Annotated in this window: 57 protein-coding genes and 1 riboswitch (1 of these 58 running past the window's edge); of the genes, 27 read left to right on the forward strand and 30 right to left on the reverse strand. The window is 40.5% G+C overall.

From position 1 onward, the window contains the following. Positions 1 to 330: 330 nt before the first annotated feature. Complete coding sequence (locus N693_RS0112850) at positions 331 to 1,830, forward strand: BCCT family transporter (protein ID WP_025785242.1); 1,500 nt, start codon at positions 331 to 333, stop codon at positions 1,828 to 1,830. A gap of 47 nt (positions 1,831 to 1,877) precedes the next feature. On the opposite strand, the gene N693_RS0112855 is transcribed toward N693_RS0112850, so the two are convergent. The 3 genes from N693_RS0112855 to N693_RS0112865 all read right to left on the reverse strand — a co-directional run bounded on the left by N693_RS0112855 (position 1,878) and on the right by N693_RS0112865 (position 5,075). Next, on the reverse strand, positions 1,878 to 3,167 hold the full coding sequence (locus N693_RS0112855; protein ID WP_025785243.1) for an O-acetylhomoserine aminocarboxypropyltransferase/cysteine synthase family protein: 1,290 nt from the start codon (positions 3,165 to 3,167) through the stop codon (positions 1,878 to 1,880). 114 nt (positions 3,168 to 3,281) lie between these two features. Then, positions 3,282 to 3,396, reverse strand: a riboswitch (SAM riboswitch). Between the two features lie 337 nt (positions 3,397 to 3,733). Beyond that, a complete protein-coding gene (locus tag N693_RS0112860) occupies positions 3,734 to 4,669 on the reverse strand; it encodes a hypothetical protein (protein WP_025785244.1) in 936 nt (311 codons plus the stop codon). Positions 4,670 to 4,808: 139 nt separating this feature from the next. Beyond that, entirely contained in the window at positions 4,809 to 5,075 is a 267-nt protein-coding gene (locus N693_RS0112865; RefSeq protein ID WP_025785245.1) for a metal-sensitive transcriptional regulator, read from the reverse strand. Positions 5,076 to 5,319: 244 nt separating this feature from the next. Here N693_RS0112865 and N693_RS0112870 point away from each other — a divergent pair, with 244 nt between their 5' ends. The 3 genes from N693_RS0112870 to N693_RS0112880 all read left to right on the forward strand — a co-directional run bounded on the left by N693_RS0112870 (position 5,320) and on the right by N693_RS0112880 (position 7,875). Next, positions 5,320 to 5,541, forward strand: a complete 222-nt coding sequence (locus tag N693_RS0112870) for a DUF2187 family protein (RefSeq protein WP_025785246.1) — start codon at positions 5,320 to 5,322, stop codon at positions 5,539 to 5,541. Positions 5,542 to 5,670: 129 nt separating this feature from the next. After that, positions 5,671 to 6,897: a peptidase T gene (gene pepT, locus N693_RS0112875; RefSeq protein ID WP_025785247.1), complete on the forward strand. Its 1,227-nt coding sequence runs from the start codon at positions 5,671 to 5,673 to the stop codon at positions 6,895 to 6,897. Between the two features lie 12 nt (positions 6,898 to 6,909). Then, positions 6,910 to 7,875 (forward strand): multidrug resistance efflux transporter family protein, encoded by a 966-nt coding sequence (locus N693_RS0112880; protein ID WP_025785248.1) that lies wholly within the window; start codon positions 6,910 to 6,912, stop codon positions 7,873 to 7,875. A 47-nt stretch (positions 7,876 to 7,922) separates the two neighbouring features. On the opposite strand, the gene N693_RS0112885 is transcribed toward N693_RS0112880, so the two are convergent. The 6 genes from N693_RS0112885 to N693_RS0112910 all read right to left on the reverse strand — a co-directional run bounded on the left by N693_RS0112885 (position 7,923) and on the right by N693_RS0112910 (position 13,407). Then, positions 7,923 to 9,014 (reverse strand): ABC transporter substrate-binding protein, encoded by a 1,092-nt coding sequence (locus tag N693_RS0112885; RefSeq protein WP_025785249.1) that lies wholly within the window; start codon positions 9,012 to 9,014, stop codon positions 7,923 to 7,925. 27 nt (positions 9,015 to 9,041) lie between these two features. Further along, a complete protein-coding gene (locus N693_RS0112890) occupies positions 9,042 to 9,815 on the reverse strand; it encodes an ABC transporter ATP-binding protein (protein WP_025785250.1) in 774 nt (257 codons plus the stop codon). Positions 9,816 to 9,819: 4 nt separating this feature from the next. Beyond that, positions 9,820 to 10,644, reverse strand: a complete 825-nt coding sequence (locus N693_RS0112895; RefSeq protein ID WP_371257564.1) for an ABC transporter permease — start codon at positions 10,642 to 10,644, stop codon at positions 9,820 to 9,822. 92 nt (positions 10,645 to 10,736) lie between these two features. Beyond that, positions 10,737 to 11,816 (reverse strand): AI-2E family transporter, encoded by a 1,080-nt coding sequence (locus tag N693_RS0112900; RefSeq protein WP_025785252.1) that lies wholly within the window; start codon positions 11,814 to 11,816, stop codon positions 10,737 to 10,739. Positions 11,817 to 11,945: 129 nt separating this feature from the next. Further along, positions 11,946 to 12,629, reverse strand: a complete 684-nt coding sequence (locus N693_RS0112905; protein WP_025785253.1) for a DUF4956 domain-containing protein — start codon at positions 12,627 to 12,629, stop codon at positions 11,946 to 11,948. Next, on the reverse strand, positions 12,598 to 13,407 hold the full coding sequence (locus tag N693_RS0112910; protein WP_025785254.1) for a polyphosphate polymerase domain-containing protein: 810 nt from the start codon (positions 13,405 to 13,407) through the stop codon (positions 12,598 to 12,600). The genes N693_RS0112905 and N693_RS0112910 overlap by 32 nt, the downstream gene beginning before the upstream one ends. A 176-nt stretch (positions 13,408 to 13,583) precedes the next feature. Here N693_RS0112910 and N693_RS20715 point away from each other — a divergent pair, with 176 nt between their 5' ends. Then, the gene (locus tag N693_RS20715) at positions 13,584 to 13,706 is read left to right on the forward strand and encodes a hypothetical protein (protein WP_256378137.1); all 123 of its coding nucleotides are present in this window, start codon (positions 13,584 to 13,586) and stop codon (positions 13,704 to 13,706) included. Positions 13,707 to 13,812: 106 nt separating this feature from the next. After that, positions 13,813 to 14,628: a flagellin gene (locus N693_RS0112920; protein WP_025785255.1), complete on the forward strand. Its 816-nt coding sequence runs from the start codon at positions 13,813 to 13,815 to the stop codon at positions 14,626 to 14,628. A gap of 35 nt (positions 14,629 to 14,663) precedes the next feature. Here N693_RS0112920 and N693_RS19705 read toward each other — a convergent pair whose 3' ends face one another. After that, complete coding sequence (locus tag N693_RS19705; protein WP_025785256.1) at positions 14,664 to 15,071, reverse strand: hypothetical protein; 408 nt, start codon at positions 15,069 to 15,071, stop codon at positions 14,664 to 14,666. Positions 15,072 to 15,288: 217 nt separating this feature from the next. Between N693_RS19705 and N693_RS0112930 the strand changes: the two genes are divergently transcribed. After that, positions 15,289 to 15,468 (forward strand): CsbD family protein, encoded by a 180-nt coding sequence (locus tag N693_RS0112930; RefSeq protein ID WP_025785257.1) that lies wholly within the window; start codon positions 15,289 to 15,291, stop codon positions 15,466 to 15,468. A 144-nt stretch (positions 15,469 to 15,612) separates the two neighbouring features. On the opposite strand, the gene N693_RS0112935 is transcribed toward N693_RS0112930, so the two are convergent. After that, positions 15,613 to 16,116 carry a general stress protein gene (locus N693_RS0112935; RefSeq protein ID WP_025785258.1) on the reverse strand — a complete coding sequence of 168 codons (504 nt, stop codon included), beginning with the start codon at positions 16,114 to 16,116 and terminating at the stop codon, positions 15,613 to 15,615. Positions 16,117 to 16,270: 154 nt separating this feature from the next. Here N693_RS0112935 and N693_RS0112940 point away from each other — a divergent pair, with 154 nt between their 5' ends. The 4 genes from N693_RS0112940 (at position 16,271) to N693_RS0112955 (ending at position 19,168) form a co-directional block, all read left to right on the forward strand. Further along, positions 16,271 to 16,576: a DUF3243 family protein gene (locus N693_RS0112940; RefSeq protein ID WP_025785259.1), complete on the forward strand. Its 306-nt coding sequence runs from the start codon at positions 16,271 to 16,273 to the stop codon at positions 16,574 to 16,576. Between the two features lie 21 nt (positions 16,577 to 16,597). Continuing rightward, positions 16,598 to 16,840: a hypothetical protein gene (locus N693_RS0112945; RefSeq protein WP_025785260.1), complete on the forward strand. Its 243-nt coding sequence runs from the start codon at positions 16,598 to 16,600 to the stop codon at positions 16,838 to 16,840. A 138-nt stretch (positions 16,841 to 16,978) separates the two neighbouring features. Beyond that, on the forward strand, positions 16,979 to 17,887 hold the full coding sequence (locus N693_RS0112950) for an EamA family transporter (RefSeq protein ID WP_172643593.1): 909 nt from the start codon (positions 16,979 to 16,981) through the stop codon (positions 17,885 to 17,887). An 87-nt stretch (positions 17,888 to 17,974) separates the two neighbouring features. Next, positions 17,975 to 19,168, forward strand: coding sequence for a DHHA1 domain-containing protein (locus tag N693_RS0112955; RefSeq protein WP_253271196.1), 1,194 nt, complete (start codon positions 17,975 to 17,977; stop codon positions 19,166 to 19,168). 61 nt (positions 19,169 to 19,229) lie between these two features. On the opposite strand, the gene N693_RS0112960 is transcribed toward N693_RS0112955, so the two are convergent. Continuing rightward, the gene (locus N693_RS0112960; RefSeq protein WP_025785263.1) at positions 19,230 to 20,216 is read right to left on the reverse strand and encodes a c-type cytochrome; all 987 of its coding nucleotides are present in this window, start codon (positions 20,214 to 20,216) and stop codon (positions 19,230 to 19,232) included. 521 nt (positions 20,217 to 20,737) lie between these two features. Here N693_RS0112960 and N693_RS0112965 point away from each other — a divergent pair. The 4 genes from N693_RS0112965 to N693_RS0112980 all read left to right on the forward strand — a co-directional run bounded on the left by N693_RS0112965 (position 20,738) and on the right by N693_RS0112980 (position 26,094). After that, positions 20,738 to 22,105: a sodium:alanine symporter family protein gene (locus tag N693_RS0112965; protein ID WP_025785264.1), complete on the forward strand. Its 1,368-nt coding sequence runs from the start codon at positions 20,738 to 20,740 to the stop codon at positions 22,103 to 22,105. 138 nt (positions 22,106 to 22,243) lie between these two features. Next, positions 22,244 to 23,194 (forward strand): ABC transporter ATP-binding protein, encoded by a 951-nt coding sequence (locus tag N693_RS0112970; RefSeq protein WP_025785265.1) that lies wholly within the window; start codon positions 22,244 to 22,246, stop codon positions 23,192 to 23,194. After that, positions 23,191 to 24,708, forward strand: a complete 1,518-nt coding sequence (opuFB, locus tag N693_RS0112975) for an osmoprotectant update ABC transporter permease/substrate-binding subunit OpuFB (protein WP_025785266.1) — start codon at positions 23,191 to 23,193, stop codon at positions 24,706 to 24,708. The genes N693_RS0112970 and opuFB overlap by 4 nt, the downstream gene beginning before the upstream one ends. A 669-nt stretch (positions 24,709 to 25,377) precedes the next feature. Continuing rightward, on the forward strand, positions 25,378 to 26,094 hold the full coding sequence (locus N693_RS0112980; RefSeq protein ID WP_025785267.1) for a 3-ketoacyl-ACP reductase: 717 nt from the start codon (positions 25,378 to 25,380) through the stop codon (positions 26,092 to 26,094). A 48-nt stretch (positions 26,095 to 26,142) separates the two neighbouring features. Here N693_RS0112980 and N693_RS0112985 read toward each other — a convergent pair whose 3' ends face one another. Beyond that, the gene (locus tag N693_RS0112985) at positions 26,143 to 27,003 is read right to left on the reverse strand and encodes a 5'-methylthioadenosine/S-adenosylhomocysteine nucleosidase (protein WP_025785268.1); all 861 of its coding nucleotides are present in this window, start codon (positions 27,001 to 27,003) and stop codon (positions 26,143 to 26,145) included. 593 nt (positions 27,004 to 27,596) lie between these two features. Between N693_RS0112985 and N693_RS19285 the strand changes: the two genes are divergently transcribed. From N693_RS19285 to yiaA, 5 genes are all read left to right on the forward strand, one after another. Beyond that, positions 27,597 to 28,694: an acyltransferase gene (locus tag N693_RS19285; RefSeq protein ID WP_037593297.1), complete on the forward strand. Its 1,098-nt coding sequence runs from the start codon at positions 27,597 to 27,599 to the stop codon at positions 28,692 to 28,694. Positions 28,695 to 28,821: 127 nt separating this feature from the next. Further along, entirely contained in the window at positions 28,822 to 29,280 is a 459-nt protein-coding gene (locus N693_RS0112995) for a hypothetical protein (protein ID WP_025785269.1), read from the forward strand. Between the two features lie 298 nt (positions 29,281 to 29,578). Continuing rightward, complete coding sequence (locus N693_RS0113000) at positions 29,579 to 30,181, forward strand: ABC transporter ATP-binding protein (RefSeq protein ID WP_025785270.1); 603 nt, start codon at positions 29,579 to 29,581, stop codon at positions 30,179 to 30,181. Between the two features lie 69 nt (positions 30,182 to 30,250). Beyond that, positions 30,251 to 30,703 carry a DUF5342 family protein gene (locus tag N693_RS0113005; RefSeq protein ID WP_025785271.1) on the forward strand — a complete coding sequence of 151 codons (453 nt, stop codon included), beginning with the start codon at positions 30,251 to 30,253 and terminating at the stop codon, positions 30,701 to 30,703. 287 nt (positions 30,704 to 30,990) lie between these two features. Then, the gene (gene yiaA / locus N693_RS0113010) at positions 30,991 to 31,461 is read left to right on the forward strand and encodes an inner membrane protein YiaA (RefSeq protein ID WP_025785272.1); all 471 of its coding nucleotides are present in this window, start codon (positions 30,991 to 30,993) and stop codon (positions 31,459 to 31,461) included. A gap of 131 nt (positions 31,462 to 31,592) precedes the next feature. Here yiaA and yedF read toward each other — a convergent pair whose 3' ends face one another. Together yedF and yedE are read right to left on the reverse strand one after the other, a co-directional pair. Then, complete coding sequence (yedF, locus tag N693_RS0113015) at positions 31,593 to 31,832, reverse strand: sulfurtransferase-like selenium metabolism protein YedF (protein ID WP_025785273.1); 240 nt, start codon at positions 31,830 to 31,832, stop codon at positions 31,593 to 31,595. Continuing rightward, positions 31,822 to 33,030, reverse strand: coding sequence for a selenium metabolism membrane protein YedE/FdhT (gene yedE / locus N693_RS0113020; RefSeq protein ID WP_025785274.1), 1,209 nt, complete (start codon positions 33,028 to 33,030; stop codon positions 31,822 to 31,824). Before yedE ends, yedF begins: the two co-directional genes overlap by 11 nt. A 458-nt stretch (positions 33,031 to 33,488) precedes the next feature. On the opposite strand from yedE, the gene N693_RS0113030 reads away from it, so the two are divergent. Further along, on the forward strand, positions 33,489 to 34,766 hold the full coding sequence (locus N693_RS0113030) for a DUF5068 domain-containing protein (RefSeq protein WP_025785275.1): 1,278 nt from the start codon (positions 33,489 to 33,491) through the stop codon (positions 34,764 to 34,766). Positions 34,767 to 34,817: 51 nt separating this feature from the next. Here the strand turns inward: N693_RS0113030 and N693_RS0113035 are convergent, their stop codons facing one another. From N693_RS0113035 to N693_RS0113070, 9 genes are all read right to left on the reverse strand, one after another. Next, the gene (locus N693_RS0113035; RefSeq protein ID WP_051508745.1) at positions 34,818 to 39,017 is read right to left on the reverse strand and encodes a S8 family serine peptidase; all 4,200 of its coding nucleotides are present in this window, start codon (positions 39,015 to 39,017) and stop codon (positions 34,818 to 34,820) included. A 317-nt stretch (positions 39,018 to 39,334) separates the two neighbouring features. Next, on the reverse strand, positions 39,335 to 40,570 hold the full coding sequence (gene fabF, locus N693_RS0113040; protein WP_025785277.1) for a beta-ketoacyl-ACP synthase II: 1,236 nt from the start codon (positions 40,568 to 40,570) through the stop codon (positions 39,335 to 39,337). A 27-nt stretch (positions 40,571 to 40,597) separates the two neighbouring features. Then, positions 40,598 to 41,164, reverse strand: a complete 567-nt coding sequence (locus N693_RS0113045; RefSeq protein ID WP_025785278.1) for a TetR/AcrR family transcriptional regulator — start codon at positions 41,162 to 41,164, stop codon at positions 40,598 to 40,600. Positions 41,165 to 41,281: 117 nt separating this feature from the next. Continuing rightward, on the reverse strand, positions 41,282 to 41,632 hold the full coding sequence (locus N693_RS0113050) for a protease inhibitor I9 family protein (RefSeq protein ID WP_025785279.1): 351 nt from the start codon (positions 41,630 to 41,632) through the stop codon (positions 41,282 to 41,284). 245 nt (positions 41,633 to 41,877) lie between these two features. Further along, entirely contained in the window at positions 41,878 to 42,282 is a 405-nt protein-coding gene (locus N693_RS0113055; RefSeq protein WP_025785280.1) for a disulfide oxidoreductase, read from the reverse strand. Next, positions 42,272 to 42,916, reverse strand: coding sequence for a thioredoxin domain-containing protein (locus N693_RS0113060; protein ID WP_025785281.1), 645 nt, complete (start codon positions 42,914 to 42,916; stop codon positions 42,272 to 42,274). Before N693_RS0113060 ends, N693_RS0113055 begins: the two co-directional genes overlap by 11 nt. A 51-nt stretch (positions 42,917 to 42,967) precedes the next feature. After that, a complete protein-coding gene (locus N693_RS20625) occupies positions 42,968 to 43,513 on the reverse strand; it encodes a M56 family metallopeptidase (protein ID WP_253271197.1) in 546 nt (181 codons plus the stop codon). Continuing rightward, positions 43,514 to 43,816, reverse strand: a complete 303-nt coding sequence (locus N693_RS20630; RefSeq protein ID WP_253271198.1) for a hypothetical protein — start codon at positions 43,814 to 43,816, stop codon at positions 43,514 to 43,516. 3 nt (positions 43,817 to 43,819) lie between these two features. Next, positions 43,820 to 44,233, reverse strand: coding sequence for a BlaI/MecI/CopY family transcriptional regulator (locus tag N693_RS0113070; RefSeq protein ID WP_025785282.1), 414 nt, complete (start codon positions 44,231 to 44,233; stop codon positions 43,820 to 43,822). Between the two features lie 601 nt (positions 44,234 to 44,834). On the opposite strand from N693_RS0113070, the gene N693_RS0113075 reads away from it, so the two are divergent. The 4 genes from N693_RS0113075 (at position 44,835) to N693_RS19295 (ending at position 47,366) form a co-directional block, all read left to right on the forward strand. Further along, on the forward strand, positions 44,835 to 45,152 hold the full coding sequence (locus N693_RS0113075) for a PadR family transcriptional regulator (protein WP_025785283.1): 318 nt from the start codon (positions 44,835 to 44,837) through the stop codon (positions 45,150 to 45,152). Beyond that, positions 45,145 to 45,717: a DUF1700 domain-containing protein gene (locus N693_RS0113080; protein ID WP_025785284.1), complete on the forward strand. Its 573-nt coding sequence runs from the start codon at positions 45,145 to 45,147 to the stop codon at positions 45,715 to 45,717. Before N693_RS0113075 ends, N693_RS0113080 begins: the two co-directional genes overlap by 8 nt. 3 nt (positions 45,718 to 45,720) lie before the next feature. Next, complete coding sequence (locus N693_RS0113085) at positions 45,721 to 46,515, forward strand: DUF4097 family beta strand repeat-containing protein (protein ID WP_025785285.1); 795 nt, start codon at positions 45,721 to 45,723, stop codon at positions 46,513 to 46,515. A gap of 443 nt (positions 46,516 to 46,958) precedes the next feature. Next, positions 46,959 to 47,366 (forward strand): VOC family protein, encoded by a 408-nt coding sequence (locus tag N693_RS19295; protein ID WP_037593300.1) that lies wholly within the window; start codon positions 46,959 to 46,961, stop codon positions 47,364 to 47,366. A gap of 104 nt (positions 47,367 to 47,470) precedes the next feature. On the opposite strand, the gene N693_RS0113095 is transcribed toward N693_RS19295, so the two are convergent. The 5 genes from N693_RS0113095 to N693_RS0113115 form a co-directional block, all read right to left on the reverse strand. After that, positions 47,471 to 49,156 (reverse strand): hypothetical protein, encoded by a 1,686-nt coding sequence (locus N693_RS0113095; protein ID WP_025785286.1) that lies wholly within the window; start codon positions 49,154 to 49,156, stop codon positions 47,471 to 47,473. A 383-nt stretch (positions 49,157 to 49,539) separates the two neighbouring features. After that, a complete protein-coding gene (locus N693_RS0113100) occupies positions 49,540 to 51,831 on the reverse strand; it encodes a glycoside hydrolase (RefSeq protein ID WP_025785287.1) in 2,292 nt (763 codons plus the stop codon). A 36-nt stretch (positions 51,832 to 51,867) separates the two neighbouring features. Continuing rightward, positions 51,868 to 53,295 (reverse strand): cell wall metabolism sensor histidine kinase WalK, encoded by a 1,428-nt coding sequence (locus tag N693_RS0113105; protein WP_025785288.1) that lies wholly within the window; start codon positions 53,293 to 53,295, stop codon positions 51,868 to 51,870. Continuing rightward, positions 53,231 to 53,878: a response regulator transcription factor gene (locus N693_RS0113110; protein ID WP_025785289.1), complete on the reverse strand. Its 648-nt coding sequence runs from the start codon at positions 53,876 to 53,878 to the stop codon at positions 53,231 to 53,233. The genes N693_RS0113105 and N693_RS0113110 overlap by 65 nt, the downstream gene beginning before the upstream one ends. Positions 53,879 to 53,903: 25 nt before the next feature. Continuing rightward, positions 53,904 to 54,740, reverse strand: coding sequence for a metallophosphoesterase (locus N693_RS0113115; RefSeq protein ID WP_025785290.1), 837 nt, complete (start codon positions 54,738 to 54,740; stop codon positions 53,904 to 53,906). Between the two features lie 581 nt (positions 54,741 to 55,321). On the opposite strand from N693_RS0113115, the gene N693_RS0113120 reads away from it, so the two are divergent. After that, positions 55,322 to 55,666 carry a DoxX family protein gene (locus N693_RS0113120; protein WP_025785291.1) on the forward strand — a complete coding sequence of 115 codons (345 nt, stop codon included), beginning with the start codon at positions 55,322 to 55,324 and terminating at the stop codon, positions 55,664 to 55,666. Positions 55,667 to 55,823: 157 nt separating this feature from the next. Here N693_RS0113120 and N693_RS0113125 read toward each other — a convergent pair whose 3' ends face one another. Then, the gene (locus N693_RS0113125) at positions 55,824 to 56,363 is read right to left on the reverse strand and encodes a CueP family metal-binding protein (RefSeq protein WP_025785292.1); all 540 of its coding nucleotides are present in this window, start codon (positions 56,361 to 56,363) and stop codon (positions 55,824 to 55,826) included. Positions 56,364 to 57,106: 743 nt separating this feature from the next. Here N693_RS0113125 and lnu(G) point away from each other — a divergent pair. Continuing rightward, on the forward strand, positions 57,107 to 57,671 hold the 5' portion of the coding sequence (gene lnu(G), locus N693_RS0113130; protein WP_025785293.1) for a lincosamide nucleotidyltransferase Lnu(G). It continues 239 nt past the right edge of the window; 565 of the gene's 804 nt are visible here — the first part of the coding sequence; the start codon lies at positions 57,107 to 57,109; the stop codon falls past the right edge of the window.

Raw genomic sequence — 57,671 nt, forward strand, 5'->3', positions numbered from 1 at the left:
AGCGTTTTCCATGCTTTATGAGCACTTCCCCAAGCTTATGAGCGTTTTCCATGCTTTATGAGCACTTCCCCAAGTTTATGAGCACTTTTCATGCTTTATGATCACTTTCCTGAGTTGATGATCCCGCCATGCACTTTTGTGACAATTAACAAACTTTTTTCGCAGAACGTTCGCTTTCAGGTTTACCTTCATTGAATACTGTAAATAATAGCAACAATCCATAAGCTTAGAACTCCCCCTCGGGCGCGCTAGCTATACGGTTGCACTTCATCAAGATCAATAGTATAGTGGTAAACTGCTTATGAAAACTATCGTCGCTAAGGGGGAACCATGAGAAAAATATCAAATGTCTTTTATATAACGATTGGTCTAATCATCTTAGCCGTTGGTTACGGAGTCATTGATCCAGAGCGTTTTGAAGCGGGAACTGGCATCGTGAAAAACTTCGTTTCCACTACATTCGGTTGGTACTATATGTTATTAATGACGCTATTAGTTGGCGTCAGTATCTACTTAATCTTCAGCCCGTACGGAAAAATTCGACTGGGGAAAGACACGGATCGTCCACAATTCTCCACAATTACCTGGATCGCCATGCTGTTTTCTGCTGGAATGGGAATCGGACTCGTCTTCTATGGCGCGGCTGAACCACTTTCACATTTCGCCGTAAACCCTGCAACTGCAGAGCCTGGAACGAATGCAGCTTTCAGAGAATCCATGCGTCAAACTTTTCTTCATTACGGAATCCACATTTGGGCACTATACGGAATCGTTGCGCTGTGCTTAGCGTATTTCCAATTCCGCAAAGGGGAACCAGGATTAATTTCAGCAACACTGAAGCCGATATTTGGCGATAAAATGAAAGGGCCCTGGGGCACAATCATCGATGTCCTCGCAGTCTTCGCAACGTCATTTGGCGTGGCTACGTCTCTCGGCTTTGGCGCTGTTCAAATTAATGCCGGCCTGAACTATTTGTTCGGGTTTGAAATCGGCATACGGTCCCAATTCATTATTATTTCTATAGTTACTGTGCTGTTCATTATGTCTGCGTGGTCAGGACTAAGCAAAGGAATTCGTTACTTGTCGAATACGAATCTTGTATTGGCACTTGCATTACTTGGCTTCATGCTTATTTTAGGACCAACGTTGCTCATCATGAACATCTTTACGGATTCGATCGGGGGGTATATCTCTCATTTCATCGACTTGAGTTTGAGTACTGCTCCACTAAATGCAGGTAATCGGGAATGGCTCGACTCTTGGACAATTTTCTACTGGGCTTGGTGGATTTCTTGGGCACCTTTCGTCAGTATGTTTATAGCCCGAGTTTCAAAAGGTCGTACAATCCGTGAATTCATGGTGGGTGTTTTACTAGCTCCTAGTATTCTTAGTTTCATCTGGTTCTCCGCATTCGGGACAACTGCAATTGAAATTCAGAAATCCGGAGTTGCAGATCTCGCATCCGTTGATACGGAACTTGTTATTTTCCAGATGTTTAGCCAGTTGCCTTGGGCTACACTTACGTCTGCGTTTGCAATCTTACTGGTTACGTCGTTCTTCATCACATCGGCGGATTCAGCGACCTTTGTACTTGGGATGCAGTCTACTTATGGCTCGTTAACCCCACCTAACAGCGTGAAAGTGATATGGGGCTTGATCCAATCTGGAATTGCGGTTATTTTACTATCTGTTGGTGGACTTTCCGCATTGCAAAATACGATTATTATCGCAGCCCTTCCATTTTCATTCATCATCCTGTTTATGGTCTATTCGCTCTTTAAAGAACTGAAAAAGGATGTTAAAACGAACAAACAGCTTAGACATAAATAAATCAAACACCCGAGTCCAAATGAGGATTCGGGTGTTTGATTTGCAATTTAAGCGTTTATTGGTACAGCTTTTTCAATCGCTTGCGCTAAATCCGCGATGATGTCGTCTGCTGATTCAAGCCCCACTGAGAGACGAATGAGTTCCTCAGTAACACCTGAATTTTTCAAGTCTTCGCCAGAAAGCTGTTGGTGCGTCGTTGAAGCCGGATGGATAATTAGTGACTTCGCATCACCGACATTCGCTACGTGTGACCAGACAGCGACGTTGTCAATCACACGACGTCCTGCATCACGCCCACCTTTAATTCCGAAAACAATAATGGACCCTGCTCCATTTTTCAAATACTTCTTGGCAAGATCTGCTGTTGGATGGTCGTTGAGGCCCGTATAGGTAACCCATTCAACAGATGGATGCTCTTTCAGGAATTGTGCTACCTTTTGTGCGTTTTCTCCATGACGCTGGATTCGCAAATGAAGCGTCTCCAAGCCTTGTAGGAAGTTGAATGCACTGTCGGGGTCTAGACATGGACCGAAGTCACGAAGCCCTTGCACACGGAGTTTTGTCGCAAATGCCGCGCCTGCTGTGTCAATACCGTAGCGTAAACCGTGATACGATTCGTCTGGCTGCGTGAAAGCAGGGAATCTGCCTTGGGTCCAGTCGAACTTTCCTGCATCTACCACTACGCCGCCAATCGTTGTTCCGTGACCACCAATCCATTTCGTGGCGGAGTGGATAACAACGTCAGCGCCAAATTCAATCGGGTTGCATCCGTATGGGGACGCAAATGTATTGTCGATTAAAAGTGGAACACCATTTTCATGTGCAATCGATGCAACTTTTTCGATATCGAGCACTTGCAAGCTCGGGTTACCGATTGTTTCAGCAAATATTCCTTTTGTCTTTTCCGTAATGGCACTACGGAAGTTTTCCGGGTCAGTTGAGTCGACAAATTTTACAGTGATCCCGTACTTCGGCAACGTTGTGGCAAATAAGTTGTACGTTCCGCCGTAAAGGTTGGCTGCTGCAATGATTTCGTCGCCAGCTTCTGCAATATTCAAGATAGAGAACGCGATTGCCGCCATACCAGATGAGAGCGCAACAGCTGCAGCGCCTCCTTCGAGTAACGCGATGCGTTCTTCAAATACAGCGACTGTCGGATTCGTGATACGAGTATAAATGTTGCCAGCTTCTTGCAGTGCGAAAAGATTTTTGGCGTGGTCCGTGTCACGAAATACGAATGATGTGGTTCTGTGGATAGGAAGAGCTCGTGATCCAGTTGTTGGATCAGGTTCTTGACCACCGTGCAGCAAAAGTGTTTCGGGTTGAAAATTTGTCATGTACATAACCTCCGGAAATTAGATTGATGGAACTGCGCACACCGGACGGGTGATGGGGAAACTAAAAAGATCCCCTTCTACCTATAGAAGAGGATCTGCCATTGCTGGCACTTCCCCTTATCTTTCAGATCCATAATAGATCTGTAGGAAGTAGCACCTTTGCAAGCTGGTAAGCTTGCCGGTTGCCGGGCATCGCAGGGCCTAGTCCCTCCGCCGCTCTTGATAAGAGTTTGTGACTTATTCAGTTTTCCATCTTGGAATTGAGTATACGTGTTTCAAAATAGAAAGTCAACAGTTAAATCTAAATTATTTGATAGTTTTGTATTTGCTAATTAAACAGGGATGATTTCCGCTATAGGCGGACGCGGGCCTACAGGATGTAGGTCATGCAACCGTTGCGGCAGGACGCCGCGAACTTAGATTGTTTCCATTATGATCCCTAAGGAGTCGCCGACTTACGTTCCAATCAACGGGACATTCTAGGACAAACAACTACATGAAACATAAAGAGATAGGGAAAAAGAAAAACCCACAAACCAAAGTCTTGGCTTGTGGGTAAGAATTGATTATTGAGCTGCGCCGTAGAAGATTTGGCCGCCTTTTAGGTTGATGATTTTGAGCATGTTTGTGCGTTTTACGTAGATGCTTTTAAATTGCTCGCGTCCGTTTGCATCTTTCAATAGGATTGTACGGTTGTTGTAGTTATCAGATACAACTACAGGTGTGAGTGACCTTAGGTCGACGTGAGCTGCGAGTGTGTTGTATTCAGGAAGGTTACCGATTGTGCTTGCAGGTTGTTCTTGTTTCGCTACCGGCTTTTGTTCTGGTTTCACTTCTGGAGCTGGTGTTGCTGTGTCTTCTTTTACGACTGTTTCAATGACAATGCCTTGGCCTTTTAAATTGATGACTTTTAATAGACCTGTCTTTTTTACGAAGACACTCTTGTATTGTCCCTGACCGTTCGCATCTTTCAATAGGATCGTACGGTTGTTGGCGTTGTCTGAAACGATGATTGGTGTCAAAGCATTCAAATCTACTACTGAAGCTAGTGTTTTGTATTCAGGGAGATTGCTAATAGCACTTCCTGGCTGCTCAGGCTTCACATCTGGTTTTTGTGGAGCGTCTGCTTTCACAGTCGTTTCAAGGACAACTCCGCCACCTTTTAAGTTGATGACTTTCAGAAGTCCTGTCTTTTTCACGAAGACACTCTTGTACTGTGTACGACCGTAGTTGTCAGAGAAAAGAATTACCCGGTTGGACACGTTGTCTTCAGTAACACGTGTAGTGAAGCTAGTTGGGTCGATGACGGAAGCAACTGATGCGTACTCTTCCAGACCTGTGATGTCTTGGTTTACTTGCTGACCGTAGTTCGAATTGTGTTGTACGTGTGCGTATGAGCTTTGTGCATCTGCGTTTTGATCTGCATGTGCAAATGTCGCTGCGTTTGCACCTCCTGCGGAAATAAGTAGTGCGCTTACTGCTGTGATCAATGTCTTTTTCATCTTGTTCCTCTCCTTTTCCTTTTGGGATACTTATATCATAACCCCATAGTCTGAGAGGACTCTGAGATGATTATTAGGACTTGATGAGAGAACTGTAAGAAGGTTTTAATATTTCAGCCCACGAAAAAAGAGCCTGCAGTTAGCGGCTCTTTACTAATAAGTCGACAGCTTCTTTTACAAGCATTTCCTTTGCTTGTGGATTATCCGATAGCTCTTCGTTTTCCATACAGGCAATCAGATTCGTACTCACTATTAACCCGATGGTCCGATCGATTCCTGAGCGAGACGCAGACAACTGTGTAATGACGTCCTTGCATTCATCACCAGCCTCGATCATCCGTAGGACACCGCGAATTTGACCCTCTATTCGTTTTAAACGATTAACTACTTTTGCATCGTATTCCATGAATCCGGCCTCCTCTCTTAACTACGTTCATAATATACCCCTTCTGGTATAAGGTCAATCAATTCCACCTCTTTCGACAAGAAAAGCGCGAAATTGTTCGAATTATGCTATACTTATAGAAGTATTACAATTTTTAATGTTCCAAACCACTGGGCCAACCGCACAACACACTGTCTGTTTTTCTGAATGGCCATGGGTCTTCACACTATGAAAGAGATCGAAACAGACTAGAGGAGGGATTCGTTTGGCTTTTCCGCGTAAGGAGCATCCTGTCTCTGATTTTATCGCAGCGCGTAAAATTGGTGAAAAAATTTCGTTCACTCGTAACGATGTTTTCGTCATAGGGACAATCCACAAGATCTTAGAGAACTCCGTTATTGTAGAAATTTCTGAAGAGGACGCCGATCTGATTGGAGCAGCTTCCACTCTGACCGTTGTCGCTCACAAAAATTATACAATCGAATAATCTAGCAAGCATCGACTTCAACCTCCGACAGACCACACCAGTTCTGTCGGTTTTGTCGTCTGTCTAATTATCAGAATTGTACGAGATGACTCACTAGTACATAGAATTGAAAGGGGATTTTTTGACGTGATGAAAGAACAACTATTGGAACGATTCATCCGCTATGCAAAGATTGACACTGAATCTGATGAAAAGAGTTCTACAACACCTTCATCTACTAACCAGTGGGATTTGTTACATCTATTGAAGGAAGAGCTCACAACACTAGGTATGGAAGACATTACGCTTGATGAGAACGGTTACTTGTTCGCAACACTTCCTGCGAATACAGACAAAGAGATCCCTGTAATCGGCTTCTTAGCGCACGTTGATACATCACCTGATTTCTCAGGTAAAAATGTAAACCCGCAACGTCATGACAACTATGACGGCAGTGACCTGGTTTTAAATGAAAACACAACCCTCTCTGTTAGTCGCTTCCCTGAGCTTCAAAACTATATCGGACAGACGTTGATCACAACCGATGGTACAACACTACTTGGTGCTGATGATAAAGCCGGTATTGCGGAAATTATGACAGCGATGGCTTATTTCCAAGAGCATCCAGAAGTGAAGCATGGCAAATTACGTGTCGCTTTCACACCAGATGAAGAAATCGGACGTGGCCCACACCAATTTGACGTGGATGCTTTTGGCGTCGACTTTGCGTATACAATGGACGGTGGTCCACTTGGTGAGTTGCAATATGAAAGTTTCAATGCAGCAGGGGCACGTGTTACGTTCAAAGGAACAAACGTCCACCCAGGTACTGCAAAAGGGAAAATGGTGAACTCCATCTTACGTGCACAAGAGTTCCAAGCAGCAATGCCTGGCTTAGAAATTCCTGAGCTAACGGATGGACGCGAAGGATTCATTCACTTAATGGACATTCAAGGTTCTGTTGAAAAGACCGTGTTGGACTATATTATTCGTGATTTCGACAAGGAAACGTATGAAGCACGCAAGAAACTGTTTTTCGATACTGTCGCTCAGATGCAATCCGATTATGGCGTAGAATCCATTGAACTTGAGTTGGAAGACCAGTACTTCAATATGGGCGAGAAGATTAAGCCACATATGGAAATTGTCGATATCATTTCGGAAGCATTTAACAAATTAGATATTTCACCGATAATCGAACCAATTCGGGGCGGTACTGACGGATCTCAGCTTTCCTATATGGGCATACCAACACCTAATATTTTCGCTGGAGGTGAAAACTTCCACGGTCGTTACGAGTTTGTTTCTGCGGAAACGATGGAAAAAGCGGCACAAGTCATCATTGAGGCTGTAAAATTATACGAATCTCGCGCATAAGGAGGCGTTACCATGAAAGGAATTTGGCTTGGCGTACTCGCAGCTGTCTTTTTTGCGGTTACATTTGTACTAAACCGCTCAATGGAATTATCAGGAGGCAGCTGGATGTGGAGCGCGTCACTCCGCTATTTCTTCATGGTTCCGTTTCTCTTTGCTATTGTCGGTGCGCGAAAGGGGCTCGGGGCAGTCAAGCGCGAAATGACTGCCAAACCGTGGCCCTTTTTCGCATGGAGTTTTGTTGCGTTTGTGTTATTTTATGGTCCTTTAACCTTTTCAGCGGCATACGCCCCAGGCTGGTTGCTTGCAGGAACGTGGCAGTTAACCATTGTTGCAGGTGTGCTACTTGCTCCACTTTTTTTCCTAACTGTAGAAACAGCTGAGGGACCGCATCGTGTTAGACAACGGATCCCCCTACCCTCACTTTTGATTTCTCTGGTCATACTTGCAGGAGTGGTCTTGATTCAAATCCCTCATGCACAGTCAGTATCCGGGAAAGCTCTCGCATTTGGAACATTACCTGTTCTAGTTGCAGCCTTTGCCTATCCACTCGGCAATCGCAAAATGATGGAACTACTAGGTGGATCACTTGATACGTTTCAACGGGTACTTGCGATGACACTAATGACGTTGCCCGTTTGGATTGCACTTGCAATCTATGCTTGGGCAACAGTAGGACTCCCTTCTTGGAGCCAGCTCGGTCAGTCATTTGTTGTCGGGGTAAGTTCGGGTGTCATTGCGACGACCCTATTTTTCATGGCGACCGATTTAGTTCAACATGATCAGGGACGACTTGCTGCGGTTGAGGCGACACAGTCACTTGAGCTCATATTTGCGATGGTAGGTGAAATGATACTACTTAATCTGTTGCTTCCAGGCCCGATTTCTTTAGTCGGTGTCGCAGTCATTATTATTGGCATGTCCCTACATAGTTGGCAAACTGCTGTCGCTGCAAAACGCCAATTACGAGAAAACCCATAAAAATACTGCCCGAACGTCAGACAACCTGACGTTTCGGACAGTCTATTTTATTTCTTCGTAGCAGCCTCATATTCCCCAAGTAATTCAACTGCTTCTTCTGCGAGAGACGTATCAATCGCTTTGTTGAAATCGATATCTCCAATAATCGCACCGTTCGCTTTATACATATCATATTGTTTTTGAATGTCGTCTACGAACATCTTGCCATCAGGATCCAGACCCGTTACAAAAACCTTATCCCAAAGCTCTTTATCTTTAAGCGCTGTATGCTTCACCATGATATCGATGATTGCATCCTCGTCTATCTCTTCGAAAAACGCGTCATTATAATCCCGAACTCCTTTTAAATAGGCAGCCATGAAGCGGATGGACAATTCTTCATCCTCCATGAACTGTGGTGATGCGAGTACCATTGCGATTTGGGATTCTGGAGCATAGTCCGTCGCGTCTCCGAAACGTACGTGGAATCCTTTGTCAACCCCCTGTGCGATCAATGGCTCTATATTGAGTGCAGCATCGATTGTTCCAGAGTCAATAGCACCGAGCATTGACCCGAAATCTGCGATGTGGACGTATTCTACATCCTCCTCAGTGAGCCCCGCGTGCTTCAACATTTCCTCGTAGATGTATCCGTCAATCGAATTACGTGATGAGACTGCAATTTTTTTACCTTTAAAATCTGGATAGTCTTTGATGATGTCTTTCATGTGATTGCCGATGACGAAAGTAAAATACGATTCCCCCGGCATATTGTGGCCTTTATCCGCAATGATTCGCACGTCGATTCCTTGGGCGATTGCGTTGAAGAAGGAAGCAGTAGAAACCCCGCCCGCAATCGAGACTTCCCCAGCGGCAAGTGCTGGAAGCATGTCATCACTATTTGCAAAATCGGTGAATTCCACGTCAATGTTGTAGTCATCGAAATATCCGCGTTCTTTTGCAATATAAAATCCAGCTCCGGACGCTGCCCCATCTTCTGCGATGACGACTTTCGTCCGTTTTTCGAGTGGTGTAAGCTGACCTGTTTCAGCTCCTCCGCTCGGCTTTGTAACCGGTTCAGGTTTTGCTGGTTCTTTCTCATTGCATCCCCCGAGTACAACGGCAACCCCTAATACAACTGCAAGCCAACCTACCTTCATCCGCTGTTTCACAGGCTTCCCCTTTCGTCATGTTCTCGATTTCTGTACTTCTTTTTGTAGATGCTGCCAGATGTCGACAAACTGCGCTGCTAGTTCTGGATCTTTCCGAATTTCTTCGATCTTACGTGGACGGGGTCGGTCAATTCGAACTTCCTGAATGATTTGCCCCGGCTGTGCACTCATGAGTAAAATTCGATCACTTAGCATGAGTGCTTCGTCAATACTATGTGTGATGAACAACACCGTTTTTTTCGTTTCTGCCCAAATACTTAATAATTCTTCTTGCAGGATAAACTTATTTTGTTCATCTAAAGCAGCAAATGGTTCATCCATCAAGAGGATTTCCGGATCATTTGCAAACGCACGCGCTATACTGACACGTTGCTTCATGCCTCCGGACAATTCACTCGGATACAGACTCGCAAATTGAGTGAGACCGGTTTTCTCCAAATAATAAGCAGTTTGCTTGGCAATGATATCTTTCGGAGCTTTTCGCATCGCAAGACCGAACGCAACGTTGTCTTCCACTGTCATCCAAGGTAAAATTCCTTTTTCTTGAAACACCATGGATTGCAAAGGGCGCTTCGACTGTTCAGCGTTAATCTTAAAGTTCCCTGCGCTATGCTTCTCAAGTCCGGCTAAAATGCGTAGTAATGTGGTTTTACCACAACCGCTCGGACCGACCAGACAGACAAATTCACCGTCTTCTATTGTCATAGAGATATTTTGAAGCGCTGTCACACTTCCTGTTTTCTTCACAAACACTTTCGTCAAATCGTTAATTTCAATTTTAGGGGGCATCTGTTCACCTCCATGGCAGCAGTTTTTTCTGAAGACCCCTCAACAGCAACGAGAACAAATAACCAAAGAACGAAATCATGATCAACCCAACAAACATATTTTGTAGTAAAAATGCTTTGTACGACGTCCAAATCAGATAGCCGATACCCGAAGTTGCACCCATCATTTCAGCAGCTACTATTGTTAATAGCGCAATCGCCTGCCCCATCTGAATGCCTTCTAGCATAACCGGAAGCGCGCCGGGTAGTGCAATTTTGAAAAAGAATTGAGACTTACTCGCCCCATAGTTATTTGCAACATCTAAGTAAATTTTGTCGATGTTAAGAACACCCGCAGCGGTATTAATGACGACTGGGAAGAATACACTTCCTGCGATTGTGATGACTTTCGACAGATCCCCAATCCCGAATAGAATAATGATAATCGGGAGCAATGCGAGTGTAGGAATCGGCATAAGTGCCATCACGAGCGGCGAAACAAAGTGCCGGATCGGCGTGAATAGCCCCATCATCAGACCGATAATGATTCCGGGAATCACTCCTGCGAGAAATCCTAACGCAATACGATACAGGGAGACACCTACATGCTCTGCAATTGCTCCGCTAACTAGTAGTTCCCAGAACGTTTGCAAGATTGCGGTCGGCGGTGGGAAGAAACGGATATCCATGACACCGGTTCGTGATAGGACTTCCCATAGCACAAGTAATAAGACTGGAGAGACAATTGTAAGCAGTTGTTGCAGTCGTGCTTTCGTTTGCTGACGTTTCCATTCGGCTCGTTCTACACGCACAGGATCTTGAACAATTTTACCTGATTGAGTCACTTTCACCACCTCACCTCAATCTATGCACCGGCCTACTAGGCTGGGTGGGCAATTATACAAAAAACCTCCGCTTTCCAGTAAAGGAGGCGGAGGTTTTTCTAAACCGTTTTCGTGGCGGTCTTCTTAATATCTTGTCGAGCTGCATAAATATTTGAGACAATTACTTTCGCTACCCCGTATACAGGCACAGCTACGATAATCCCAACAAATCCTGCAATATTACCAGCTGCAAGTAACAGGGTGATGACGGTAAGCGGGTGAATGTCGAGAGATTTCCCCATTACGTTCGGAGTAATGAAGTTACTGTCCACTTGATTGGCGATTAACGTGATGACTGCAACCCAAATGACTAATTTCGGATCTTGTGTAAATGCGATGAGAATCGCAGGCACCACAGCGATCCACGGACCGATGAACGGAACCAAGTTCATGAATAACGTAAAAATCGCAATGAGCAGTGCGTATTGCAAACCGATAATCCAATAGCCGATTAAAATAATTGTTGCGAGAATCGCACTGATTAAAAATTGACCTTGAATATAGCTGCGTAACACATGATCAATATCATGAATAGTTTTCTTTACCCACTCTCGTCGCTTGCCGCTAAAATAGTTGTATATTTTAGGAGCGAGCTTCTCATGATCTTTCAACATGAATACGAAGAAGAACGGTACAAGCACGAGCAAGACAATCGCTTGGACGAATGATTGTAAGAACGCAACAATCCATCCTCCAAATTTCAGCGCATACGACTGTAATTTATCTGCTGCACTGTTAAGTGATTGCTCAAGCTTTGGAGGTAAGTCTCTCTTCTGTTCGAGCGCCACGTCTGTTAAATGGGTCAGTTCCTTAGCGATTTTAGGCCCATTGTCGACCAAGGTGTTCACCTGGTTCGCAACAGGTGGACCGACAACTGCAGAGAATGCGTAAACACCACCTATTAAGATAACGAAAATGATGAGAATGCTTCCCCATCTCGGAACTTTCCGCTTTTCAAGAAAACGTTGAATGGGTTCGGTCATGTAATACAGCACACCACCCAGAACGAGAGGAAGGATGATGGCTTTAGCAATAATACCAATCGGCGCAAAGATGTAATTGATTTCTAAAAAGAATTTAATAATCAATAACGCTAGTAAAATGGCGACGCCTGATTGAAACCACAGTTTCTTCGTCAAGACCCAGCCTCCTTTACAATTTCTATAATGTTTAGTTGTTATTAGTATACGAGTTTCCGTGCGTGGTGTCTAACGTAGAAAAAATCAAAAAGAGTTCATCCCTTAATAGAAGGAATGACCCCTTTTTTGTTAGTCGCGCATCTCCAAGTAAGAGAGCGATACTTTCAAGTTGGCATTGCGTTCACGAATCGCATCAAGGAGTACTTGGTCTTTCGTGTCAACTTTGCTCCGAATAGCGAATGTATATAAGATCATCGTACCAAGATTCGTTGTTTCAACTTGTCGAAGCTGATAAAAGTCTGTTTTTTCATCCAAAATGTCATCCAACAAGCTCTCGTGGTTCAAGTTTTCAGGTACAGTCACTTTCAACAGCTGTGTATCTTTTCCTTTGCCGTAATCGACTTTGTACAATAAGTAGAAGATCAAACTTGCGAACAGTGTTAACACAATTGCGAGTGGGAATTGGAACAATCCTGCTGTCATTCCTACACATAGACCGAAGAAAATGTATGAAATGTCTTTCGCGTTTGTGACGGCACTTCGGAAACGGATAAGGGAGAATACAGCGAATAGCCCAAACGCAACTCCAGCATTATCACTCACTACGTTCATCACAACAGATACAACAACACTCATCATAATAATTGTATGGACAAACGCTTGCGAATAGCGTTCTCCCGTAAATGTAATTTGGTACACTTTCGTAATGACTAAACTAAGAACAAATGCTAATGCCATTGCCGCCAAACTCATCCAAATTGTTGGTGCACCTTCTAATCCATTAGATGTAAACAAGCTCGTGATCTGATCCATCTTCCATTCCTCCAATTGTTGGTTGTTCTAATTCTTTTGGCTCCGTATATCCTGTTTGCGGCAAAACTTCACCGTCTAATAACTCCGTACTCGTACAGAACTTCGATGCACTACGTTGCTCACAGTTCAACTCCTGTAAGACACGCGCAAGCCAAAGTGGCACCGCGTGATCTACTTTTACTTCTAGCACAACAAGGTCCGAGTCGATAAAGTGGGTTCCATAAGGCCCGTTCTCAATATGTAAGTCGTCTTTTCGACACTTTAAATCGAAATCGAACGTTATACGCAGTTCAGGATCTGTCACGCCATGCAATGCGTGACGGCTATAACTGACAACCATTTCGGGTTTCAAGTTATAATATTTTCGAAAATAGTCGATTTCCTTCATAACTTGTTGATTGGATGTCTTGATATCTGACAGATCTTCTTTGACATCACCTTCAAGGTAGCGGTAAGCTTCTCCCAGCGGCAACAGCATCCGACGTTTGTTGACTACTTTTTTGTGTTTCTGTTTCACTTCAAAAAAGGCAGTGCTGTTCAAATCCGCCTCGTCATACACACGTAATCGCAGTTTTTGGCGATACTTCAATTTGTTTTTGGTTTCAAAATAAATCGATTTGTCCGGACTGTCGAAGTAAAGACTAGTAACAGAATATCTACCTTCCGTTCCATTTTTGTCATTCCGCATCTTAGGTCCGATACGCTCTACCAATTCTTCATATTGACGGCGTGTGATTAAATACTTCTGTTCTTTTCTACTAAAGATTTCAATCGCCACATCAGTTCCTCCTGTTCAATTGTTTTTTCTTTGTAAAGACGACTTTACAAGATTGAAATGTGAACTCTCTGAAGGATTCATTAGAAAATGATGAGAACGTGAATTTTTTGTATACTATCGTCAATTGTGGGTAGATTATAGAAGAATCGAATGTACATGAGGAGGCGTGCTTCATTATGAAAAAGACGGCACTAGTGGCTCTCGGTCTTGGAGTTGCGTACTTAATGCGCAACGAAGAATCCAGGAATAAGATGATGAAGCAATTTGACTCATTCGCAGGAGGCAGTTCTTCAAAGTAAGCTCTGCTCTAGATTCGCTATAGGCAGCCGGGGGATATCCCTGGCTGTTTTTTGTATTAACAATTCAGATTATTAACCGATATTACATAAAAGGAAGGTGATTCCAGTGCTCGGTCAATGGCACTCAACAGGACAAATGATTATTCGGAACATGAATACTCAGCATTCTCTTGCAGCTATATCCATGCGCCGTCTTTCCACTGGTTTACGCATTAACAGTGCGGCAGATGATCCTGCGGGTCTTGCAATTTCGGAAAAAATGCGCGGTCAAATAAGAGGATTGGCTATGGCTCAGCGCAACATTCAGGATGGGATCTCGCTTATTCAGACAGCTGAAGGAGCTCTGGATGAGACGCATTCCATGTTGCAACGCATGCGTGAGTTGAGTGTTCAAGCATCTAATGGCACATTGTCTGACGAAGACCGTAAGATGCTAGACGAAGAGTTCCAGCAGCTCAAACAGGAAATTCAACGAACGTCTAAAGACACCGAATTCAACACAAGACCAATACTAGATGGGTCTCAGACGGATTTAAAAATCCAAGTTGGGGCGAACGCGGGACAAGTAATTTCTATTGGAATCAACTCAATGAGTTCGACCTCTCTGGGACTCGATGACGCTTCGATCGCGACCCAAGAAGATGCAGAAAAAGCTATTGCATTGTTGGATAAAGCTGTTCAAACCGTTTCATCCGAACGGGGAAAGCTGGGTGCTATCAGCAACCGATTAGAACATGCGTATAACAACGCAATGACAATGGAAGAAAATCTGACCAGTGCTGAATCCCGCATTCGGGATGCAGATATCGCAAAAGAAATGATGGCGCTGACAAAGGCGAATTTACTTGCTCAAGTAGGACAGTATGTATTGTCTCTTCATATGCAGCAAGCTCAATCTGTGTTGCAGTTGCTGAAACAGTAAACCCCGTCCGCCTGTAAAGAGGCGTGACGGGGTTTTTAGACGAATCGATTTTCAAAACCAAGAATCGGAATGCGATCTTCTTCTACTGTGATGCTATGAAGAGGCAGTTCAATCATGTACTCATCGCTTCCATATGGATGTACTTTTAATTTTTTTAAGGTAAATGCGTTGTTCGTCACCAGTTTAACCATTCCGGTGTGAGAGTCGATTCCTTCAATCGCGAATCGATGTCCTTCCAGTATTGCATAAGGTACGATTTCATAAGCGTCATCCAACTCTTTCACCTCCACCGCTCTAAGCAGTGAAGCCGTTGAACCCACCATGCGTGTAAAACCATTTTGTAGTTCCCTAGGATCTGTAGTTTCTAAGTAGATTTGCTTGTTTCTAGAACTGATCTCATATTCCTTCCCGTTCCAGCGGGCGAATCTTCCTCTGCGAATCATCTCATCACCTCCGAAGAATTCGTAACAATGTATATCTATTAGTATACAAAGTATTATAAGTTTTCAATAGATATGGTTTGTCCTATTTCCCTTTAAGAGTGCAGGCGCATTCTCCTACGGCTCTGTTAGTAAGTATTATCTATACCCGATACTTATACGTGTTTAACCTATTCACTGAGGGGGTATGAAATGACTATATTACGAGGAGGTTTTTAATATGGAAAATCACGGTTTATCAGACAAAGTAAAAGGTGCAGTGAACAAAACTAAAGGTGAAGCAAAAGACCAATACGGGAATGCAACTGGCGATGCCGAAAAACAAGCAGAAGGTAAGATGGATAAAATCAAAGGAGATGTGCAAGAAAAAATCGGCAAAATGAAAGATGATCGTCATTGATTGTATTATCGAGTTGCTAGAACGTCGGACATATCTGACGCGCTAGCAACTTTTTAAATGGGATTAACAGAATCCTCGACAGTCTACCATTCTCAGTTTATGTTCCATACAAAAAACCGACTCCTCTTAAGTCGGTTTTTACTGTTAGAGATTATTCGTATTGATGCGAGGGTATCTTCCTGCGTTTTCTTCAGCTCCGGCATCTTCACCTGCATTTTCAAGCGGTTCTCCGCTTTCTGAAATATCGCTTGAACTGTCTGATCGATTGGTGACGATTTTACTGCTCTCACTAAAAAGATCAGGATGTCGTGGTGTTTTTGGGTCATCCAATACAAATAATGCCACACCACCATCTTTGACTTCGTTGTAAAAAGCCTTGGTTTGTTGTTCATTAAAACCGAGCTGCTCAAATGCTTCTTTAGCTGGTTCATCATTTGTAAAAAAGAATTTCATACGTCCTAAAAATCCGTCTTGTTCTCTCGTTGCTAACACAATATCTGTTTGATCTTCGAGCATCCTGTCATTATCATCCAAATTGGAAACTGCCAGGATTTCGTCCTTTGTGTAACCGAACGATTTTAATTGTGTAATTTTAATTAACACATTGTCAATAGCATGAAATGTCCCCACATACCGTTTTTGCTTCATAATCCTTTCACTTCCTTCCCTATACAATTGGTCGGTCCATGTGTAAGTATCTATTCCCCAAACCGACAACTTTAGAAACACTAATTTTGTAAGGTTTATTTTTTCCTGATTAGTCAATACTGTTACTATCACATAAAAGGAGTGAACGCTTCCTATGGACGTCAAAGGCAAAGTTGAAGGCGAATTGAATAAAATGGACAGTGAAAAGAAAGAAGATATCTTAAAAAACTTTACATCGTTTAAAGATTATCTATCCGACAAAGTAAGCAAAGGTGAAAAGTTGGGACTCAGCGAGGAACAACTGACGAAGGCAACAGAGTATGTCGCGGGGTATTTGGCAAAACACGAAGAACCGAAAAACCGTGAACAATATGTGCTTCAAGAACTTTGGAAGGTCGGCGACAAGGAAGAGCAAAAAGCACTGTCCAGTCTTTTGCTGAAACTCGTCAAAGCGGAGTAACTCCTAAAAGGAGGACTATTCATGGACGACAAGAAAAAGTCATTCACTGCCGAAGATCGAAAAGAGGTTATCCAACCTTATTTGGATAATCCTGACGCTGTTAAAACTGACAAAGAATCCCTTTTTGATATGCATGAAGATATGCAAACGGTAGATGCTGTCCCTGTTGAAGACACTAATATGGAATGGGAAGAAGAAAAGCAAGAAAACCATCGCAAATCCAAGGATCAATCATCAAGTGAAGAAAAATACGCGGGTAGATAATCTTATCCGTAGACACCTTCTTAAACAGAGGGTGTCTTTTTTGTTTTCATTTCCCGGGGAATAATTAGAGGTCTAACTTCCTATGTATCAAAATGGTAATCACCGTGATATACTATTTAGCTTAGGGGGAAATGCATTATGAAATTTTGGATATATCCGATACTCGTAATTGTCGCGGCTAGCAGTTACGGAATTCTTTCGTCTATTGTTAAATTGGCCATTAGAGATGGCTATTCGGCTTCTCAAGCTGTTACCAGTCAGTTCTTCATAGGGTTCTTAATCGCCCTTTTACTTTACGTCATCATTCAACACAAGCGTCCTCGTTTTGGAGGGGGCTGGACACTTATACTTGCAGGATGCTTTACCGCTTTAACAGGGATTGTTTATGGAAAAACAGTTGAGTATATGCCTGCATCACTGGCAGTAGTTATGCTCTTTCAATTTACTTGGATTGGCATGCTATTTGACTGTATCGCAAGTCGTCGTTTACCTAAGAGGGTGGAAGTGATTTCACTCGTTTTCCTTTTCTCTGGAACGATTTTTGCAGCAGGAATTTTAAATGTCGATTTGAGTGGCATCCCTTGGCAAGGCTGGGCATTTGGGCTGGCTTCAGCAACAAGTTTCGCCTCATTCGTGATGGCGAACCAAAAAGCGATTGAAGGAATGGATACAACCACTCGCCTCTTATTTACTTCTTTCTTCGCAGTAATTGTGATCTTGTTCTTCCAATCACCTGAAATTGTTTGGACTGGACAACTATTCACTTCAAGCCTCTTATTATATGGACTTGTCCTTGGCTTATTCGGAATTATAATTCCCATCTATCTCTTTTCCATTGCAGTGCCTAAAGTGGGTACAGCAATGACGTCCATTCTTAGTGCTATGGAGCTTCCGGTCGCAATGACCGCCTCTGTTGTATTAGTTGGCGAACATATTACGTTCATACAAATCATTGGGATTCTCATAATATTATTCGGGATGACTTTACCGTCACTCGCACAGAGACGACTTAACCGTCTCCCCCACAAAACGTCTGAACTGCTCTAATGCAGTTCAGACGTTTTTGCATAAAGTTCCCGAACCTCGTACAATGGGTACATGAAAAAAGAGTCCCGCTAGAGAGGAGTTTTTCGATTGTTGCAAGACCGCCTATATTATCAAGAGCCTTACCTTACCAGTTTCACAACCGTGGTAACACAGCACGCTGTCGATGAACAAGGACGACCATTCGCAGTACTGGAGAATACTGCATTTTATCCTACTGGTGGTGGACAACCTCATGACACAGGATTTATTGCAGACATTGCAGTTGTGGACGTAGAAGAAGTTGACGGAGAAATTCGACACTATTTGGAAACTCCTCTAGTCACTGGGGGAACGATTTCTGCTGAAATCGACTGGGATCGCAGATTTGATCATATGCAACAGCATACTGGACAACATGTACTGACTGCTGCTTTCGTTGAACTTTTTGACTACCCTACCATCAGTTTTCACCTTGGTCGAGAAATCGTGACCATCGATCTTGCGACTGAACAGGTCTCTTCGGATGAACTGCGTGCGGCTGAAAAACTTGCCAATGCAATTATCCTTGAAAATCGACCGATTGAGCAGAAATGGGTGACACAAGACGAACTGTCAGCGTATTCACTTCGTAAACAAATTAGTGTCGACGAGGAAATTCGTCTCGTAATCATTCCTGACTTCGATACAAACGGATGTGGAGGTACACACCCTAGCTCCACAGGACAAATCGGATCGTTAAAGGTCCTTTCCACTGAAAAGCAAAAAAAGAATACACGCATCCACTTTGTGTGCGGAGGGCGGGTCCTCCATCAGCTTGGTACAATTCATGATGAACTTTCAGATGTTGCACGTCTACTGAGCGCTCCATTAAGCCAAGCAGCTGATGCCACACAAAAACTGCTCGATGCGCAACATACGTTGGAAAAGCAATTGGAAGCCGCGAAGGAACAGTTGCTTGACATTGAAGCGGCATCTCTTGCTGAACGAAAAACGATTGTCATACGGCAAACATACAAAGATCGTTCCATGCAAGAGTTACAAAAACTCGCTCGCAAAACACTTGCTCTTCGTGAACAGGCAATTGTTTTACTCGTTTCGGATGATGCTGAAAAGCTGCAATTCGTGGCATCTCGTACAAATTCGCTCACACCGGATATGCGTACGGTTTCATCCATCGCTCTTCCTGCAATAGAAGGTAAAGGAGGAGGCTCTGCGGCATCAGTTCAGGGAGGCGGTGCACGAACCATGTCTGCCGAAGACCTATCAGAGTTACTTGAGCGCTCCATTCCCGTTCACGTATAACAACAAATACAACCCAAAACCCCCAACCACCGCATTAAATTGCGTTGTTGGGGGTTTCCATTTATTCTTTCTTACCAATAACTGCTTCCCAGTCAATTGTGCCGGCCTTAATTTCATCGCGACGTTCTTTTGTCATCGAGTCGCTTGGACGTCCACCATTTGGCCAATCTCCTTCATGATTTCCAAACTCAGGACGATCTTGGGATAGGATGAACGCTGAAACATCAGCAACTTCCTGGTCTGATAAGCTTCCTGCATTACCGACCGGCATATTGTTGTGCACGTAACCTGCCATTTTAGTTAGGCGCGCAATTCCAGCACCGTCATTAAAGGAGCCATCTCCCCATAATGCAGGACCTGTGTTTGAACCTGTTCCACTACCGTCCCCTGCATGGCATGTCGCACATGATTGCTGATACACCTTTTCCCCATCTGCAACACTTGGAATTGGCATGTCATCTACACTGTTCTGGTGACGCCATGGCAACTCTGCCCCTACTGGAATTCCTTCAGAAATATAAGTCATATACGCAACCATCGCTTTTAAATCTGGATCATTGCTTTCAAACTTTGTACCGTTCATGCTTCGCACCATGCATCCATTGATACGATCTTCTAATGTTACAACCTTACCAGAACGATCGATGTACATTGGATACACCGCTGACATTCCGACTAGTGAAGAGACTTCACTGTCCAAACCAGCACCTGCGTGACAACTAGTACATGATAGTTCGTTCACCAGTTTCTCACCGTCTTCTGCAGTGGGAGCTTCACCTCGTAATACAGTTGAAGTATCGTTTACAAGGTCGTATCCGCGCTTAATTGCATCACCAAGCTCGCCGTCAGGAACGTCATCCATTGAAGGTGGATTGTGTTGAATTTCACTTCCTGCAGCGCTATCGGATCCTGATTCAGTTTCAGTCACATCTGCTACACCTTCATTTTCAGCCGCTTTGTTCGTTTTTAGTTGGAAAGACATAAGGACAATGGTAAGTGCAAAAATAGCAACTAATACAGCTAATACTAAAGTAGAGGTTTTTCTCATTTTTACTTCCTCCTTTGTTTGTGACTATTGTATCAAACTCTCTTCTATAATGATATGGAATTAAAGTAAATTGGGTTGAAATAGGGAATTCCCTTAGTGAATTATAAATTGTCACGCGACGCAAGGAGCATGCACGGGTATCCCCTATAAGTAAGGAACCCTTGCTGACAAATCCTTATTATCTTCTTAGAATTCTACATAGTTCATACTACGAACCATGCTTCCATTGATGCGATCTTCTAAGGTTGCGATTTTATCATTCCGGGAACGATACGCAGGTATTTTGTATTCACACCAACTAATGAGGAAACATAGTTATTCTCTTTTTGAATAGTAATTATTTACTATTACAATAAAAATAGACAGTATATTCTGTTATACAAAAATGATTGACAACTCTTTTATTGTTTCACTAGTATAGTATTTAAACCGATTGGCAATTCCGAATTCACTATTTGTTCAGCAGGTACAACCTGAAACTTCTACGCACGATTTCAAGCACTCAAAAGGGGATGGTACATTTGAATACGTTTACAAAATGGGTAGGAGTTGTTTCAGATTTTTTATGGGGCGCACCAATTATTTTATTGCTGATTGGCGGAGGACTATTTCTGACAATCCGTCTTGGGTTCTTTCAATTCAAGTACATGCCTCACATTCTTCGTCAGACCTTCGGGAAAATCTTGTCGAAAGGCTCTGGAGACGGTACGCTGACGCCTTTTCAGGCGACAACTTCAGCACTCGCTTCCACTATGGGTGCTGCCAACATTGTCGGTGTACCTGTTGCGATTGCCCTCGGTGGTCCAGGCGCAATTTTTTGGATGTGGCTGGTTGCACTTATTGGAATCGGCACGAAATATTCAGAAGTCGTCCTTGGCATTAAGTATCGCGAAAAGAACGAAGCTGGGGATTATGTAGGCGGACCCATGTATTATATTAAAAAAGGGCTTGGCTGGAAAAAAGTTGCATATCTTTTTGCATTTGCACTGATGATTGAAATTATTGCCAGTACGATGGTTCAGTCTAATTCAATCGCGACTACAATCGAAAGTTCGTTTGGATTGCCTCCGTACATTACCGGAATTATTGTTGCACTTTTAGTAGCTCTTGTCTCCTTTGGAGGAATTAAAGCAATTGGTCGCGTCACAGAGCGACTTATTCCTTCGATGGTGGTCTTGTATATTGTCAGTGCACTCATTGTGATTGCGTTCAATATTACAGAAGTACCCGCTGCATTCGGACTTATTTTTACATACGCATTTCAGCCGATATCTGCGGCAGGTGGATTTGCAGGTGCTGGTGTTGCCGCTGCTATACGATGGGGATTGGCACGCGGACTCTACTCCAACGAAGCAGGAATTGGAACGGCACCGATTGCACACGCTGCTGCGATGAATAATCATCCAGCGAAACAAGGCTTTTGGGGCGCATTTGAAGTCATAGTAGATACACTCATCGTTTGTACCATGACGGCAATGGTAGTATTGACGACAGGTGTTTGGAAAGTCATCGATGCCAATAACGCTTCTTCAATGGTGACAGAAGCATACAGCACAGTTTTCGGTGCAACCATTGGTGGGATAATTATTTCAGTCGTTCTTTTCTTGTTCGTCATTACAACCGTCGTTGTCATCGTCTACTACGGAGAAAAGCAAGCAGAATTCTTATTTGGGACTGGCTTTTCAAAAGTAATGCGGGTGGTTTATATCATCGCCATTATTATTGGAGCACTTGGCGGATTACAATTCGTATGGAAATTCCTTGATTTGCTACTCGCTATCGTAGTCGTACCGAACGTTATCGCCGTATTGTTCTTAAGTGGAAAAGTCCGTGAAGTGACAAACGATTACTTTACAAATCTCTATCCAATAGAAAGAAAAAAATTATAGAATACATTCGTTCCTCCAGTCGTACAAATATCTGTACGATGGAGGTTTTTTTTTTGACATTGAAGGATATAGGTATATAGATCTCTTTCTAGCAAATCGAGGGTGAGAGAGCTTGCGAAAAAACAAGGAGCGGTGTTGATGATAAAATTTAAAGGTGTCTCTAAGTCATACGATGGAGAAACGAACGTCGTAGAAGATGTAAACTTCGAAATTGCAGAAGGGGAGTTTTTTGTACTGATTGGACCAAGTGGATGTGGGAAGACAACGACACTAAAAATGATTAATCGTCTTATTCCCTTGTCAGACGGAACGATACGTATTCAAGATAAAAAGATTAGTGACTATGCAATTCACGAACTACGCTGGCAAATCGGATATGTCTTGCAGCAGATTGCATTGTTTCCACATATGACCATAGAAGAGAATATTTCGATTGTACCCGAACTGAAACATTGGAAAAAAGACCATACCCACAATCGTGTTACTGAATTGCTGAATATGGTCGAGTTAGATCCTGATACATACAGAGGGCGTAAACCTAGTGAATTATCTGGTGGACAGCAACAGAGAATCGGAGTGGTTCGGGCGCTTGCGGCAGATCCCGATATTGTCTTGATGGATGAACCATTCAGTGCACTCGACCCCATCAGTAGATTGAAGCTACAAGATGACTTGTTGCATTTACAGAGGACGATAAAAAAGACGATTGTATTTGTTACGCATGACATTCAGGAAGCGATGAAACTAGGCGATCGTATTTGCATTATGAAAGACGGAAAAATTGAACAGCTCGGGACGCCTGATGAAATTACAGCTGCCCCTGCGACACCTTTTGTACAAGAATTTATCGGAAGTGGCGGCACTCAACCATTTGTCATACGAGATCATATGGAACCCATGTCTGAATCGATACATTTAGACGCACCGCCATTAGCGATTGACGCTGGATGGAGTACAGTATTGGACGCACTTCTAGTAGCGGATGTGGTCGCTATCGAGGATAAGGGCGACATTGTCGGCACGTTGTCCAGAGATGCGTTACTCTCCTTTTTAGCAACACAGGAGAAAGAAAGGACGGCGACGGCATGAGTCATTTCTTTGATGTTTTTCAAGATCGTAAGGGAGAATTGGCTAGTGCGCTATTGGAACATATCCAAATTTCCTTGATTGCGCTCGTTTTTGCTGTATTAATCGCCATTCCACTTGGAATTTACCTAACGAACAAGCGACGGATTGCGGAAAGTGTCATCGGGGCAAGTGCAGTGTTGCAGACTATTCCATCCCTCGCCTTGCTCGGATTACTAATCCCGTTACTCGGTATCGGGAAAGTACCTGCCATTATCGCGCTCGTCGCGTACGCGTTGTTGCCAATTTTGCGCAACACGTATACGGGTATCAAAGAAGTTGACCCTTCATTAATAGAAGCTGCCACTGCAATGGGGATGACGACGTGGAAACGATTGACCAAAGTTGAACTTCCTCTTGCGATGCCAGTTATTATGGCAGGCATCCGTACGTCAATGGTGCTTATTGTCGGAACAGCTACGCTTGCTGCACTCATCGGAGCAGGTGGTCTAGGGGATTTAATCCTTCTGGGGATTGACCGTAACAACCCTTCCCTTATTGTATTAGGAGCTATTCCTGCAGCACTTCTAGCGCTCGCATTTGACTTTTTGCTTAAGAAATTTGAAGGTCTTTCATTCAAACGGGCTGCTACCGCTCTCATTGTATTTTTCTTTATTAGCTTGCTCGTTATCGTGTTCCCATTTTTGTCCGGGCGTTCGAATAAGCAGTTAGTAATCGGTGCCAAACTCGGTGCTGAACCGGAAATCCTCATTAACATGTACAAACTCCTCATTGAAGACGAAACTGACCTGACTGTCGAACTGAAACCCGGTCTTGGCAAAACATCGTTCGTATTCAATGCACTTAAGTCAGGCAGTATTGACATGTATCCGGAATTCACAGGGACAGCACTTTCCGAGTTTTTAAAAGAAGAGGCTGTCAGCAACGATCGCAAGGAAGTGTTCGAACAAGCACGTGATGGCCTTGCCGATCAGTTCGATATGACCTTGTTGCCACCGATGTCGTATAACAATACGTATACATTGGCGATTTCCAAGCAATTTGAAGAACAGACAGGTGTGAAGACCATTTCAGACTTGGCTGCAGTTGAAGCCAATGTGAAAGCCGGATTCACTCTTGAATTTAACGACCGTGAAGACGGGTACAAAGGCATTCAAAAATTATATGGTGTGGACTTCCCTTCCGTGAAAACGATGGAACCTAAATTACGGTACCAAGCAATTGAAACAGGCGACATCAACTTAATGGATGCATATTCAACAGACAGTGAATTGAAAGAGTACGATATGACAGTGCTTGAAGATGATCAGGAACTGTTCCCACCCTATCAAGGGGCTCCTCTCTTGTTGAAAAAGACACTTGAGAAATATCCTGAGCTCGAAGGTGTATTGAATAAGCTTTCTGGAAAAGTGACGGACGATGAAATGCGTGACATGAACTTCCGTGTAAACTCAGGTGGAGAAAACGCTGAGGATGTGGCACGTGAGTTCCTTATAAACGCTGGATTGTTGAAGTGAAGAAAAGGCTGCCGCGGCTGCCTTTTTTTGCGTGAAACGGGGTTTTTATGTGTTCTCCGACACAACTCTCGGAATGTCCGACATCCCGAGAGTTTTCTCTTACAGTTCGGGGCATTTCTCCAGCACTCATCGATATTTCTCGGACACTTAGCGAAGTTTCTCGATATCGGGACACAATTCAACCTCATTAAGGGATTAATTGGATGATCTTCACTAGTTTTAGGAAGAGCTGCCCCCTACAACACACAGAAAGAACTCGCTTTCTCGCTACTTTTCATCTGAGTACCATTGTTCTAGTCGTTGCTGACTGACACCTATTTATTTATTCCATTTTCTGATGTGAATTCCATTTTTACACACCCATATCCAACCATTTCTGAACTTGTTTTCGTATCCTCCTCTCCCTTTTTTTGCCGATGAGATTACGAATATAATAAGCGCGATTGGCAGAGACATCTTCAATACAAATAGGATAGTTGAACCTATTAATTTCGATCCTTTCCATAGATTATTCATTGTTAAAAGCGAGTCGTTCAAACTAAATTTCCCATCAAATCATTTGACACTAAAATGATGATGGTACTCAGACCAAGTTGTATTCTTAGTATGGAATCCCCTCATTTGCTATACTTTAACAAGTAAGAAATCCAGTTAAAAAGGAGCAAATCCATGCAACCCATTACAGGTAAGAATGCCATTATCACTGGTGCAGGTCGAGGAATCGGACGCGCTACCGCAATAGCATTTGCAAAAGAAGGTATCCACGTAGGGCTAATCGGAAAGACCGTAGCTAACTTAGAAAAAGTAGCCGACGAGTTACGTCAATATGGCGTGAATGTTGTGATTGCTTCAGCGGATGTATCCGATCAGGAATCCATAACAGCTGCCGTTCAACATATTAAATCTGAACTTGGACCGATTGATATCCTTGTGAATAACGCTGGAATCGGGAAGTTCGGCAAATTCATGGAACTGTCTCCTGAAGAATTTAAAAATATCATTGATGTCAATTTAATGGGCGTTTACTATACGACGAGAGCCGTTTTGCCTGATATGATTGAAAGGCAGTCCGGAGACATCATTAATATCTCATCCACTGCTGGTCAAAAAGGAGCTCCAGTTACAAGCGCATATAGCGCATCTAAGTTCGGAGTGCTTGGGCTTACTGAGTCACTTATGCTCGAAGTTCGTAAGCACAATATCCGTGTGAGTGCGCTCACACCAAGCACCGTCGCAACCGACTTGGCAATTGACGAAAAATTAACAGATGGCAACCCGGAAAAAGTAATGCAACCAGAAGATTTAGCAGATGTCATGGTTGCACAATTAAAACTACATCCGCGCGTGTTATTGAAATCCGCGGGACTCTGGTCTACGAATCCATAATTGACGTAAAAAAGGACCCATGACGGGTCCTTTTTTTCAACTAACCACTCACTTACTCATTGCCTTTACAATTTCAACTGCATATTCTGCTCCATACTGTCCTGCCGTCTCCAAGTCTTCAATATTCTCATCAGAGACTTCCGAATTCGAAACGGTACGTACCGACAAATACGGCACATTGAACCCGTTAGCAACTTGAGCGACGGAAGCGGCTTCCATTTCTTCAACACTCGTACCTGCATTTTCATGGAACCATTGAATCCGATCTATTTCTCGGTTCCAGAAATCTGCACTACCGACTTTCCCTTCCACTACTTCACCGTATTTGTACTGATCCGCTACACTTAACGCAATCTTTACTAGCTCAGGATCGCTTTCAAAGGATTCGTATTCGACCTCTTCTCCATCTTCTCTCATCCCTGTCGACATGAAAAGCCATTCATCAGGTTTCATACCCTGCTCGTCATCTAAATGTTCCGTTCGCATATTCCCAATATTCATCACTTCAGTCCCAATCACCGTATCAAATACATGAAGGTCTGGATCATGTCCACCCGCCGTTCCCTGGTTGATAATGGCCTTCGGATTATATTTCTCGATTAATACGGTTGTCGAAGCCGCGGCATGCACCATACCGACTTCCGTTCTTGAGACAACGACGGGCGTATCGGCAATCTTACCGATGTAGAATGTGTAGTTTCCATGTTGCTCCTCTTTGTAGTCTTTCATTTCATCGAGAAGGGCGGAAATTTCTACATCCATCGCACCTTGGACTGCGATTGGCTGCACTTCGTTCTGTTCGTCTTCTTTCTTAACCTTTGTCTCCCCTGTTGCGGTGGAGCAGCCCGCCAGAACCAGTGCACAAATAAACGTTGCAGCAAAAACTTTCAATTTCATAAGATTACTCATAATAAAATAGCCTCCGTCACCTTTTATACGAACGTTTAAATAATAATATGTATTATAGTTCGTGTTTGTAGATTACATTACAACATATCGGAGTGCAACCATATTCGATATATTGTAATGTTTTCGGTTATTTTTTCCTATCTTAATATAAAGAAATACTGCAGACTTAATTCTTCTGAGGGGTTTTTCGTTCCTGCTACTTTCATCACAAACTACTTGAGTCGCCTTTCTTTTGCTCAAAGAATCTCGTAGCATTAGGAACTATAGAAATATCCATTTAGGTAAACGGAGCAAATGAGAAATGAAATTCATGTCCAAGAACGCATTTGTTTACGTAGTTCTTTGAATCATCATTTACTTCGCAGTGATTCGCCTTAAACATCTGGGCACCATACATTAGACTGGTTGATTGTTCTCCTACTTTTATTGAGCATGAGTTTAGTATATTTATTACTACGGCGAACGGGTGCCAATAGGCTGTATGCCTAAAGTAGCTGTCATTTCTGCAACTTGGATTTTTTTGTACTTCGATCTATTTTTACGGTATACTGACAGTTGATTCATACTATAAGCCGGTAAAGGAATGATTTTCGATGAAAAAAGAAATCGCTTCCATCTACTATGTGCGATTTTTTGCAATGCTATTTGTTGTGCTTGTACATACTACAGCTCAATACCGGCACCTGTTTCCAGCCCCTTCAATTCAGAACACATTTTATTTTTTTCTGAATAATATTGTTCGTGTTGAGGGCGGAATGTTCGTCATGATTATGGGAATTGTGTTTTTCTATATGTATCGGGATCGTCCTTTTACTAAGGATGTGCTTTTCTCCTATTGGAAAAAACGTGTGACATATATTCTCATTCCCTATATTGTTTGGTCACTCATTTACGAAGTGGAAATGTGGTATTACCAGGATCGTCCACTTGTTTTGTCGGACATCCTTCACCGACTTTTGTTTGGGGAAAGTAAATACCAGCTTTATTTCATATTCATTGTTGTGCAGTTTTATTTAGTATTCCCCTTACTGATGATGCTGGTCCGTAAATTCTCTTTTTTCCGGAAGTACTTATGGCTCTTTGGGATTCTCGCAGAATACGCTTATTTCCAGTTTTCCATTCATACGCACTACGTAACGGTACCTCTTATGTTCAGCTTTATTGGTTCGTATATGCTAGGTGCCTGGATAGGGGTCCATTACGAGACAATTATTGAAAAGATGACGAAAAAGAAGATGGTGATTGCCGGGATCAGTGGTCTTCTTTTCGGATTAACCTACGTGTTCATCCGATATCGCAATACGTATTTTGACCGATTGCCAATTGATGATGACTATTACAAAATGATTGGGATTTTGTTTAAAGTGATCGGTAGCTTGTTCTTCTTCTACTTTGCAGAGTATTTAGTGCGTTGGTCGAGTCAAAAGTCCGTTCATCGAATGCGCAGCATTGCGTACTATTCATTCGGCTTCTACCTAATGCATCCACTCGTTTTGTTCCAAGTGATGAAGTACTTGCCGACACGTGGAACACCACTATCATTTCATATCACAATCTTTTTGCAATATACGATTACGGTCGTCCTATGTTATCTCATCATCTGGTTTTTCCATCGTTTCGTACCTTTTGCAAGCTTCATATTCGGGAAATTGCCGAAGAATGCAAAGTTGTTCTGGCAGATTAAAGAATAGCGATGAAAGCATAGCAACTCAACTCCTGTGAAGTTTTACTCTTCACAGGTTTTTTTGAGGCCGAACGCGAGTCTTCAGTTTTCTTTTTACACAGAATTGATTATCATAAACAAGGGAGGCGATGAAAATGAAAAAAGCATTCATTTTACTAGTAGCAGGTTTAATGCTCGCTGCATGCACGAATGGGGACAAATCTGATAGCACTTCAGATACTGATAAAAAACCAGCTGCTTCGGAATCACAGGAACAAGCGGAGTCTAAAACAGCAGAAGATCCGGTTGGGTTAGAAGAAGGATTGAAAGCGGATTCTACTGAAGTCGAGTACGGAGATATTGCAAAGGGAGACATTCCGGCTAACACGAAAGTCACTTTCAACGGGACTGTTTTTGCCGTTGAAGATGGTCGATTCGGATTGAAGAAAGATGTTACCGATTCAAAGGAAGATGTCCTATGGGTGGACGACATCCGCTTAGGTGAACGTACAGAAATTCCTAAAGGTACCAAGGTAACTGTTTATGGTAGCTATACGGATACGGATGAGCAAAATATTCCTATTATGAAAGCTGTATTCATGGACGTAAACTAATACAACTAATCCCTTCCCCCTACTGTTAAGACAGAGGGGCTTTTTTTCTAATATACCTACATTTGTGTTCAAAAATAGTATCCTAAACAAGTTTTAAGATATAAGGTTCTCATGCATAGTAAAACTTTGTCTACATTATTTACCTGATCCCTTAATCGCGTACAAAGGGGCCAGCCATTTTCTGGGCAATCACCTACTGGATGTGTATATAGATCACGGGGTCCTTTATCAACCGATCTCCGCGCACAGCAGCAACCGGATGCGAGGATTGTTGACGGTGGTATGGTGAGGTGTTTCCATGCTTGAAGTCGAAGGAGTCAGTTATCGCCACACAAGACATCCATGGTTGTTTAAAAACTTATCCTTGAAGATCTCGGCTGGTGAGATTGTAGGTCTTTATGGAAAAAGTGGTTCTGGGAAGACCACATTGGCTCAAATCATGGCGGGTTACTTAAAGCCTAAAGAGGGTATAGTGAAAGTGAATAGGAGAAAAGTGAAATCTACAGGTCCATATTCTGTACAGTTAGTCTGGCAACCCCCTGAAAAAGCAATTAATCCAAGACGGAGGATGAAAAAGGTACTTGCTGAAGCAGGAGCGGTTGATCCAAGAATTTTAGACGCTTTAGGAATCGCCCCTTCTTGGATGACACGCTATCCAAGTGAACTATCAGGGGGTAAATTGCAGCGTTTTTGTGTTGCTCGCGCTCTTGGACCCAATACAGAGGATTTGATTGCCGATGAGATGACAACCATGCTGAACGCAATCACCCAAGCACAAATCTGGCACACCACTCTTCAACTAGCTGAGAAACGTTCTGTTGGCGTGCTTGTGATTCGCCATGATAATCAGTTATTGGATAGAATCTGTGACCGTGTAATCGATTTCAATCAGTCGCACTAAAGTTTTCAGTTATTTATACTTCATCTTAAGGAAAAAGAGAAATTATCCATTTTTAGGAGGGATTAAGTAATGGTCGATGATTTTGAAGTAGAAACGATTTATGATAATCGCATTTATGAAAGAAACCAATTCAGTTTTACTCTCGACGGCAAGGAATACAAAGGTGATTACCATGAAGGTGAAATCCAGTGGCTTAATCCACATCCTAAGCAAGACTTAGAAGAAGAACAGTTAATGTGGGTTGAATCCAAGATTCTCAAACTGTTAGATGAGAACGGAGTAGATCCAGGTGAGGAAGAATTTGATGAATTTGAAGTGACGCCCATGTTTGATCAGCAAGTCCACGAAGCCCATCAATTCAAACTATTGATCCATGGTGAGGAATACAAAGGGGTGGTACGTCAGGGCAAGCTGGAATGGTTCCACCCTAAACCACGGCGCAAGCTGAACAACGACAAGGTCGAAAAGATCGAGGAACAAGTGCAACAGAAAGTGAAATCTCATTTGGATGAAACTAATTAGGACAAGACAAAAAAGATTAGTGATGAAGCCTTAACCGGCTTTTTTCACTGATCTTTTTTATTTGTATTCACTTAAAGTTCAAATTGATTGTTTGTCGCAAGTACCTCCTTACTACCCTTTAGCTCTTCTCCTCTCATAAATCCAATCGGAATCATATTGGGCCTATCTCACATATACTGCATCATGTGCAAAAGCATCCTTTTCAAACGAATTAACGTAATGGTTCAGAAAAGGTTGTTATGGAGCACGTTTAGATACGATGTTGAAAAGAGGAGGAGAAACGTTCAATGACGAATGATCCAAAAGATTTCTTTGATAAAGAAACAAGTAACGGACCCAAGCTGAAACTAGAACGAAAAGACGGGGAACCTACTCCAGCATTTAAAGGTGCTTCCTGGGTAGCGCTCGTTATTGGAATCAGCGCGTATCTTGTAGGGCTGTTTAACGCTACGATGGAACTGAATGAAAAAGGATACTACTTTGCTATTTTGATATTCGGACTTTACGCAGCAGTTTCCCTACAAAAAGCTGTGCGCGATAAAGATGAGGATATCCCTGTCACTAACATTTACTACGGTCTCAGTTGGTTCGCCCTCATTGTAGCGATTTCGCTCATGGCAATCGGTCTATACAATGCTGGCAGTATCATTCTGAGTGAAAAAGGCTTCTACGGGATGGCTTTTGTTTTGAGTATCTTTGCTGCCATCACGGTTCAGAAAAACGTGAGGGATACACAGAAAGCTAGAGAGAATAATTAAGTAGCGCAACCTGTTTTACCCATCAAAAAAGCTGGCACCCAAAGTCAAATAGTGACTTTAAGTGACAGCTTTTCTTCATGTGTAGTTTAACTCACTCAAGACATTTCTTCTAAATAGATCATTTTTTCATATCACGCATAAATATAAAAAAGAAATTCTTGACCGTTTTTAATAGGATCTTGTGCAAAGGTGTACCCATGGGCGATTGCTTCTTCCGGGACATTGCGGAAAGAACCTGGGCAATCTGTGATGACTTGTAACAATTCTCCCTGGTTCATGCCCTCTAGTGCCTCAAGTGTGTAAATGACAGGGTAGGGACAAGATTCCCCACGTAAATCGAGTGTGAAATCAGCTTCTTTGTTAGCTTGCATGTTGGTTCACTCCTCTCTTCATTGCCAACTGGCGATGATAGCGTTTTTCTCGATAAACCGTTAATGCATATAGTACGCCTAACATTGCGAGTGTCGCAAGAATGGCACCGACTGGACCAAAAGAGTCCATCAGATTTATTTTTGTTCCACTTTCGACGAGTACATCATAAACACCTAGATGATCCCATGCGTAAGCAAGGAACGTTGCACCGATGATGTTGCCCGCAAATACCGGCAAGAAAAGAACTTGTCCTTCCATGAGTCGGTACATCATTCCGGTTTCACAACCAGAAGCCATGACAATACCGAGACCGAACAATATGCCACCGACGAATGTGCTGAGCGCTGCAATTTGAGTGATTGGCGTTAAGTCATATACGGAGATAATAATAACCGTTATTACAGAACTGACAGCCATCCCGATAATGATTGCTTTCGCCATGACACTGCGCCCAACCAGGAACAGATCACGGAATGCTGAAGTGAAGCAGATTTGACCGCGTTCAATGAGAATACCGAATGCGAGGCCGAATAGTGCACCTAACCCGAGTAGCTTTTGTCCAGTTGCAAAGAAGTAGACTGTCAAACCTATGTAGACAATTGCGATCGCGGCTCCCACATAAGGCTGGATGATGCGCTTTTTGACTTTGGATGGTTTTGCAGCACCACGCGTTAACGTCGGCTTACCTTTCCACCAGCGCATTTTCGTCAACTTCGCCCCAAAGAACGTTCCAATCCCCGTTGCAACAATGAAAATCCAAGAGTGAAATGAGAACTGAGGAACTCCTGTGAAAAACGCAGCCAAGTTACAGCCCAGTGCCAACCGTGCTCCAAATCCCGCAATGATTCCACCGACAAGCCCTTGGACATATCGACGTTTCTGTTGTGGAAAACGAATTTTGAAATTATTACTCAATAACACCATCATCAAGGCTCCGATAAACATTCCCCAGACAATCCAACCATCTGGGCGACTCCAAGTCGTTCCTTTCAGGTGTACCATGTCATAATATTCCCAGCCGGAAATATCCACCCCGAACAATTTCAGGAGATCTCCCCCCAGACGAGTGAATTCACCAGTGACAGCCCAAACTGTCGAAGTCAAGCCAAAGTATAATGCGCTAAGAATCCCTGCAATCAGCAATACGACATAAGGATTCCAATAGCGTTGAAAAACAGGTTGAATAAAATTTTTCATATAGTGTTTCTCCTCCAATAAAGTACTTTTCTATTTTAGACCTTATTGGAGAGAAAGCAAGTTAAGAAATATGTACGCTTCAGGAGGTTTTGTAGGTCTCCAGTGCATCATGCTCACCGTCGCCACGTTCCAGGAAGGTGCCAACAATGCCACCCCCCCGCCAAATCACATTAAACAGCGCATTGGCAGGGATTTTCTTTTCTCTATTTAAGTGTGATAAAAGGCTGGTGTCCATCCGAGGGCTTCTATCTTTTTAGTATGACTTAATGAATACCAGCTACCCCTTCTGAACGAATAATTGCTATATTTTCATTTTATTTACCGTTATATCCAGGACTTTCCACATAAAATTTAGTGAAAGGAAACACTTAAGGTTCATCTTTTAAATAGTCCGTTATTCTATTGTTCTAACTGGTACAATTATTTAGATAACTATGTTTACAAAGGAGAGCAACGAAATGAAGATGAAGAAATTGATAGTCAGCACCACATTGGTGGCGATTCTTGTACTTAGCGCTTGCGGAAAAACGGAAGATAAGGAAGAGGAAGCATCGGCTGCTAAACCACCTAAAAGTGAAGAAACCCAGAAAAAAGTTGAGACGAATGCGAGCGAACCCACAACTGAGATAGAAGAAGACGATGCAGAAACTGCAGAAGAAACAGAGAGTGCAGAAAGCGAGTCCTCTGAAAACATAAATCCCTATATGGAAGAAGAGACAGGCGGGGACATAGAAATTGTTTACACGAATACCGAACCAGAGTTGACACATGCGTATTCGGACAAAGTGACAATCTCCATCGAGGAATACCAGATTGCTCATGTGACAAATATGAATGAATCGGCTAAACACAATTTTGAAGATCAAGACGAAGGATATGTCATCACGTACAAACTTGGCTTCGAAAACAAATTGGATGAAGATGTGTTTTTCAACGCGAGTACAATGATGCTTTCTGATGACGGTACCGAAAACTTATATATGCGAATTGGACTTGTCGATCGAGAGGATTGGCTAAAAGGCGATAAAGACAATGCTGGACGCCAATTCGGACCTGGCAAATTTACTGGAATGCAATCCTACACGATGACGAAGGACCAGTACCAGCTTTTGACAGCCCCGACATACACCATTGACATTCCGATGTTAGAAGATGATTTTAATAAGCGAATCGGCAAAGACGCAATTTTTAAAGTTCCATTCAACGCAGATGGGGCAGAGAAAGCAACGAAGAGCTCCGCACTCTATGCCGATAAAATGGTAACAGACACGATTGCGGATAAGGAACTGTTTTTCGCAAAGGAAGATGTCAACGAAACTCAAAAGATCGATGAAGTATCAATTACCCTAGAAGGTGTCCAATATGCTGACGTCAAGCCAACAACTGCACACGCTGAGCGCTTCCGCAACTTTGGTGACGGCCCACTTGTTGCGGTAACGGTCAAGTTCCAAGTGAAGAATGACAGCAGCGTAGCGATTTCAAAGTCTATGATGGAAAGTCGGTTGCTGTTAGATCAGAACCGAGGCACAATGCTATCACAAGGAATGTTGGAACCTACGCTCTACGGTGATATGCAACCTGGTGAATCGGAAGAAATTCTGACTGTCTTCCTTTTCCGTAAAGACGAATTCTCCCTATTGAAAGAACTGGAATTGCAATTCGGTCCATTAACAGACAGCAACGCTAAAAAATTATTTAAAGAGAAATCTATCACGTTCGACCTACCAATGAAATAAGAAAAAGCGACATCCGAAAGGTTTAGGCCTTCTGGATGTCGCTTTTCACTTTTACTTCTTCGGTTCTAGACCTAACGCCTTTAAGAAATCATTTAATCCTTTTGATCCGAGTTTTTCAAGCGGCTTCTTGTTTTTAGCGTCGTCGCCGACTTTCAAGAAATTCTTCTCAATGTAACGAATATCTGTTTCATCTACAACTCCATTTTGATTAATGTCTGTACTTGGGTGATTTTTACCGTATTGCGCAACGACACGCATGACATCGTGAATATCAATAACGCCGTCATTATTCACATCTCCAGCAGGGGCTGGGACAGCATCCACCCAAAATTCCTCTCCGACAAATTCACCATTGTACTCGACTCCAGGACGAATTGTCCTTTGTTTGTTCAAGTGACCTGGCACTTCAAAGTAAACAGTATATTGTTTGTCCGAAACTGGCATATCGTAGAAGTAATATTCTCCGTATTCATCTACTTTTGTATGATAGACTTTTCCACTTTCAGATTTCGCATATACTTTTGCACCCATTTTGTCGTAATCTTGTATGTCTAAAAATCCATCCTGAGTAAATGCTTCTGGTGTGATGAATCCAGATAGAATCGAATGCTTCGGTACAACTTCAAATGGATCTTCAAGAAATACAGGTAAATCTTGTAGTTCTGTTTCACCATGTTTCTTATATTTGAAGTCATCGACACCTAATGCTCCTGCACCTTCATAATACGCATCACTGATCATTGTAAACGTCACGTCAATGAATGGGCTGTCTCCAGTGTACCCGTTGAAATCTGCGTCAGATTGAAGTGTAGCTCCAACGTGAAGCATGTTAAACCAATCTCCCTCATCAATCTTAGGTTCATCCACCTGAACTTCAATACTCTTTTCATCTGCAAACTTCTTAAATTCATCATTTAACGACAGACTTTCAAACTTAAAGATCTCGTGATCATACTCCACACCAAATGTACCTGATAGTAAATTTTCTACTTGTGATAAATTCAGAGTCATCGTAAATTGATCATCGAGATACAACTTCTCTTTGTCGTATGTTTGCAACGCATATGGCGTGCCTTTTTTGACGACCGTATATCTCGTAAAACTTCTTGTATCCGCATTGGATGCTAAATCTACAGGTACTAAGTCAATCTCCACGGGACCAGCTTCAACTTCCTCCGGTAATACTCCAAAGCTCATTGAGCCATCTGGTGCTACCCCAAGTGCATTTGGAAACGAGTTATTTTGATAAACAGTGACGATGTTTCCAGATTGGTCGTATTTCAATCCTTTTCCGTTCAACAGGTCAATCGTCGAATCATAAATATTCGTATGCACCCAAAACGCATTGAGACCAAATTCGTTTGTAAACATCGATTCATCGACTTCAATAATCCCTGGATTGTGATTTAGGGACGTCATTTCAGGAGGCGTGTTGTCTACCACTACAACTTGTTCCATTGAGTATTCGGCACCATCTTTATCCGTACCAATTAGTTCGTAGAGATAATCTCCTTCAGGTAAGCGGACCCAATCAGTGCCAATCGGATTCTTGGAATCTCCTGTGAATGGAAGAATGTTACCCATGAAACCTTTGGATGCAAAATAATTCACGTCCGGCCTCAAGTCGTTAAACGTACCAACTATTCCTAGCGGCTTGTTTGTTTTAGAGTCTTTGATAACCAAGTCAACCGTTTCCATTGGACTTTTTAAGTTCAATTTTAAACCCATAAATGGAAGCAAGAACGGATGATACTTCCACACGTTCGGAACGGCTGGACGATCGAATTCCATGGAAGCGAATCCTTTGCTGGAGATACGAAGTGCAAACGGAATTTGATGGGTTGCACCGTCACCATCTGAAATTCGAAGATACCCTTCATACGTCCCGAATGCTGCTTTTTCAGAAGCACTAATTTCCGCTTCAAATTCCACCACTTTACCGCCATCTACTGTCACCTGCTCTGGCACGTTAAGCACAACGCCATTGGCAGCAGCATCTGGACGTTTATCGTTTGCTTGTAAGAAGTCCACTTCAATCGAATAAGACTTCTCCGTGTTCGCACGGTTCTCTAATTTTATTTTTTTAGTATTCTTAATCGCTTCCCCTTCAGTAATATAGTAACTACCGAATCGAAGAGAACCTGTTTCGTGTTCCAGTGTAATCGGATCTTCATCATCTACCATGCTGATTTGATCGAGCACAGTTACAGCTGTGTCAGCATACACGGCATCGTACACATTGATACGTCCTGCTCCCACTTCGTAGACCGAATAATCCTCTTTCATATCTACCGAACTGTTCATCAATGCAGCCTTGACTTCAAAAGGCGTGTAATCTGGATGATGTTGCAAGATAAGTGCTGCAGCTCCTGCCACGTGTGGGGCTGCCATTGAAGTTCCTTGGATTCTTGCATAAGCATTCTCATAGCTATTGTTAATGGGATCATTTACATACGCTGGGTATGTAGAGAAAATAGATACCCCTGGTGCAACAAGATCCGGCTTAATATCATAACTACTTGCGACAGGTCCTCTTGAGCTGAACGCTGCCAAATAATCTCCTTCAGATTTGATGTTGCTCAGTTCTCCAAATGTAAAACTACCATTCTTCTTAGCGGAGTCTACCAATTTCAAACCATCTTCATTAGATACACGGAAAGAAGGTAGAAATGACGTGTTTTCGCCAACGTAATAAGGAATCTGACCTTCAGAATCGTTGAAAACGATTACCGCTTTAGCACCTGCCTTCTTTGCATTCATTAGCTTTTCATCAAACGATCGCTGACCTCTTTGAATCAATGCAATTTTCCCCGTTACGTCTTTTCCTTCAAATTCATTTTCTCCACCAAAACCTACGTAAACTAGCGGGTACGATTGACCTTTAAATTCCTCAATCTTATCGGAAAAGTCTTTTGCCAATAACCTCACGTCACTAAACGATGATTCTTCCGTCGATGCAGCATACGTTGGCGAAATTTGTGCCACATCACTTGCTCCAACAGAAATCGGGAGTGCTGCAGTTCCTGGTGCTCCCACTGTTTGTGCATTAGGTCCAGCATTCCCTGCTGCAACCACAGTAACAACACCTGATAGCATCGCGTTATTTACAGCAATTGAAACCGGGGATAATGGATCGTTCACTGCAGTCCCTAGAGAGAGGTTGATGACGTCCATTCCATCGCGGACTGATTTGTCGATTCCGCCCATTACCCCAATCATGTCACCCATTCCGTATGGTCCTAAGACACGATATCCATATAACTCGATCCCCGGTGCGACACCTTTAACGGCATAGTCTACGTCGTTTTCTTGTTGTCCTGCAACTGTCCCAGAAACGTGTGTGCCGTGGGAGGTATAGTAGCTGCTTTGATAAGGATCAAATTCAGGTTGTCCTGATTTCAACCAATCTTTATACGTTGTTTCCATCGGATCCGCATCATCTTCTACAAAATCCCATCCTTTTACACTTTCCGGGTCGATTGTAGCTGGATCCTTCCCCTCAGAAGACTCATATCCATTGTAGGCATTCTCTAAGTCTGGGTGATTATAATCGATTCCTGTATCGATGACACCGACTTTGATGCCTTCACCAGTGATCCCATCCGCGTGCAGTCGATCTACACCAATCTGAGGGATGCTATCGATCATTTTAGGTTCGATTTTTTCTTCTTTAATTTTCGGTAGATCTACCTTAACTTCTTCGTTTTTCCACACTCTCTTCACTAATCCCGTCTTCAGCACTTCCTTTATTGCTGTTCCAGGCATCGTAACGGCCACTCCATTGAACGCATCACGATATTCTCTCGTGATTTCGACACTGTTTCCTTCAACAGAATGGGAGCCTAATTTGTTATAAGGTTGAATTTCCAAACTTTTAATCGCTTTTTTAAATTCGTTGTGGGATGCCTCCACTTTGTTCTTTGCATCCTTTAAAGAGATAGCGCTCCGTTTTTCCTGAAGCTGACTTTTAGCCACTGCTACCTTTGCAGGGTCTTGTTTAAATTCTATAATGAGTTCTACTGGTGCTTCGCTTTTTTGATTAATGGCCGGATGAACCGTAAATCCGACTTCTTTTTCAAGTTCTTGAATCGCTGCACGTTGTTCTTTAGTTAGTTTGTTCAAAATTCCCCTTGCATCATTTGTGTTCTGTTTCGCTTGGATCGGAAGTGCATGTGTCCCTACTAATGAAGCTGTAACTAAAAATGTGGACATAGCCACTGTCATAAAGCGCTTCGTCATTCGTTTGTTCATCATCTTCTTCCTTTCTGATCTCAGAGTTTACGTGCGTGTTATCCACCAAAACTTTTTTCAACCACTCCCTTTTCTAGTAAATAATTCGAGGTTTCTACTTTAAATGTACCAATAATTTTCGACTTGTAAATTGGGGTAATTTCAATAATATGAATATTCTATTCAATTATTGATTTTCAGACGCGAAAAACCCAGCTGCACGTAATTACTCGCACAGATGGGCTGATTGTTATTATGGAGGGTTACATTATCAGTTTTGCTAACATAGCGTTGTTGAACTTGAATGGCGACCTATGCAAGACAAATTCTTACTTCACTTATGAAGAAACCTTCTTAAAAACAAGTACGGCATTATGTCCGCCAAACCCAAATCCATTTGATAGTGCATAGTTCATTTCCATTTCCACTGCTTCGTTTGGAACGTAATCTAAATCACATTCATCATCTGGTGTATCTAAATTAATGGTTGCAGGTGCAATGTTTTGTTCGATACTTTTTAGCGTAATAATGGATTCAATGCCTCCTGCCGCTCCAAAAAGGTGACCTGTCATAGATTTCGTCGAGCTGACTTTCACCTTATAAGCATGGGAACCAAATGCTTCTTTGATTGCTTTTGTTTCTGAAATATCACCTTCTGTCGTACTAGTTCCATGAGCGTTAATGTAGGCAATGTCCTCAGGTTTTACTTGTGCCCGTTCCATCGCCAGTTTCATAGCTCTGGCTGCTCCATCGAAATCTGGAGATGTAATATGGAAGGCATCGGTCGTTGACGCATATCCTACAATTTCCCCTAGGATAGTTGCACCTCGTTTGATCGCGTGGTCATACTCTTCTAACACGAGAATACCAGATCCCTCAGACATAACAAATCCATCGCGATCTTTATCGAAAGGACGGCTTGCTTGTTCAGGTGAATCATTACGTGCAGACATTGCTTTCATTTTCGAGAAACCTGCAAAGGAAAGTGGATTGATAGATGCTTCAGCACCGCCTGCCACAATCGCATCCGAATAGCCGTGCAGAATGTTTAAATATGCTTCTCCAATCGCGTGATTACCGGTTGCACAAGCTGAAACAGGCGAAAAACTTGGACCCTTCATTCCATTTTTAATGGCAATGATTCCCGCCGCCATATTGCTGATCATCATAGGGACCATAAATGGTGACACTCTTCTGACCCCTTTATCCAGAAGTACTTTGTGGTTGTCCATAACGGTGTCAATTCCGCCAATTCCTGAACCTACATAGACACCAACGCGCTCTTTATTCACTGAGTCTGCACCAATTCCAGATTGGTCGATTGCTTGCTTGGCCGCAGCATAGGCATATTGTGCAAACAAATCGTATTTACCCAATTCTTTTTTGTCAAAGTACTGTTCCGCATCAAAGTCGGATACAAGTCCAGCTATCCGCGTATGAATCTCTTTGAATTCTTCAGATTCAATAGTTCGAATACCAGATTTTCCGTTTCTAATATTATTCCAAAGCGTCTCTACATCATTTCCTAATGGTGATACAACTCCGTATCCCGTTACTACCACTCTACGTTCCATTTAATATCCCCCATAAATTTCATTTAGTTACCTCTCCATTTCCAGCATCTTTTTTAATTGTGTGGACACAGAGAAAAGGAAATCCGATCCTAATACTCGCCGATATTGAAGTGCTCCTTTTACACTTGCAATCATTAGTGCAGCCATTGCAGGGGTATCTTGAAATCCTGGACCTTTCCTTTCATCATTTATATCTTCAAGTAGATTTTGGATGTATCTAATTTCCATTTCACTCAATCCATGAACAGCTTTTTGCATAGACTCCGGAATGTAATTGTAATCCGCTTGCAAGGAAGATAATGGACATATTTCGTTGTCTCCTATTTTTTCAGTTCTTCTGAAAATGAATGCCCATAACTTCTCTTCAGGATTGGCATTCAACCGACCTACTTCGTTATACGTTGTCTCTAGACCGTCTTTTATTTTTTTGCAAACCGCTAAACCCAAGTCCTCTTTTTTCATAAAATGATAGTGAATGCTCGCTTTTGTTACATTCAACTCTTTGGCTAAATCATCATAACTAAATGATAAGTAACCTCTTTCACGAATATTTCTCAGTGCCAACTCGATGATTTGTGATTTTCTATTTTCCATACGTAAAGACTAACTTACTAGTAGGTAAGTGTCAATCAATCCACTGCTTCAAGATAACAAAACCCATCCGCGCATCAACTTCACACAGACGGGCTGTTTCTTTTTTTGAATGGTCAATTACATTATTGGGTTTTCTGGAATGCTTATTTCACGATTTAGATAGATGGCTTTGATCACTTGGGAGTACAACAATTGCTGGATAGCAATTCCTTGAATTTCTAAAGCGACACCGTTTATACCTTTTTTATAATAGTGAGTGATCCTATATGGATAATGCTTTTCCCCCAAGAATATCTCGAGTTCCTTTTGGAAGTGTCTATGGCTTTGTTCGACCTGTTCTATCGCTTCTTCCAATGACAATAAGGAATTTGTTAAGATGGCGACATGGGCAGGACTCGTTTTAAACTCAATAATGACCTGAACAAATTCCTCCGTATGTAAATCTACATCGGGATCAATATAAATCACCGTGTTCCTCCTTCCTGTATGATCTTTATCTAATTTATCTTCCAATTTCACTAAGCATCTCTTCTACCAGTCGTCTTGCGGAGTAAGGTACAAATAATATATCCCACAGTCGTTGTCTGCCCCTCCAAGGAACTAGCTTGTCGAGTTGCAAGAAAATCTTTAGTCAACATATATAGCTTTAATGATTCTTTAAAGGAGTCAGGATAACTATCTTCTAAGGATATAATAAAACTACTATTGAACGATCACTTACGTTTCCAGAGGACGAGCATCATAATCGTAATAAATACAAAAGCGATCAGCGACAAAAAAGGAATCGTTACAAAACCGAACCAATTTATATATTGCCCTGAACAAGGCACTCCACCTGTACACACACTAAACTCTTGCAGCGAAGGAATCTTTTGGTAAGCATAATGATAACCGGACATTAGCACACCTATTAACGACATTGGAAGTACATACTTAACTATATTCTGATCATTCCTGTAGAATGCGATGCCTAGGAAAAGAACGAGAGGGTACATCAGAATACGCTGATACCAGCAGAGCGTACAAGGAATGAACCCCATCTGTTCACTAAAAAACAGACTTCCGATCATCGCTGTGATCGATGCTAGCCAAGCAAAGAGCAGCGGTTTACTTACCATGGGCAGCTGCCTCTTCCACCATTTTAGTAAAGTCATTCATAGTACGTCCCTTGAATTCTTTTCCACCGATAAAGATCGTTGGTGTTGAAGACACTTCCAGGCTATTTGCCATTTTCATATCCTTCTTCAACGCTGCTTCACCTTCATGCTTCTGATACGATGAAAGTACTTTTTCCACCTCTTCGGAACTTGCTACATCAGCCAGAAGTTCTTCCAGAAATTCTTCTGTGAAATAATTTGTTTGTTCAGCATCTGGTTGTTGATTTTGGAACAATAATTCATGGAACTTCCAAAATTTCTCGTCTCCAAGCTCTTGATAAACCGTCTCTGCAAATTGAGCAGCTGTCGTTGAATCAGCAGCTATAAATGAATAATTCATAAAGTACAGTTTCGCTTTCCCAGTTTCAACTAATTCCTTATAAATAATTGGTAAAAGATTATCATTAAAATCTTTGCAACTTGGACATTTATAATCACCGAATTCAACAATTTCAACTGGTGCAGACTCTTCACCTAAATATGGTTGACCCTCATAGTCCAAAACAACCGACTTTTCGCTAACATCCGTTAACACAATAACCCCTATGATACATACAGCTACTAACCCGACAATCCAAAAAATCTTCTTTGACAACACAAACACTTCCATTTCAAACTACATTTTGTAGTGTATTTAAGTAAGAATTTACAAAAGCACAAAAACAAAGAGCATGCAGATCAGACTAAAAACTAACAATGAAAGACATGCGACTTTCACCGGAAGCTTCAACTGAAATTCCTTAAACGGGTTCAAAAGATATTCGATCCGATAATTAACCGACGTATCCGCGAATGACGCATGAACAAAAGGAATTTTTTCTTGCTTGCCCACTTTCAGCATTTTCAAAAGTGCACTGCCCAAATTCACAGATGTTGCTTGTTTTTCAATCGCGAATTCATCCGCCAATAATTCTTTAAAGATTCTATATTTCTGATTAAACCACTTAAGAATCGGGATATACCATAACGTCGATGAGCAAAGTGAAATCAGAAAGTTTTTTAACGGATCGCGACTTTCTTTATGATACATCTCATGATACATAACTGCTGTTAACTCATCATCAGTTAAAAGTTTCATCAACCCTGTTGAAAGGACGATTCTAGGTCGAATAAGTCCCATCGTAATTGCAATCGCTGCGGGATGGGAGATCACCATAAATTCATTTTTTTCACTAGCATATTTCTGATTCATCTAGAATGTGAGCGCATTTTCTTTATAGAGCTCGAATCGTTTTTTCATTCGCTTTGCATAGAACCAATGCATGACCATTTTCCATATCAAAAACAATAACGTATAAATAACAAACACATCAAGAACATACTCAAGAAAAGATAGACCGACTACTTTAAGCCAACTGTGACAAACTGCTACAAGGTTAAACCGGACGTTCCACCCTACTAGCATCGAAAGGATGTAGATACTCATTTGAAGAAAAATCGTTCCTGAAATAACTAGGGATCCGATAAACAAAAGAGTTGATTGACGTTTGGACATACATTAAACGTCCTTTTTCAATTCTTTTATTTTTTGTTCAAGTTGGGCTACCAAATCATCATCCACGTCTTCCAGTGCATCGAGCATATGGCTGACGACAACTGTTCCAAATTCCTCCATTAGTTCATTGGTCATCTCTTTTGACTGCGTATTTAAAAATTCGTTTCTTGAAGTAACCGGTTTATATAATGAAGATCTTCCCTCAGACCTTTTTTGAAGGACCCCTTTCTCTGTTAACCGGTTCATCACTGTCATGACTGTGTTGAAGTTTGTCGGTTTTTCTTTATCAAGGACTTGCTGAACTTCTTTGATGGTCCTTTCACCGTCATTCCATAAGACGTCCAGAATCTTCGCTTCAAGTGGTCCAAAAAAGCGGTTCAATCCACTTTCATTGATTTTAAACTTTCGTATCCTCACCTACTATTCACCTCACATTACTCATTGTAGTGTGAGCCGATTATCGCGTCAAGAATTCTTGGTGAAAACTACTTTATTCACTTAGTGGAAATGTAAACTGGTGCAACTATTTATAGCACCTGATGGTAATTGTCCAGGTTCATAAAACATCTTGGATGAATGAATAGATTAAAGGAAGAGGCATTTCTTCTATGGGGCTCTTTTCCGAGATCAATCAAAGGAAATAGTTTAATCAAAACGCTTTATTCAAAAATGATTTTTACAGTTAATCCAGAATATGAGTTGTGCGTGCGATACCAGTGGATAAAAAACACTTCTTAATATTTCTGAAAAGTGTTTTATCTTGATATTTCACTTCTAAGGGATGTCTAAGGACAAATGATTATAAAGATAAAAGAAAACAAATAATAACTGTATAAAAGTAGTGATGATCGCACGTAAATATTATTTTTTTAGTAAATAATGTTTTTTCTTGATATACTACGCGTTGCATAGTATATTGTGTTAACAAGTAATCTTGTAGTTGTTACAACCAAAACTTTTTTCAATGTGTGAGAATTAAAAGGGCTTCTAAAAAATTTGCAGTTTCAGGAGGGGTGCTATGGACACACAATTAAAACGAGGTTTGCTTGAAGTATGTGTATTGACCATTCTTTCAAAAGAAGATTCGTATGGATACAAAATTGTTCGAGACCTATCAGAACATGTTGAGATTACTGAATCAACACTGTATCCAATCTTAAAGCGTTTGGAGAAACAGAGTTGTGTGTCCGCTTACACGGTTGAACATAAAAATCGGTTACGGAAATACTTCAAAATAGAACAGGTGGGTCAAGAAAAGATTCAAGAATTTTTAAATGACTGGGAATCTGTTTTAGCAATATATAAATTTGTTAAAGGGGGTGGGAAAGATGAATAAGTCGAAGTTCATGTCAGAACTTGCCATTAGACTTAATACCTTGCCACAACACGAAATCAACAAATCCCTCGCATATTATTCAGAAATAATTGCAGACCGAATGGAAGACGGCATGTGTGAGGAAGTCGCTGTATCTGGTCTTGGAGATATTGATGAAATCGCTCAGGAAATAGTGCTCGATGCTACACCTATCTCGAAATTCATCCTACCTAACAGGCCGTTGTCCAGTTCAGATATTTTTTTCTTAATTTTGTGTTCCCCCCTAATCATTTTATTAATTGGAATTATTTTTCTGATTTATCTTTCCGTATGGTTAGTTATTAGTGCACTGTATTTAGTTGATTTGTCTTTTGTGCTAGTTGGTTTAGGAGGAATAGTTGCTTCTATAGTAGATTTCAGTAATAACATACCGATAAATATACTTATGTTTTTTGCCAGTATGTTTTCTATTGGCATAGGTATTGTTATATACGCTCCTATTAAAATGATTACCAAAAAATTATGGGGATTAACTACATCGGTTATAAGGTATATTAAAATAAAATTAATGAGAAAGAAGGACTGAAACATGAATATCACAATAAAAAAATTTTTAGGAAGCATCTTCGCATTTACTTTAATCGTAATTCTTGCAGCGTGTTCATCTGATCCCGAAGTGTCTTATGAGAAAAAAAATTACTCTGTAGAAGCTTCAACTGTGAAGCAAATCTCATTGTCCACTAAAGGGAGAAGTGTCGAGTTAGAAGCGTCCAAGGATGATGAAATTCATATCACTTATTTTGAAAGTGATAAAGAATCTTATAATGTCGATCTTCAAGATAACGGTGATTTAATGATGCAGTTAGTAACAGATAAAGACTGGAAAGATTATATTGGGTTAAAAACAGACAAAGAACATCACCTTGTAAAAATTGCTGTTCCTAATGGCATTTCTAGCGGAGTTAAAATCGAAACATCTAATGAGGATATCATTTTGTCTAACCTGAAAATAGATGGACAAGTCGAAGCCACAACAAATGAAGGGAAAATAAAAGCTTCAAATATAACAACTAACAAAAATATAAAAATGAAAACCAAAAATGATGATATTATTCTGGACGAAGTGAGTGCAGAAGGTAGCATTGAAGCCACATCTAACAAAGGCGACACTAAGGTTTCGAATGTTTCAGTGGGCGATGCATTGAAGCTAAGGACAAAAGATGGAGATATTACTGGAACTGTGAAGGGTTCATATGATTTGTTTAAAATTATTAGTGAGGTCTCTAAAGGGGAAAATAATCTACCTGAAACCAAAAAAGGTGGGAATAAAACATTAGATGTAGGTGCAAATAATGGAGACATCAATATCGAATTTGTTGAATAACCAAGTTTCTCAAAACATCAATTAAACTTGTGCATACCTGAGGAAGAACGTTCCTGACTAAAATGAAATATGCTTATACAATTTCGGTATAAACCAGGTAGTTTCGATTTTTTATTTATTAAGTTAAATTGAGGAGTTAAAAAGGGAGCAACACTCTGAAAAGCTTCCCCTACATGGAGTACCATACAGATTGGGAAAGAACGCGTTTTATCATCTCTGTTAATAGGCGCGAGAACTTTCTATAACCGTCCTGCTGTCGAACTTCCGAAAGTACGGTTCTAAATATGCATTATACAAAAATAATTACTACCCCATGTAGGGTTGGCGGGAAGAGAAAGATTCCTTAATATGAAAATCACTCTTGTCAAACAAGCACATGAAATGTTAACAAACTGAGATGAAGCAACAAATTCAAAAAGTGTTGATGAATGGAGTGAATGTTAATGACACAGTCAATATTACATACGGCTTTGGTAGTTAAAGACTATGATGAGGCGATAGCTTTTTATACAAAAAAGCTCAAATTCAACCTAGTGGAGGATACGTATCAGCCGAAGCAAAATAAGCGCTGGGTAATAGTATCTCCCTCAGGATTTGGTTCCGCGATACTATTAGCAAAAGCTTCAAATCCTGAGCAAGAGCAATTCATTGGATATCAATCTGGTGGGCGCGTTTTTTTATTTTTAAGGACAGATGATTTTTGGAGAGATTACAATGAAATGGTCTCAGTAGGTATAGAGTTCGTCAGGGAACCCAGTGAAGAATCGTATGGAACTGTAGCGGTTTTCAAAGATTTATACGGAAACTTATGGGATTTACTAGAGCTCAATGAAACTCATCCCATGTATTGACGAGTCATAATGTAAGTGAACATTTTTATTAAGCTTCTTTTATGAGAGGTACAAAGAAAGCTGTGAGCTTTTCTCGGATATCTGCGCGGAATAGGTATTCAAGTTTAATTCGCTTTTATCCCATCCCTGATTCCCGTCCATTCACGTACTTCAGTAAAATTCTTAGCCATTTGATTCGCCTTGCTCGTAATACTCTCTGGATAATCAAGAACTTCCAATAGTTTTATAGCATTCCTTGTAATTGACGGTCCGTCATGAACTTTATAATCAAATAATACCTTATCATTTTCAATCCGTTCTCTAAAATGATAATTGCTATACAGATTCTCTGCAATTTCTGTAAGTTCAATATCATGCGAAGCAATCAATGTCATGCCATGGCTTCCAGATAACCATTCCATAATTGCAGCGGAGGCTGAAATTCTTTCAATTGTATTCGTTCCTTTTAATATTTCATCTACAAATGAAATGAACGGTTTCTTTTCTTCACTAAGCTTAATAATTCTTTTAAGGGATTTAATTTCTGCAATGAAATAGCTGTCTCCATCCAATACACTATCTTGTATCGCCATAGATGTGACGATGTAACTTGGTTTCATCGTCCAGCTTTTAGCTAATACCGTATTAATAGTTTGGGCCAGAATCGCATTAATGGCTATCGCTTTAATATAAGTCGATTTTCCAGAAGCGTTTGAACCTGTAATAAGCACGTTTTTTCCAAGCGTTGAAGTATTCGTAACTGGCTTCCTCAGAAGTGGATGTGCCAAGTCTTCAAATCGGATTTCTTCTTCGTCCACAAAGTTAGGTGTAGTATAACTAACAAGTGTTTTCCGATAATACGCTACCGCGACTGCCGCATCAAGTTCACCAATCAACTCCCACAAGTGCTTGTATGCTTTTTTATGAATGATAATTGTTTTAACAATTTGGTTGTACGCTATAAAATCTAGTAAAAAAATTATTCTAAAATACTCTAACAGCACATCAAAATCCCCGCTCTTATTGCTACCAATGGATAATACTTTACCCCAAAAAGCCGTTTTCCCAAGAGCTTTTCCTTCTCCTTTCAAAATATTAGCAACTATATTAAACCTGGGGTGACGAATAGCAGATAAACTTTTCCCAGTGTTCACAATGGCAGCTACATATGTAATTGAGTGTAATTCAATTTCCAACATTTTTTTATTTCTATAGTAAATCACTAAGTTCGTTATAAAAGAAATCGTTATAATAGCCACTCCATACTTCAAACTGAAAAGCATAAAGACGATCGATAGTATAGGTATAACGGCAAGTATGATATATAGATAGGCGTGTTTAATTTTATGAGCATTCATCTCATAGAAATACGAAGACGTGTTTGTATAGTTTCGTTTTCCAAGACCAGATAAAACCAGAAGTACTTTTTCTCTCAACTTTTGATCTCTCTCTAACAAAGCATAAAGTTCTTCTTTATCATGGACATCTTTACATCTTGGATCTATATCTCTCAGTTGATTGAATAAATACTCCGATCCTACACTAGTTTGTGTGTAATTAAGCTTTTCAAATACATCTTGCATGGATAAATCATTCCAAGTTAACGAATCTACACCTGCATAATTATCGGCGTGCTCTTTCTTATTCTTCCAATATGAGGATACGGACTCGAAGTCTTCACTGGCAGAAAAGTATGTCCCATTTTCCCATTCTTGCTTCAGACGTTTTAATTTCTTTTGGTTTTTGGGTAGTAGACTATATATTATGAAAACCAATGCAGCTAGTGCAAGTATTAGTACTGGATTCACCATTAAAACACCTTCCTTCTACCCGTTATACGATTTTATTGACAGAAGGTTTCGTCATTTCTTTGTATATCTGAATACACATGAGGCTTATATACATTACTTTTCTATGAATGTGTTGCATAAATGCCCCCACATAGTCATTCAATATGGTTTATAGGTGTAGTAAGTAGTTTACTACTAAAAAAAAAGCATCGTTCTCTCAAAAAAATGAGTAAACGATGCCTTTTGATTCATTTGGATTTTACCAATACCCTCTTACATTTAAGCACGTAATATGTTTTTTATTACTATCAATAAGTTGTTTCAAGAGCAACCTACTAAGAACTTCGCATCTTGGAGGAGTATCCCATTTAAAGTAAGCAATTGGGGCGGTGCTGATTTCCTGCTCACTTTTTCGGAGTATAGATAGTTTTACTATTTCCATCAATGATTAATAATGATTTACCTGGTATTGTCTCGCCTTGATAATTAAATTCATCTTCTGAAAAATTGGCTACTACACTCAATGATTCACCATACTCAGTCATTTGGACAAGTCTATCCTCTGATATAATTTTAAAATCCGTCATTTCTTTTGTTATAGCTTTCCTGCTAAAATTTGACCATACATTAGAATGTCTTACGATTGTTTCTTTATTTTTTTCCCACTCGTGTTTATCTATATGATATAAGGGAGGGACATTATAGAGTACCTCATACAACATCCTATTTGTAATTTCATCTTCTACTTTTAAGGTTCCCCATCCCCACCAATAAGTCGTGATCACTGAATCGTTGTAAACCAACTTATACAATGGAATCGTGTAGTTTGAATCCATGAATAGCTTTTTGTACTTATCCTTTACAGGTATTTGTTTTGAAAACAGTTCTGGAACCCCACCTTGACTAGAATAATATCTGCCTACATAGTATTCACTTTCTTTATTTGTTTGCATATCCTCATCCATCCAAGAAAATGATGGCATTTCTATCCCATGTGCGAAAGCAATTGTTTTGTTTGCAAAATCATTTCCACCTTCAGTTCCAACCACCATATCCCACTCTTTCTGCAGATACTCCATTCTCTTAATTCTAGACTGAATATCTTCACTCTCAGTGGTAATATGTTCTGGCGAATAGTCATCATAGATTTCTCCAGTGCCATCCGTGTCTAAAAACCATGAGTTAAACTTTAAGCCAGTATCTAAAATCGAAGTTATTCTTTCTTTTACACTGGGCATTGCAAGCGTTGGATTTAACTTTCTACCTTCACCTTGGAATCCTTCAATCTTATTGCCATCTTTATTAGTTACAGTTGCATTCTCGTAAAGTGAGGTATCCTTAAACTTAGCGGTTTCCCACTTCTCTTTACCTGGTTCATGGATTGAGTGATACGAATCATAGGGACCTATTAAATAGCCCAGCTTTTCCGCTTCTTTCACTAATTCTGGTTTAATAAATCCTTCTTGCCAGTCATCCAGTCCAATCCACATGTTTCCTAACCCTGAATTCTTCATATCCTTTATCACATCGACAGTATTTGCATTTGCCCACTTCTCTATTGGGTCAACTGCATTTCCAAGTTCGCTTTTAAACAATTTTTTATTCAGGTTAATTAACTCAACAGAATTTAGATTTTCTATTTTCCTGTTCAATAGTTTCTGTGTGTCTTTATCTATTTCAGTAAATATTTCAGGATTATAGAATCCCTTCAGTTGCATTACAGCACTTAAGCCTTTTACTATTCTATTTTCAGTGTATTTGTCTACATAATCTAAATCATATAAGTCATCAAAGCCCGACGAGAGTTCTGATCCATCTTCAACTTCAGTAGTTAATAAACTCTGTATCCATATTTTCAGTTTTTCAGGTAAGTGTTCTCTCAGTTTAGTCCATTCTATATTTTCCTCTGAAATCACAGTTCTATCCCAAAAATAAGCATGGGGTGCACCGTAAAGTTTTTCAACATTACTATTTTCTTCTGCCATATCAGCCAAGGTTTTGAATGCCCCTTGTTCGATTAAATAATTTTTATAAGCCTTTGCAACATCTACTGGATTTTTATCCGTTACATATATTCTAAAACCATATTTCTTCTGTTCATTAATCGATGGAAACTCATGATTATAAGTAAACTCAATTTGATTGTCTGTATTAAAATCAAGTTCACTGTTATAAGGATTATTAATTATATAGACTAGCGAATACGTACTTTTATCGACTGCAAAAAACTGCATAGATAAAGACTCAATCACTTTCATTTTTTCTTCACTTAAATAATCCTTCCAAACAGAATCATTACTTGGAATATACTTCCCTTGATTTAACGGGAGCATATATGCATCGCCTGTCACTTTAGGCCATGCAAACATGTTGTCCTTATCTTTGCTAGATTTTATAGTTACATCTACATACTTATCACTTTTCTTAATTTCAACATCAATATCCTTTTCTAAATAGGACCATGTAACAGTGTCTCCACTGTCTTCTAAATATGAAACTTCCATTTTCTCCAATGGTTCAGATACCCTTTCAGCAATTCCATTGGACTCCACCTCCAACGCTAGGGTCTCTGGATCCACATTAAAGTTAAAATCTAGATTGTTCTCTTTGCTTGGTACGTTTTTGTCATTCACACACACCGCAAGAACACTAGTTACCATTGCAGCTATTAACATGACTGGTAGTATTTTTTTCATGTATCACACCTCCACCAATAGAGTAATGGGAGTGCGTTACACGAATGTTACAAAAAACGCTAACCTATTATCTTTTAACTTGAACCCATAATCTAGTTTGTGATTATCCAAAATGGTCTTGATAATAGGCAAGCCCAACCCTGTACCAGAAAGTTCCTTACTTCTTGATTTTTCTAATACGTAAAAAGGTCTCCATATACTTTCTAAGTCGCCTTCGTCTATCTCCCCAACTCCGTTAGTAATTGTAAGATTCACGCCATTAGTATCTTTGGTTAACGATATCTCAATACTCTTGTCATTGGTATATTTAATAGCATTGGTAACCAAATTATCGAGTACAACATCTATCCCTTCTTGCTCAGCACAAATAATATATTCCTTATCCACATCTATATTTAATGATAAGTCAATACAGTTTTCGTGTAGTATCAGCGTGTATTTTTCTGTAATGTCGATAATCCTTTTCCCTATATCAAAATCACATTTTTTTAATGAACTACTTTCTAACTCTGCCCAGAACAAAAGCTTCCCTATCAATAAATCCATTTTCTCTATCTGCTCTTCAATTACATCCCTATACGTTCCGTCATCTAAACCGTCCACTATACCTTGTTCATACACTTTCACTATGGATAGTGGCGTTTTTAACTCGTGGGACACATCTGACATTAATTCTCTCAATCTCTTATTTTGAACACTGATCTCATTATGGGCTTTCTCTAATTTCTCACTCATACTATTTATGCTTTTTGCAAGATCGCCTACCTCATCATTGGTGTTAATCTCTTCTTTCCTAAATTTCAAACTGGCTATATCCTGAGACAAACCTTTCAAGGATTTTAAAGGACTTGTAATCTTATTTGATAGAATTACCACTAAAAAAATTATCAATAATACTGAAATAGTCATCAGCACTATATTAAATCGATTGATAATCAGGACTGTTTCTTCCATATGTGGTAATGGCAACGCTATGGCAATAATAAAATGATCTATTTTTATAAATTTCGTTAAAACTTTATATTTACTTACACCTTGATCATATATTTTATTTACACTATTGTTCTGCAAAGTATTTAACGTATTTTCCGTAATCCAAAATTTATTTAGCTTTAAATTCTTCATTTCAAATTCTGATTTTATGCTCTCATTTAGTTGATTTAAATTGCTATTAACTTCTGAATATACAATAGTTACAGCGTGTTCCTCTTCTATACGTTCCAAGTCACTCACAAAATCATTTTCGGGAACACTACGTATATCGTTCGCTACCTCGTTTAAAATCTTTCTTTGCTCATAAATATAATATCTGTCTACCAAGAAGATATTTGCTACTATTGAAAATATAAAAGTGCAAATTACAATGGATGAAACACCAACTGAAAATTTGGTCCCGATTTTAATCTTTCTGCACCTCCAAGCAATAGCCCACACCCCTGTAAGTTTTGATAATATCAGTACCAATTTTAGTTCTTAGTCTCCTGATATGGGTATCGACTGTTCGAGGATCACCATCATAATCCATGCCCCAAACCCGATTAATAAGCGTTTCTCTTGATAGGATAACTCCTTTATTTCTACTAAAAAACAGCAACAAATCGTATTCAATCTTGGTCAGCTGCAATAGTTCTTCATGCTTGTACGCTTTTTTTTCATTTTCCATTATCCTAATATCGCTTACTTTAATTTCTTTGCTACTATTTATAAGTTTTTTAGCCCTTAATAACAATATTTGTGGATCAAATGGCTTCCTGATATAATCGTCAGCCCCACTATGTAAAGCCTTTAGTTCATCTTGATTTTGACCTTTCGCTGTTAGTAGCAGAACTTTGGTTTGACTATTGTCCTTTATATATTTACATACGTCTATGCCATCAATTTTCGGCATCATCCAATCTATAATAGCCAACTCGATCTTGGACGATTCCATTATATCCAAGGCTTCCTGACCGTCATTAGCCGTCAGGACATTAAAACCTTCTTTAGTAAAATAGGCAGAAAGTATCTTTAGCATTTGCGGCTCATCATCTGCGATTAAGATAGTCAATTTCCATTCCCCCTAAGCAATAATTTTATATAGTCAAATCGAAAACTGATAACTCCGGTGGGTTCAGAAATCTCACGGTTATTCTCGTAGTACCGATTCCACTATTCACATACAAATAGTTGTCGTCCGCTAGCTGGTACATTCCTTTTGTGTATATTCTAGCTAAGGGTGGCGTTACTAAATGGCCCAAAAACGGGACAACGACTTGTCCACCGTGACTGTGGCCCGCCAAAGCCAAATCAAATCGATCAGCCTTTATATTGTCTACAAGATCCGGGTCATGTAGCAATAGCAACTTGTCTCCCTTATCGTCAACACCTGTATACGCTTTTTCAATATCTGGGTGCCCAAGCATCGCATCGTCTAATCCTATAATTGTTATTTTTTGTCCACTATCCAGCTCGATAGCGCTATTCTGATTTTTAAGCAACTTAAATCCTGATTCACTCATAATATTTTCATAAAATCTGACCCCACCGCCTCCATAGTCATGGTTTCCCCAAACAGCATATTTACCATATCTACTTCGTAGTTTACCCAAAATATCACTTATTTCTGACCTTCCTTCGAAGGCAGATGGTACATCTATCAAATCACCCGTAAAAGCGATGATGTCAGGTTCAAGCTCATTTACTCTTTCGACCAATTTCTCAAGCTGCTGTAATGAATAATTAGGACCCAAATGCACATCTGAAAACTGAACAACTCTGATAGAATCTCTACCTTCAGATGATAGCTCTACTTCAAATTCCCTTGTCACCAAACGTTTTGGCTCTATTTTAAATGCATAAAAAATGATCCCAACTACAACTATACTTAAGATGAAAGAGCATTTGATAACTCTCCAAATTATTCTTTTCAAAGTTTCACTACCTTCCTACTGTCTAAAGACTAACTACTACTACGATACATTCTCTGTGTGACACCAATGTTACGAGCAAAAAACCACACCTCTAACGGCTGTGGCAGTTCAATCTCCTGTGTATTTATATTCCTTGTAGTTGCGTTCAAGAACTTTCATCGATTCTTCACTTGTTATAAGTCGTTTGTTTTTCACTGCATTGATCGAAGTGAGTAAGATTGCACGTTCCTGCACAAGATTAAAGGGAAAATTATTAGAGGATTTGTCACCCCATCATAGAATAGGGAATAGTAGCTTTAACTAGGCGTCCCTGACCGTGCTTTTCAGCTAGATCACCTGGCTACCAAACAAATTCAGGGGGATTCAGGCAGTTAAAAAGTTCAGAACTCTCATTTACCATGTGATTTCGAAGAAGGGATGATTGAACTTCATCTTTCTGGACTTTTAGCCGAGCCCTCCGAAAGGTAAAGCCAAAATGGAAAAAGAAGATCACTCTCTTTTTGCGTGGACTATAACAATGGTTCTATTATTATGAAATTCATTCATATAATTAATAAAACATTTTGAGAGGAGGATTTTATATGGAAATAATATTAAATGTTCTACAAGGTGTATTAATATTTTTATTTCTATTTGCAGGGTTTGGAAAAGTAACAGGTTCCCAAATGCATATAGAGAATTTTAATACTTGGGGACTCCCGCAATGGTTTAGGGTGGTAACAGGCATTATTGAAGTAGCTGGTGCTGCACTACTAATCATCGGGTATTGGGTACCAATCTCAGTACTTATTGGGGCACTTTTACTTGGTATTACAGGAGTCGGTGGTATTTTAACACATATTCGTATGAAGGATTCATTTAAAGAAACAGCAATGATTTTATTACTTACAATTCTATCATTCATAGTATTCTTTATGAATTTATAAATATTTTAAAAATTATGGCAGCAAAACAATTACGGATTATTCTAGTATACGATTAGTAGAAGATACATAAAAAAGGATAGAGAAGGCAGATATCACTCCTGCCTTCTCTATCCTTTTTTGGTTCATAACATATTAGTACATTCACGGCTTTTTTTCTTTAGGTTAGCTGCATCGTTGTGATACAAGTATTATCGCCTTCAAAAGTAGAGATTTCAGATTCTACTGCTTTGCCGTCATACTCGATTTTCACTTGATATGTTTGATCCCTCGGTAACCACAGGTCAATAAACCCATTTTCTAAAGAAGCCATTGTTTCATCCACCACTACATTGCCTTCTTGATCCTGGATATGCACATCGAAGTCTTTTTCAACCAGTTCCCCTTGGCACCCCGTTAAACTGTGGATAGCACATTCATGTGTCGTTTCAACAAAAGGTGCAATTGAAACAAAAAACTCGTCCTTAGGAAGGTCAAAGGAAATCTTTTTACCATTATCAGTAACAAGTAGCTCATGTGATGTAATAGATGCAGTTACCTCATCAAACGTGCCAACACTATACGCATGGACTTGTTCTTTTATATCTTGTTTTTCCTCATTTTGTTTTCCCTCTTCTTGCGGTGCACTACTATCATTGCTACAAGCTACTAACACTAAGCTTAGTAATGTACCCATTATTAAAAGCAGAGCTTTTTTCATTTATTATTCCACTCCAATTTCTTATATTGAAAAAATTAGCTACGTTCATTTTATCATATATTCACTTGAATAGTCAGTTTTCACCAAATGTTCATGAATTTAAAAGGGGGATTATTCTCCACTCCCCCCTCATAGCAACCCCCTTCAAAATATGAGATAATCAATACAACAGAACCAACGTACTAAACATGAAAAATCGAGGTGCCATCATGAAACCGGTTATACTATTATATGGATAATATTGTTCAAAGTAGGTTCTTGACTTGAAAAAACATTCTAACACCTTGTTTGCCAAGAAGGAATAGGACATATAAATGTTCGACTATATGAAAGGAAAAGTCGAATAAAAAAGGAATAATAGGTATAAAGTTAAAGATTTTTCTTGGGTTTGTGAAAAAATGTACTTAAGCTAAACGGGCAGGATAGTTTAAGTGTATTTCTTCACAACAACTTGTACTTTGAACTATGAAGTGTTAATATACTATTAATCGAAAGGAGAGATGGGTGGACAATGAAGAACTAATCTAATTTTTAACAATTGAAATAGTATATTTCAGTTTAAAAACTTAGGATTAGTTTGCCCATTTTTTCATATACTAAATAAATGTAAGACTGAATAGCTAAAAAGGCTACTTAGTTTTATTTGAGTATCGTAAAGAGTGACATGACTAATCCTTCCAACATTATATGGGAGGATTTTTTATTATTCTCCCAGAATCAAAATAAAGAAAGAAGGAATCGAATTGTTAAAACAAAAAGAACTAATGGCAAGGGTTAAGGAACTTGTCCAGTCAGATGAACGAATATCTGCTTGTATGATGTATGGGTCTTTTACAAAAGGAGAGGGAGATCAATACTCTGATATAGAATATTATGTTTTTCTGAAAGATGATACAATTTCCACCTTTGATTCAGCAAAATGGCTAAATGAAGTCGCTTCCTACCATTTACTCTATCAAAATGAGTACGGTACGGAAGTAGTAATTTTTGAAAATCTAATACGTGGTGAATTTCATTTCCTTTCCGAAAGCGAAATGAATATTATTCCTTCATTCAAAGAATCAGGCTACATTCCTGACACAAAAGCAATGTTTATTTATGATGAAACAGGACAATTAGAATTGTATTTATCAGGGTTGGAAGGTTCGGGACCAAATAGACTTACAGAAGAAAACGTAAATTTTTTATTGAATAATTTTTCCAACCTATGGTTAATGGGGATTAATGTTCTTAAAAGAGGGGAATATGCACGTTCACTGGAAATTTTATCTCAATTACAAAAAAATATACTGCAACTCATTCGAATTG

The organism is Sporosarcina sp. D27 (assembly GCF_000586555.1).
GTDB lineage: Bacteria > Bacillota > Bacilli > Bacillales_A > Planococcaceae > Sporosarcina.

Coding starts and splice junctions, on each gene's coding strand:
- N693_RS0112855 (WP_025785243.1), bottom strand. CDS start 3,167: ATGACAAATTTTCAACCCGAAACACTTTTGCTGCACGGTGGTCAAGAA.
- N693_RS0112905 (WP_025785253.1), bottom strand. CDS start 12,629: ATGGATCAGATCACGAGCTTGTTTACATCTAATGGATTAGAAGGTGCA.
- N693_RS0112980 (WP_025785267.1), top strand. CDS start 25,378: ATGCAACCCATTACAGGTAAGAATGCCATTATCACTGGTGCAGGTCGA.
- N693_RS20715 (WP_256378137.1), top strand. CDS start 13,584: ATGAAAAAGACGGCACTAGTGGCTCTCGGTCTTGGAGTTGCGTACTTA.
- N693_RS20625 (WP_253271197.1), bottom strand. CDS start 43,513: ATGAATCAGAAATATGCTAGTGAAAAAAATGAATTTATGGTGATCTCC.
- N693_RS19705 (WP_025785256.1), bottom strand. CDS start 15,071: ATGATTCGCAGAGGAAGATTCGCCCGCTGGAACGGGAAGGAATATGAG.
- N693_RS0112865 (WP_025785245.1), bottom strand. CDS start 5,075: ATGGAATACGATGCAAAAGTAGTTAATCGTTTAAAACGAATAGAGGGT.
- N693_RS0112880 (WP_025785248.1), top strand. CDS start 6,910: ATGAAAGGAATTTGGCTTGGCGTACTCGCAGCTGTCTTTTTTGCGGTT.
- pepT (WP_025785247.1), top strand. CDS start 5,671: ATGAAAGAACAACTATTGGAACGATTCATCCGCTATGCAAAGATTGAC.
- N693_RS0113085 (WP_025785285.1), top strand. CDS start 45,721: ATGAATATCACAATAAAAAAATTTTTAGGAAGCATCTTCGCATTTACT.
- opuFB (WP_025785266.1), top strand. CDS start 23,191: ATGAGTCATTTCTTTGATGTTTTTCAAGATCGTAAGGGAGAATTGGCT.
- N693_RS0112970 (WP_025785265.1), top strand. CDS start 22,244: ATGATAAAATTTAAAGGTGTCTCTAAGTCATACGATGGAGAAACGAAC.
- N693_RS0113120 (WP_025785291.1), top strand. CDS start 55,322: ATGGAAATAATATTAAATGTTCTACAAGGTGTATTAATATTTTTATTT.
- fabF (WP_025785277.1), bottom strand. CDS start 40,570: ATGGAACGTAGAGTGGTAGTAACGGGATACGGAGTTGTATCACCATTA.
- N693_RS0112985 (WP_025785268.1), bottom strand. CDS start 27,003: ATGAGTAATCTTATGAAATTGAAAGTTTTTGCTGCAACGTTTATTTGT.
- N693_RS0112890 (WP_025785250.1), bottom strand. CDS start 9,815: ATGCCCCCTAAAATTGAAATTAACGATTTGACGAAAGTGTTTGTGAAG.
- N693_RS0112940 (WP_025785259.1), top strand. CDS start 16,271: ATGGACGTCAAAGGCAAAGTTGAAGGCGAATTGAATAAAATGGACAGT.
- N693_RS20630 (WP_253271198.1), bottom strand. CDS start 43,816: ATGTCCAAACGTCAATCAACTCTTTTGTTTATCGGATCCCTAGTTATT.
- yedF (WP_025785273.1), bottom strand. CDS start 31,832: ATGCAAGCTAACAAAGAAGCTGATTTCACACTCGATTTACGTGGGGAA.
- N693_RS0112860 (WP_025785244.1), bottom strand. CDS start 4,669: ATGAAAAAGACATTGATCACAGCAGTAAGCGCACTACTTATTTCCGCA.
- N693_RS0112935 (WP_025785258.1), bottom strand. CDS start 16,116: ATGAAGCAAAAACGGTATGTGGGGACATTTCATGCTATTGACAATGTG.
- N693_RS0113100 (WP_025785287.1), bottom strand. CDS start 51,831: ATGAAAAAAATACTACCAGTCATGTTAATAGCTGCAATGGTAACTAGT.
- N693_RS0112885 (WP_025785249.1), bottom strand. CDS start 9,014: ATGAAGGTAGGTTGGCTTGCAGTTGTATTAGGGGTTGCCGTTGTACTC.
- N693_RS0113075 (WP_025785283.1), top strand. CDS start 44,835: ATGGACACACAATTAAAACGAGGTTTGCTTGAAGTATGTGTATTGACC.
- yedE (WP_025785274.1), bottom strand. CDS start 33,030: ATGAAAAATTTTATTCAACCTGTTTTTCAACGCTATTGGAATCCTTAT.
- N693_RS19285 (WP_037593297.1), top strand. CDS start 27,597: ATGAAAAAAGAAATCGCTTCCATCTACTATGTGCGATTTTTTGCAATG.
- N693_RS0113035 (WP_051508745.1), bottom strand. CDS start 39,017: ATGAACAAACGAATGACGAAGCGCTTTATGACAGTGGCTATGTCCACA.
- N693_RS0112930 (WP_025785257.1), top strand. CDS start 15,289: ATGGAAAATCACGGTTTATCAGACAAAGTAAAAGGTGCAGTGAACAAA.
- N693_RS0112850 (WP_025785242.1), top strand. CDS start 331: ATGAGAAAAATATCAAATGTCTTTTATATAACGATTGGTCTAATCATC.
- N693_RS0113095 (WP_025785286.1), bottom strand. CDS start 49,156: ATGGTGAATCCAGTACTAATACTTGCACTAGCTGCATTGGTTTTCATA.
- N693_RS0112995 (WP_025785269.1), top strand. CDS start 28,822: ATGAAAAAAGCATTCATTTTACTAGTAGCAGGTTTAATGCTCGCTGCA.
- yiaA (WP_025785272.1), top strand. CDS start 30,991: ATGACGAATGATCCAAAAGATTTCTTTGATAAAGAAACAAGTAACGGA.
- N693_RS0112950 (WP_172643593.1), top strand. CDS start 16,979: ATGAAATTTTGGATATATCCGATACTCGTAATTGTCGCGGCTAGCAGT.
- N693_RS0113000 (WP_025785270.1), top strand. CDS start 29,579: ATGCTTGAAGTCGAAGGAGTCAGTTATCGCCACACAAGACATCCATGG.
- N693_RS0113045 (WP_025785278.1), bottom strand. CDS start 41,164: ATGGAAAATAGAAAATCACAAATCATCGAGTTGGCACTGAGAAATATT.
- N693_RS0113005 (WP_025785271.1), top strand. CDS start 30,251: ATGGTCGATGATTTTGAAGTAGAAACGATTTATGATAATCGCATTTAT.
- N693_RS19295 (WP_037593300.1), top strand. CDS start 46,959: ATGACACAGTCAATATTACATACGGCTTTGGTAGTTAAAGACTATGAT.
- N693_RS0113030 (WP_025785275.1), top strand. CDS start 33,489: ATGAAGATGAAGAAATTGATAGTCAGCACCACATTGGTGGCGATTCTT.
- N693_RS0113055 (WP_025785280.1), bottom strand. CDS start 42,282: ATGGTAAGTAAACCGCTGCTCTTTGCTTGGCTAGCATCGATCACAGCG.
- N693_RS0113080 (WP_025785284.1), top strand. CDS start 45,145: ATGAATAAGTCGAAGTTCATGTCAGAACTTGCCATTAGACTTAATACC.
- N693_RS0112960 (WP_025785263.1), bottom strand. CDS start 20,216: ATGAGAAAAACCTCTACTTTAGTATTAGCTGTATTAGTTGCTATTTTT.
- N693_RS0113125 (WP_025785292.1), bottom strand. CDS start 56,363: ATGAAAAAAGCTCTGCTTTTAATAATGGGTACATTACTAAGCTTAGTG.
- N693_RS0112945 (WP_025785260.1), top strand. CDS start 16,598: ATGGACGACAAGAAAAAGTCATTCACTGCCGAAGATCGAAAAGAGGTT.